57 protein-coding genes and 1 tRNA gene (2 of these 58 cut by a window edge) are annotated in these 54,907 nt (G+C 70.3%); 32 read left to right on the top strand and 26 right to left on the bottom strand.

Features of this window, described 5'->3' with window-relative positions; genetic code table 11:
• The 7 genes in view from ACFVU2_RS12950 to ACFVU2_RS12920 are tightly spaced (at most 55 nt apart) and all read right to left on the bottom strand, a layout consistent with a single transcriptional unit that may run on beyond the window.
• Positions 1–715, bottom strand: partial view of an SDR family NAD(P)-dependent oxidoreductase gene (locus tag ACFVU2_RS12950; RefSeq protein WP_387874829.1) — the 5' portion only. The gene continues 185 nt to the left of window position 1, outside the view; only the first 715 of its 900 coding nucleotides appear in the window; it begins with the start codon at positions 713–715; the stop codon falls past the left edge of the window.
• Entirely contained in the window at positions 712–1,113 is a 402-nt protein-coding gene (locus tag ACFVU2_RS12945) for a Fe-S oxidoreductase (RefSeq protein ID WP_387874826.1), read from the bottom strand. Before ACFVU2_RS12945 ends, ACFVU2_RS12950 begins: the two co-directional genes overlap by 4 nt.
• Positions 1,110–2,561 (bottom strand): dihydrolipoyl dehydrogenase family protein, encoded by a 1,452-nt coding sequence (locus ACFVU2_RS12940; protein ID WP_387874824.1) that lies wholly within the window; start codon positions 2,559–2,561, stop codon positions 1,110–1,112. The genes ACFVU2_RS12945 and ACFVU2_RS12940 overlap by 4 nt, the downstream gene beginning before the upstream one ends.
• Before the next feature lie 55 nt (positions 2,562–2,616).
• Positions 2,617–3,402 carry a crotonase/enoyl-CoA hydratase family protein gene (locus ACFVU2_RS12935; protein ID WP_387874821.1) on the bottom strand — a complete coding sequence of 262 codons (786 nt, stop codon included), beginning with the start codon at positions 3,400–3,402 and terminating at the stop codon, positions 2,617–2,619.
• A 21-nt stretch (positions 3,403–3,423) separates the two neighbouring features.
• Positions 3,424–4,350 carry an arginase family protein gene (locus tag ACFVU2_RS12930; protein WP_387874818.1) on the bottom strand — a complete coding sequence of 309 codons (927 nt, stop codon included), beginning with the start codon at positions 4,348–4,350 and terminating at the stop codon, positions 3,424–3,426.
• 7 nt (positions 4,351–4,357) lie between these two features.
• Positions 4,358–5,128 (bottom strand): PspA/IM30 family protein, encoded by a 771-nt coding sequence (locus ACFVU2_RS12925; RefSeq protein ID WP_387874816.1) that lies wholly within the window; start codon positions 5,126–5,128, stop codon positions 4,358–4,360.
• A 53-nt stretch (positions 5,129–5,181) separates the two neighbouring features.
• Positions 5,182–7,233, bottom strand: a complete 2,052-nt coding sequence (locus ACFVU2_RS12920; RefSeq protein WP_387874813.1) for a TPM domain-containing protein — start codon at positions 7,231–7,233, stop codon at positions 5,182–5,184.
• Positions 7,234–7,378: 145 nt separating this feature from the next.
• On the opposite strand from ACFVU2_RS12920, the gene ACFVU2_RS12915 reads away from it, so the two are divergent.
• A complete protein-coding gene (locus ACFVU2_RS12915) occupies positions 7,379–8,119 on the top strand; it encodes a gamma-glutamyl-gamma-aminobutyrate hydrolase family protein (RefSeq protein ID WP_387874810.1) in 741 nt (246 codons plus the stop codon).
• Positions 8,120–8,131: 12 nt separating this feature from the next.
• Here the strand turns inward: ACFVU2_RS12915 and ACFVU2_RS12910 are convergent, their stop codons facing one another.
• The 7 genes from ACFVU2_RS12910 to ACFVU2_RS12880 all read right to left on the bottom strand — a co-directional run bounded on the left by ACFVU2_RS12910 (position 8,132) and on the right by ACFVU2_RS12880 (position 15,572).
• On the bottom strand, positions 8,132–8,830 hold the full coding sequence (locus ACFVU2_RS12910) for a protein-L-isoaspartate(D-aspartate) O-methyltransferase (RefSeq protein WP_387875763.1): 699 nt from the start codon (positions 8,828–8,830) through the stop codon (positions 8,132–8,134).
• Positions 8,814–9,818: an N-acetylglucosamine kinase gene (locus tag ACFVU2_RS12905; protein WP_387874807.1), complete on the bottom strand. Its 1,005-nt coding sequence runs from the start codon at positions 9,816–9,818 to the stop codon at positions 8,814–8,816. Before ACFVU2_RS12905 ends, ACFVU2_RS12910 begins: the two co-directional genes overlap by 17 nt.
• On the bottom strand, positions 9,806–11,077 hold the full coding sequence (locus ACFVU2_RS12900) for a 6-phospho-beta-glucosidase (protein ID WP_387874805.1): 1,272 nt from the start codon (positions 11,075–11,077) through the stop codon (positions 9,806–9,808). The genes ACFVU2_RS12905 and ACFVU2_RS12900 overlap by 13 nt, the downstream gene beginning before the upstream one ends.
• 4 nt (positions 11,078–11,081) lie before the next feature.
• Positions 11,082–12,002, bottom strand: a complete 921-nt coding sequence (locus tag ACFVU2_RS12895; RefSeq protein WP_387874804.1) for a carbohydrate ABC transporter permease — start codon at positions 12,000–12,002, stop codon at positions 11,082–11,084.
• Entirely contained in the window at positions 11,999–12,982 is a 984-nt protein-coding gene (locus tag ACFVU2_RS12890; protein WP_387874801.1) for a carbohydrate ABC transporter permease, read from the bottom strand. The genes ACFVU2_RS12895 and ACFVU2_RS12890 overlap by 4 nt, the downstream gene beginning before the upstream one ends.
• A 1-nt stretch (position 12,983) precedes the next feature.
• Positions 12,984–14,315, bottom strand: a complete 1,332-nt coding sequence (locus ACFVU2_RS12885; protein ID WP_387874799.1) for an ABC transporter substrate-binding protein — start codon at positions 14,313–14,315, stop codon at positions 12,984–12,986.
• Positions 14,316–14,384: 69 nt separating this feature from the next.
• Complete coding sequence (locus tag ACFVU2_RS12880) at positions 14,385–15,572, bottom strand: ROK family protein (protein ID WP_387874797.1); 1,188 nt, start codon at positions 15,570–15,572, stop codon at positions 14,385–14,387.
• Between the two features lie 115 nt (positions 15,573–15,687).
• Here ACFVU2_RS12880 and ACFVU2_RS12875 point away from each other — a divergent pair, with 115 nt between their 5' ends.
• Entirely contained in the window at positions 15,688–16,005 is a 318-nt protein-coding gene (locus ACFVU2_RS12875; RefSeq protein ID WP_387874794.1) for a hypothetical protein, read from the top strand.
• Positions 16,006–16,051: 46 nt separating this feature from the next.
• On the top strand, positions 16,052–16,606 hold the full coding sequence (locus tag ACFVU2_RS12870; RefSeq protein ID WP_387874790.1) for a hypothetical protein: 555 nt from the start codon (positions 16,052–16,054) through the stop codon (positions 16,604–16,606).
• Between the two features lie 13 nt (positions 16,607–16,619).
• Here the strand turns inward: ACFVU2_RS12870 and ACFVU2_RS12865 are convergent, their stop codons facing one another.
• Positions 16,620–17,615: an SDR family oxidoreductase gene (locus ACFVU2_RS12865; protein WP_387874787.1), complete on the bottom strand. Its 996-nt coding sequence runs from the start codon at positions 17,613–17,615 to the stop codon at positions 16,620–16,622.
• A gap of 114 nt (positions 17,616–17,729) precedes the next feature.
• Here ACFVU2_RS12865 and ACFVU2_RS12860 point away from each other — a divergent pair, with 114 nt between their 5' ends.
• A complete protein-coding gene (locus ACFVU2_RS12860) occupies positions 17,730–18,974 on the top strand; it encodes a mechanosensitive ion channel family protein (protein WP_387874785.1) in 1,245 nt (414 codons plus the stop codon).
• Positions 18,975–19,013: 39 nt separating this feature from the next.
• On the opposite strand, the gene ACFVU2_RS12855 is transcribed toward ACFVU2_RS12860, so the two are convergent.
• Positions 19,014–19,742 carry an alpha/beta fold hydrolase gene (locus tag ACFVU2_RS12855; RefSeq protein WP_387874783.1) on the bottom strand — a complete coding sequence of 243 codons (729 nt, stop codon included), beginning with the start codon at positions 19,740–19,742 and terminating at the stop codon, positions 19,014–19,016.
• 229 nt (positions 19,743–19,971) lie between these two features.
• Between ACFVU2_RS12855 and msrB the strand changes: the two genes are divergently transcribed.
• Both msrB and msrA read left to right on the top strand, forming a co-directional pair.
• Positions 19,972–20,418, top strand: coding sequence for a peptide-methionine (R)-S-oxide reductase MsrB (gene msrB, locus ACFVU2_RS12850; RefSeq protein WP_387875760.1), 447 nt, complete (start codon positions 19,972–19,974; stop codon positions 20,416–20,418).
• A 13-nt stretch (positions 20,419–20,431) separates the two neighbouring features.
• Positions 20,432–20,947 carry a peptide-methionine (S)-S-oxide reductase MsrA gene (gene msrA, locus ACFVU2_RS12845; protein WP_387874780.1) on the top strand — a complete coding sequence of 172 codons (516 nt, stop codon included), beginning with the start codon at positions 20,432–20,434 and terminating at the stop codon, positions 20,945–20,947.
• On the opposite strand, the gene rlmC is transcribed toward msrA, so the two are convergent.
• The 3 genes from rlmC to ACFVU2_RS12830 all read right to left on the bottom strand — a co-directional run bounded on the left by rlmC (position 20,944) and on the right by ACFVU2_RS12830 (position 22,927).
• A complete protein-coding gene (rlmC, locus tag ACFVU2_RS12840) occupies positions 20,944–22,083 on the bottom strand; it encodes a 23S rRNA (uracil(747)-C(5))-methyltransferase RlmC (protein WP_387874777.1) in 1,140 nt (379 codons plus the stop codon). The genes msrA and rlmC overlap by 4 nt on opposite strands.
• Before the next feature lie 88 nt (positions 22,084–22,171).
• Positions 22,172–22,244 (bottom strand) — tRNA-Arg (locus tag ACFVU2_RS12835).
• A 74-nt stretch (positions 22,245–22,318) separates the two neighbouring features.
• A complete protein-coding gene (locus ACFVU2_RS12830; protein ID WP_387874774.1) occupies positions 22,319–22,927 on the bottom strand; it encodes an iron ABC transporter ATP-binding protein in 609 nt (202 codons plus the stop codon).
• A gap of 107 nt (positions 22,928–23,034) precedes the next feature.
• Between ACFVU2_RS12830 and argS the strand changes: the two genes are divergently transcribed.
• From argS to prfA, 8 genes are all read left to right on the top strand, one after another.
• A complete protein-coding gene (argS, locus tag ACFVU2_RS12825) occupies positions 23,035–24,723 on the top strand; it encodes an arginine--tRNA ligase (RefSeq protein WP_387874771.1) in 1,689 nt (562 codons plus the stop codon).
• Between the two features lie 4 nt (positions 24,724–24,727).
• Complete coding sequence (locus ACFVU2_RS12820; protein ID WP_387874768.1) at positions 24,728–25,537, top strand: DUF2993 domain-containing protein; 810 nt, start codon at positions 24,728–24,730, stop codon at positions 25,535–25,537.
• Between the two features lie 123 nt (positions 25,538–25,660).
• Entirely contained in the window at positions 25,661–27,085 is a 1,425-nt protein-coding gene (gene lysA, locus ACFVU2_RS12815; protein WP_387874766.1) for a diaminopimelate decarboxylase, read from the top strand.
• Positions 27,082–28,455 carry a homoserine dehydrogenase gene (locus ACFVU2_RS12810; protein ID WP_387874763.1) on the top strand — a complete coding sequence of 458 codons (1,374 nt, stop codon included), beginning with the start codon at positions 27,082–27,084 and terminating at the stop codon, positions 28,453–28,455. Before lysA ends, ACFVU2_RS12810 begins: the two co-directional genes overlap by 4 nt.
• Positions 28,455–29,558, top strand: a complete 1,104-nt coding sequence (gene thrC, locus ACFVU2_RS12805; RefSeq protein ID WP_387874760.1) for a threonine synthase — start codon at positions 28,455–28,457, stop codon at positions 29,556–29,558. Before ACFVU2_RS12810 ends, thrC begins: the two co-directional genes overlap by 1 nt.
• Positions 29,555–30,517: a homoserine kinase gene (thrB, locus tag ACFVU2_RS12800; protein ID WP_387874757.1), complete on the top strand. Its 963-nt coding sequence runs from the start codon at positions 29,555–29,557 to the stop codon at positions 30,515–30,517. The genes thrC and thrB overlap by 4 nt, the downstream gene beginning before the upstream one ends.
• Positions 30,518–30,758: 241 nt before the next feature.
• Positions 30,759–32,948, top strand: a complete 2,190-nt coding sequence (gene rho, locus ACFVU2_RS12795; RefSeq protein WP_387874755.1) for a transcription termination factor Rho — start codon at positions 30,759–30,761, stop codon at positions 32,946–32,948.
• 104 nt (positions 32,949–33,052) lie between these two features.
• The gene (prfA, locus tag ACFVU2_RS12790) at positions 33,053–34,129 is read left to right on the top strand and encodes a peptide chain release factor 1 (protein WP_387874752.1); all 1,077 of its coding nucleotides are present in this window, start codon (positions 33,053–33,055) and stop codon (positions 34,127–34,129) included.
• Positions 34,130–34,203: 74 nt separating this feature from the next.
• Here prfA and epsC read toward each other — a convergent pair whose 3' ends face one another.
• Positions 34,204–34,758, bottom strand: coding sequence for a serine O-acetyltransferase EpsC (gene epsC / locus ACFVU2_RS12785; protein WP_387874750.1), 555 nt, complete (start codon positions 34,756–34,758; stop codon positions 34,204–34,206).
• 17 nt (positions 34,759–34,775) lie between these two features.
• The gene (gene cysK / locus ACFVU2_RS12780; RefSeq protein ID WP_387874747.1) at positions 34,776–35,726 is read right to left on the bottom strand and encodes a cysteine synthase A; all 951 of its coding nucleotides are present in this window, start codon (positions 35,724–35,726) and stop codon (positions 34,776–34,778) included.
• A gap of 138 nt (positions 35,727–35,864) precedes the next feature.
• On the opposite strand from cysK, the gene prmC reads away from it, so the two are divergent.
• A complete protein-coding gene (prmC, locus tag ACFVU2_RS12775; protein ID WP_387874744.1) occupies positions 35,865–36,767 on the top strand; it encodes a peptide chain release factor N(5)-glutamine methyltransferase in 903 nt (300 codons plus the stop codon).
• 20 nt (positions 36,768–36,787) lie between these two features.
• On the opposite strand, the gene ACFVU2_RS12770 is transcribed toward prmC, so the two are convergent.
• A complete protein-coding gene (locus ACFVU2_RS12770) occupies positions 36,788–37,750 on the bottom strand; it encodes a TetR/AcrR family transcriptional regulator C-terminal domain-containing protein (protein ID WP_387874742.1) in 963 nt (320 codons plus the stop codon).
• A gap of 133 nt (positions 37,751–37,883) precedes the next feature.
• Here ACFVU2_RS12770 and ACFVU2_RS12765 point away from each other — a divergent pair, with 133 nt between their 5' ends.
• Together ACFVU2_RS12765 and ACFVU2_RS12760 are read left to right on the top strand one after the other, a co-directional pair.
• Positions 37,884–38,771: an ATP-binding cassette domain-containing protein gene (locus tag ACFVU2_RS12765; protein ID WP_387874740.1), complete on the top strand. Its 888-nt coding sequence runs from the start codon at positions 37,884–37,886 to the stop codon at positions 38,769–38,771.
• The gene (locus ACFVU2_RS12760; RefSeq protein ID WP_387874737.1) at positions 38,768–39,556 is read left to right on the top strand and encodes an ABC transporter permease; all 789 of its coding nucleotides are present in this window, start codon (positions 38,768–38,770) and stop codon (positions 39,554–39,556) included. The genes ACFVU2_RS12765 and ACFVU2_RS12760 overlap by 4 nt, the downstream gene beginning before the upstream one ends.
• Here the strand turns inward: ACFVU2_RS12760 and ACFVU2_RS12755 are convergent.
• Both ACFVU2_RS12755 and ACFVU2_RS12750 read right to left on the bottom strand, forming a co-directional pair.
• Complete coding sequence (locus ACFVU2_RS12755) at positions 39,553–40,164, bottom strand: HAD family hydrolase (protein ID WP_387874734.1); 612 nt, start codon at positions 40,162–40,164, stop codon at positions 39,553–39,555. The genes ACFVU2_RS12760 and ACFVU2_RS12755 overlap by 4 nt on opposite strands.
• A gap of 3 nt (positions 40,165–40,167) precedes the next feature.
• Positions 40,168–40,800, bottom strand: coding sequence for an HAD family hydrolase (locus ACFVU2_RS12750; RefSeq protein ID WP_387874732.1), 633 nt, complete (start codon positions 40,798–40,800; stop codon positions 40,168–40,170).
• 64 nt (positions 40,801–40,864) lie between these two features.
• On the opposite strand from ACFVU2_RS12750, the gene ACFVU2_RS12745 reads away from it, so the two are divergent.
• The 13 genes from ACFVU2_RS12745 (at position 40,865) to ACFVU2_RS12685 (ending at position 51,755) form a co-directional block, all read left to right on the top strand.
• Positions 40,865–41,617 carry an L-threonylcarbamoyladenylate synthase gene (locus ACFVU2_RS12745; RefSeq protein ID WP_387874729.1) on the top strand — a complete coding sequence of 251 codons (753 nt, stop codon included), beginning with the start codon at positions 40,865–40,867 and terminating at the stop codon, positions 41,615–41,617.
• Between the two features lie 4 nt (positions 41,618–41,621).
• Positions 41,622–42,890 carry an MraY family glycosyltransferase gene (locus tag ACFVU2_RS12740; RefSeq protein ID WP_387874726.1) on the top strand — a complete coding sequence of 423 codons (1,269 nt, stop codon included), beginning with the start codon at positions 41,622–41,624 and terminating at the stop codon, positions 42,888–42,890.
• On the top strand, positions 42,887–43,381 hold the full coding sequence (locus tag ACFVU2_RS12735) for a hypothetical protein (RefSeq protein WP_387874723.1): 495 nt from the start codon (positions 42,887–42,889) through the stop codon (positions 43,379–43,381). The genes ACFVU2_RS12740 and ACFVU2_RS12735 overlap by 4 nt, the downstream gene beginning before the upstream one ends.
• A 173-nt stretch (positions 43,382–43,554) precedes the next feature.
• Positions 43,555–44,352: a F0F1 ATP synthase subunit A gene (gene atpB, locus ACFVU2_RS12730; protein WP_025157034.1), complete on the top strand. Its 798-nt coding sequence runs from the start codon at positions 43,555–43,557 to the stop codon at positions 44,350–44,352.
• A gap of 51 nt (positions 44,353–44,403) precedes the next feature.
• Complete coding sequence (gene atpE, locus ACFVU2_RS12725) at positions 44,404–44,625, top strand: ATP synthase F0 subunit C (protein WP_018190348.1); 222 nt, start codon at positions 44,404–44,406, stop codon at positions 44,623–44,625.
• Between the two features lie 32 nt (positions 44,626–44,657).
• Positions 44,658–45,212, top strand: coding sequence for a F0F1 ATP synthase subunit B (locus ACFVU2_RS12720; RefSeq protein ID WP_387874720.1), 555 nt, complete (start codon positions 44,658–44,660; stop codon positions 45,210–45,212).
• On the top strand, positions 45,212–46,003 hold the full coding sequence (locus ACFVU2_RS12715; protein WP_387874719.1) for a F0F1 ATP synthase subunit delta: 792 nt from the start codon (positions 45,212–45,214) through the stop codon (positions 46,001–46,003). Before ACFVU2_RS12720 ends, ACFVU2_RS12715 begins: the two co-directional genes overlap by 1 nt.
• A 38-nt stretch (positions 46,004–46,041) precedes the next feature.
• Positions 46,042–47,679 (top strand): F0F1 ATP synthase subunit alpha, encoded by a 1,638-nt coding sequence (gene atpA, locus ACFVU2_RS12710; protein ID WP_387874716.1) that lies wholly within the window; start codon positions 46,042–46,044, stop codon positions 47,677–47,679.
• Positions 47,680–47,712: 33 nt separating this feature from the next.
• Complete coding sequence (locus ACFVU2_RS12705) at positions 47,713–48,612, top strand: F0F1 ATP synthase subunit gamma (protein ID WP_387874714.1); 900 nt, start codon at positions 47,713–47,715, stop codon at positions 48,610–48,612.
• 40 nt (positions 48,613–48,652) lie between these two features.
• A complete protein-coding gene (gene atpD / locus ACFVU2_RS12700) occupies positions 48,653–50,116 on the top strand; it encodes a F0F1 ATP synthase subunit beta (protein ID WP_387874713.1) in 1,464 nt (487 codons plus the stop codon).
• A 2-nt stretch (positions 50,117–50,118) separates the two neighbouring features.
• Positions 50,119–50,379 carry a F0F1 ATP synthase subunit epsilon gene (locus ACFVU2_RS12695; protein ID WP_387874711.1) on the top strand — a complete coding sequence of 87 codons (261 nt, stop codon included), beginning with the start codon at positions 50,119–50,121 and terminating at the stop codon, positions 50,377–50,379.
• A gap of 1 nt (position 50,380) precedes the next feature.
• Entirely contained in the window at positions 50,381–50,938 is a 558-nt protein-coding gene (locus ACFVU2_RS12690) for an AAA family ATPase (protein ID WP_387874708.1), read from the top strand.
• Between the two features lies 1 nt (position 50,939).
• Positions 50,940–51,755, top strand: a complete 816-nt coding sequence (locus ACFVU2_RS12685) for a YaaA family protein (protein WP_387874705.1) — start codon at positions 50,940–50,942, stop codon at positions 51,753–51,755.
• A gap of 318 nt (positions 51,756–52,073) precedes the next feature.
• Here the strand turns inward: ACFVU2_RS12685 and ACFVU2_RS12680 are convergent, their stop codons facing one another.
• Entirely contained in the window at positions 52,074–52,706 is a 633-nt protein-coding gene (locus tag ACFVU2_RS12680) for a DNA-3-methyladenine glycosylase I (protein WP_387874704.1), read from the bottom strand.
• On the bottom strand, positions 52,703–53,197 hold the full coding sequence (locus ACFVU2_RS12675; RefSeq protein ID WP_387874702.1) for a methylated-DNA--[protein]-cysteine S-methyltransferase: 495 nt from the start codon (positions 53,195–53,197) through the stop codon (positions 52,703–52,705). The genes ACFVU2_RS12680 and ACFVU2_RS12675 overlap by 4 nt, the downstream gene beginning before the upstream one ends.
• A 144-nt stretch (positions 53,198–53,341) precedes the next feature.
• On the opposite strand from ACFVU2_RS12675, the gene ACFVU2_RS12670 reads away from it, so the two are divergent.
• Positions 53,342–54,313, top strand: a complete 972-nt coding sequence (locus tag ACFVU2_RS12670) for an aldo/keto reductase (protein WP_387874700.1) — start codon at positions 53,342–53,344, stop codon at positions 54,311–54,313.
• Positions 54,314–54,391: 78 nt separating this feature from the next.
• Positions 54,392–54,907 carry the 5' portion of a TetR/AcrR family transcriptional regulator gene (locus ACFVU2_RS12665; protein WP_387874697.1) on the top strand. It continues 150 nt past the right edge of the window, so the window shows 516 of its 666 coding nt (coding positions 1–516); its start codon is at positions 54,392–54,394; its stop codon lies off the right edge, out of view.

Genomic DNA, 54,907 nt, shown 5'->3' with positions numbered 1-54,907 from the left:
CCGGGATGCCGTAGCTGCCGCGCGTGACCAGCGCGCCGAAGCGGATCAGCGGCGATGTCCGTCCGAAGTTGGTGGCGATGGTACCCGGATGGAACGAGTACGCGGTCACGCCGGTCCCGGTGAGGCGCTCGGCGAGCTCGACCGTGAACAGGATGGTCGCGAGCTTGGCGGTGCCGTAGGCGGGCCAGCCGCCGCGCCAGGGGCGCTGCTCCCAGTCGAGGTCGTCGAGGCGCAGGCGGCCGAACCGGTTGGCGAGGCTGGCGGTGTTGACCACCCGCACGTCGCGTCCGGTCGCGGCCGTCGCCTCGAGTCGGGGGCGCAGCAGGTGGGTGAGCAGGAACGGCGCCAGGTGGTTGTTCTGGATGGTGCGTTCGTGGCCGTCGACGGTGACTTCGCGTGCGTGGTTGAGCCCGCCGGCGTTGTTCGCCAGCACGTCGATCGTCTCGTACCTCTCGAGCAGTGCGTCGGCGAGGGCGCGCACGTCGTCGAGTCGTTCGAAGTCGGCGAGGAACGGTGTCGCCCCCACCTTCTCGGCGACGGCCCTGGTCCGTTCGGGGTTGCGTCCGACGACGGCGACGTCGTTGCCGAGAGCCGTCAGCTGCTCGGCGGCGATCACGCCGATCCCGGAGCTCGCTCCCGTCAGGACGATGGTCCGGCGCAGCGGAGTGCGGTCCTCCGTGCCCGGCTCGGCGTCCGTTCCCTCGGTGCCGCTCATCGATATCCGCCCTTCTCCAGCCCTGCCTCGATCTCGAACCGGTTGCGCAGGGGATCGCGTCCGGACAGCAGGTAGAGCAGGGGGAACACCATCCCGTAGCGCTGCCACTGCCGTTTGTGCACGGCCTCGTGCTCGAGGACGTCGTCGCTGACGTTCTGGTTCGTGAGGTAGCACTGCCCGACGCAGGAGCCGCCGCGGCCGAAGGTGCGTTCGGGCATCCCTCGGAAGACGAAGAGCCCGGCCCGGCGTTCGACCCTGCCGGTGCTCCAGATGAAGCCCCAGGTGACTCCGACGGCCGTGGCGTAGAGGTAGCCGAGCCAGCTGATCGGGGAGTCGAACAGCAGCCGGCCGGGCAGGCTGCGGTCGATCGCGTCGAGCACCCGGTCGCGAGCGCTCACGAGGTGGGCCGGCCGTAGGTCTCGAGCAGACGCAGCCAGACCTCGCTGATGGTCGGGTAGGACGGGACCGCGTGCCAGAGGCGCGCCAGCGGCACCTCGCCGACGACGGCCACCGTCGCCGAGTGCAGCAGCTCCCCGACGTCCTGTCCGACGAACGTGACGCCGAGCACGACCTGCCGGTCCTCGTCGACGATCATGCGCGCCTGTCCCTCGTAGTTGTCGGCGACGACCGACGCGCCGCTCACCGAGCCGATCGCGTAGTCCACCACACGGATGCGGTAGCCGGCCTTCTCGGCGGCCGCCGCGGTCAGACCGACGGATGCGACCTCCGGATCGGTGAAGGTGACCTGCGGCACCGAGCGGTGGTCGGCGGTCGCGACGTACGTGCCCCACGGTTCCAGCGAGACGTGCGCGCCATGCGCGCGGGCGGCGATCGCGTCGCCGGCGGCCCGCGCCTGGTACTTGCCCTGGTGGGTGAGCAGGGCGCGGTGGTTCACGTCGCCGACCCCGTACAGCCAACCGCCGTCGACGGCGGGCTCGCCGTCGCCGTCGACGACGCGCATGCTGTCGTCGACGGTCAACCATCCGCCGTCCTCGAGCCCGAACGCCTCGAGCCCGATGCCGGAGGTGCGGGGGAGCCTGCCGGTCGCGACGAGGAACTCGTCCGTCTCGATCGTGCTGCCGTCGTCGAGAGCGATCCGGAAGCGGTCGCCCTCGATGCGCTCCACCGACGTCGGGCTGACGTCGAGGTGCACGTTCGCGCCGAGGTCGCGGAGCGACGCGGCGACCGCCTCGCCGGCGAACGGCTCGTCGTTCGCCAGGAGCGCTCCGCGTGAGATCAGGTGGACCTCCGTGCCGAACCCCGCGTACGCCGTCGCCATCTCGACGCCGACGACCCCGCCGCCGAGGATCGCGAGCGACACCGGCACCCGCTGCACGCTCGTCGCATCGCGGCTGGTCCACGGCTCGCTCTCGCGCAGACCCGGGATGTCGGGGAGGAGAGCGGCGGACCCGGTGCTGACCGCGACCGCGTGCTTCGCCGTGAGGACGGTGACCGTGCCGTCCTCGGCCGTGACGGTGACCTCCTTCGGGGCGGTGATCACCGCCCAGCCGCGCACGAGGTCGATCCCGGCGCCCTCGAGCCAGGAGACCTGTCCGTCGTCCTTCCACTCGCTCGTCATGCGGTCGCGGCGCGTGAGCACCGCTTGCACGTCGAGCGGGCCGGTGATCGCCTCCCGGACGCCACCGACCTTCGACGCCGCGCGCAGCAGCGCCCCGCTTCGCAGCAGCGTTTTGGAGGGCATGCAGGCCCAGTACGAGCACTCTCCGCCCACCAGCTCGGACTCGACGATCACGGTGCGCATCCCGCCCTGGACGGCGCGGTCGGCGACGTTCTCGCCGATCGCGCCCGCTCCGATCACGATGACGTCGTACTCGGTGGTGGTCATGGTGTCTCCTTCTGCTTCCGGTCGCGTCGTGTCGTGTCGAGTCGTCGGGCGCGGATCAGCGCCCCACGAACCGGGCCTCGGTCCGGGTGAGGAACGCCTCCATGCCGATGCGGGCGTCCTCGCTCGTGACGAGACGCACCAGTGCCGGCTGCAGCTCGGCCTCCGCCGCGGCGTCGCCGTCGCGCACGGCGCGCTTGGCGTTCGCGAGGGCCGCCTGCACGGCGAGCGGCGCCTGCGCCGCGATCCGCTCGGCGATGGCGAGCGCGCGGTCGAACTGCTCGCCGTCCGCCACCACCTCTTGCACGAGCCCGATGCGGTGGGCCTCGGCGGCATCGAAGGTGTCGCCGGTCAGGATGTAGCGCATCGCGTTGCCCCAGCCCACGGCGCGGGGGAACCGCAGCGTCGCACCGCCGAACGGCAGGATGCCACGGGTGACCTCGATCTGCCCGAACGTGGTCGACTCTGCGGCGACGGCGATGTCGGAGGCCAGGATGAGTTCGATGCCGAGGGTGAGGCACGTGCCCTGCACGGCGACGACGACTGGTTTGGACAGGGAGGTGCCGGACACCTGCCACGGGTCGATCCCGTCGTCGCCGACGAACGAGAGGCCGTCCGCGCCGATCCGCGGACCGAGGTCCGCGAGGTCGAGTCCGGCGGTGAAGTGGTCGCCCACCGCATGCACGAGGCCGACCCGCAGCTCCGGGTCGCGCTCGAGCTCGCCGTACGCGTCGGCGAGCGCGGAGAGCAGCTCGAAATCGGCGGCGTTGCGCTTCTCGGGGCGATTGAAGCCGATCAGCAGCACGTGGCCCCTGCGCTCGGTGCGGATCTTCGGTTCGGTCATGGCTCCAAGCTACCCGCCGCCTCAGAGGCCGTCATCGGCCCCCGCCGCATCCGTGGAGACGTGTCGAGGCGCGCCCGCTGTGGAGGACGACGTGCCACCGTTCGCGAGCGGCCCGGTGAGCGCGCCGAGGATCCGCAGGATCACCGGCAGGTCGCGGCCGGCGGCCTCCGGCGACTCCGGGGCGAACTCCGTCACGCCCGCCCCCGCGAGCTCGAAACGCGATCGCAGCGCCCGGATCGCGTCGCACAGCGCGGCCGGCGTCACTCCGAACGGCTCGGGGTAGCCGACTCCGTCGATGTCCGCCGGGTCGAGCACGTCGAGGTCGACATGGATGTACACGGCCGCAGCGCCCGTCGCCTCTACCGCGCGCACCACCGCCTGCGGGTCGTCGAGCTCGCCCGGCGCGATGACGCGGATGCCGGCGTGATCGACGAACGCCGACTCGCCGTCGTCCAGCGCCCGCGTCCCCGCGAGCACCAGGTTCGCCGCCGCCAGACGGTCGCCGCCGGTCGAGGCGAGCCCGTCCGGACCGTCGCCCAGGAGCGCCCGCACCACCATGCCGTGGAACGCGCCCGAGGGCGAGGTGGTCACATTGTTGAGATCGCCGTGGGCGTCGAACCAGACCAGCGCCACCGCCCCGGGCGGGTGCGCGGCGACGGCGTGCTGGACGCTCGCCAGATCGGCGGCGCAATCGCCGCCGATCGTGACGACCGGGGACTCGAGCAGGGCGAGCTCCGCCGCTGCGAGCTCGCGCACGAGCGTCAGCGACGAGAAGCGGTGGACGCCGGTGCCGAGAGCCTCACCGGCGGCGGACGGCACGGAGACCGTGTGCGTGGCGCTCGCCGGCAGGTCGCCCTGGATCGCCTCCGCCCCGTCGATCAGCCGCATGGCGCGCGAGGACCCCGAGCCCTGCCACTGCGGCACGACCAGGAAGGATGCTGCACTCACCGGGCGGTCACTGCCCCGGGGTGTAGGGGGCGGAGGGCGCCGGGTCGGCCGTGACGGCGGGCTGGGCGCCACCGGTCTTGAGGGCGGCGAGCCGCGCCTCCACCTCGGTCAGCTCGCCGAGGTCGTCCAGGTCGTTGAACTGGGCGTCGAGGCTCGACGCGGCCAGCTCCTGGGCGCCGCGCACGCGGGCCTCCTCGCGACGGATCTTCTCCTCGAAGCGGGACACCTCGCTGGTGGGGTCGAGGATGTCGACGCTCTTGACCGCGTCGATGACCTGCGACTGCGCCTGCGCGCTCTTGGCCCGTGCGATCAGCTCCGAGCGCTTGCTCTTGAGCTGCTCGAGCTTCTCCTTCATGCCGTTCAGGCCCGACTTGAGCTTGTCGACGACCTCGGTCTGGGAGGCGATCTGCGGCTCGGCGGTCTTCGCCTCGTTCTCGGAGGAGATCTGGCGCTGGAGGGCGACCTTCGCCAGGTTGTCGAACTTGTCCGCGTTCGCGGTGTCGCCCGCCGAACGGTAGGTGTCGGCCTGCTTGCTGGCGGCGAGCGCCTTGCGGCCCCAGTCCTCGGCGGCCTCCACGTCTTCGCGGTGGTCGTCCTCGAGCAGGCGCAGGTTGCCGATGGTCTCGGCGATGGCGCTCTCGGCGTCGGCGATGCTGTTGGTGAAGTCGCGGACCATCTGGTCCAGCATCTTCTCCGGGTCCTCGGCCTGGTCGAGGAGGGAGTTGATGTTCGCTTTCAGGAGCTGTGAGATGCGCCCGAAGATGGACTGCTTTGCCATGTGCTCTTCCTTTCCTCTCGCCCCGGATGAGGCGCTGGATCTGTGTCCGCCGTCTAGAACCGGCCGCCACCGCGCCGGCTGCGCGTGCCGCCGCCGCCGAAACTGCCCGGGTTGAAGCCGCCGCCTCCGCCGGAGCCGCGCCCGCCGCCCCTGCTGCTGCCGCCGCCGTTGCCTCCGCCGCCGCCGCCGCCGAACATCCCGCCGCTCAGGACGGAGTTGATCAGGATGCCGCCGAGGATGGCGCCCATGGCACCGTTTCCGCTGCCCTGATTCGAGGCGCCGCCGCCGAAGAGATCGCCGAGTCCGCCCTGCTGGGGCTGGAAGCCGCCGACGTCGCGCTGGGCGAGCTGGGTGGCCTCGTCGGCGAGCTGGGCCGCGCGCTGCGCCTGAGCGAGCGCGGTCACCGGGTCGGCCGGCGCGGTCTGCTCGGCCTGGACGACGAGGCGAGCGGCCTCGGCGAGGCGCGTGCGGGCTTCCGGACCGACCGCGCCGCGGCGGGCGGTGACGAAGTCTTCGCAGGCCGAGACGCGGGCCTTGGCCGCCAGCAGGGTCTGCTGCAGGGACGATTGCGCGCGCTGGGTCTGCAGGCGGCTGTCGCGGACGCCCTGCAGCACGCCGTCGATGGAGCGGTTGGCCGCGTCGAGGCGCTGCGCGATCTCGAGCGGGTTGATCGGGCCCGCGGCGAGCTTCGCCCGCACGTCCGTCACGGTCTGCTCGGTGCCCGCGATCACGCCGGCGATGGAACCGCCGGGGTCGCCGGAGGCGGCGAGCGCGCGCGCCTCGGCCAGATCGCTGTCCAGTTCGGGCAGCACGGTGTCGATGGACTGCTGGGTCGCGGCGAGGTCGGTCGCGACGCGGTCGACGGCGTCGAGCAGGAGCCTGGCCTGGTCCACCGATTCCTCGGCCGCGCGCACGCCGATGGCCGCTGCGCTCGTGTCGCCGGCGTCGGCCTTCTGCTTCGCCGCACCGAGCGCGGTCTGCACGAAGGCGAGGCGCTGCGAGGCCTGGTCGACGTTGTCCTGCACGGTGGCGAGGGAGGCGTCCGTGTACCGCTGCGCGAGGGCAGCGGAGGTGGTGCGCGTCGTCTCGATGCGCGCCGTGACCTCCTGCGCCGATGCGGCGACCTCGGCGGAGGCCTCCGGGATGCGCTTCTCGAGCGATCGCAGTTCGTCGAAGGCGTCCGCCTGGGCGTCGAGCACGTCGTTGGCCGCGGCGCAGAGCTCGACGATGCGGATGTTCCACCCGCGGCGCTGCTCGTCGGTGTCCGGCTCCGTGTCGTCGAGCTTCTGCTTGAGCGTGAAGGCCTCCCGGAGCTGGCCCTTCGCCTGGTCGAGCGCGGCCTGGAACGGCACGACGGAGTCGGCGCCGTACTGCGCGGTGGCGAAGCCCAGCTCCTCCTCGCTGGTGCGGATGGCGTCGTCCGTCTGCACCAGCGCCGAGCCCGCCCGGCGCTGCAGCTCCTCGATCGGGATGGTCTGCAGCTCGCTCTGCGGTTGGCCGGGCGCTCCGCCGACGGCGCCCGGCGCCTTCTTCTTGCGTCGCGAGCGGAGCACGAAGAACAGGATCAGACCGACCGCCACGACGGCGATCAGGAAGAACCAGAAGAACCCGCCCCCGCCCCCGCCGACCGCGTCGGAGAGGCCCTGGGCTGCGGCGATCCCGGCACCCGACCAGTCGCCGGCGCGCAACTGCGGTTCGATGTCGTTCTGCTCGATCCGGTCGAGCTGGTCGGCGCTGACCGGGCCCTCGTCGTCTCCCGAGAGGTAGTAGGCGCGTCCGTCCGTCGCGACGGCGAGGAGGTAGTCGTTCGGGCCGAGGTTGTTCTGCGCCGCGGTCTCGTTGGCCCAGTCGGCCGCATCCGTCGGGTTCGTGAACCTGTCGACGTAGACGACGAAGAGATCGATCTTGTGGTCGTCGGCGAGCTTCGCCGCCGCTGCCGCGACCGCGTCGCCCTGGCTGTCGGTGAGCACGCCCGCGACGTCGTCCACGTGGCTCGAGCCCAGGTCGACCGGATCCTGGGCGGACGCCGGCGCCGCGAGGGCCAGCGGGCCCGCGACGATCGCGACGGCCAGCAGAGCCCCGGTCAGAACACGTCGCAAGAGCATCCACCCACTCTCCAGGAACACTTCGTGCCGAGTCTATTGGGGGGTGCTGGACGCTGTCACTGTTTCAGCCTGTTACGGGCGCGGATGCGCGCAGCCCTCGGCTCTCGCACAATGGACGGACGCATCCCGGCGAGAGGAGGAGTCCGTGACCGCATCCGGCGCACGCTCGCTCGCCGTCGTGGAGGCGACCCGCTTCCGCGGCCACGACCCGGAGTACCACGCCTACGTGCAGCTCCTCGTCGGCCGCGTGATCTCCGAGGCGCGGGCACAGGGCTGGTCCGTCACCCGCCTCGCTGCGGACGAAGGGACCGACGCCCTGCTGGCGCGCACCGAGTCCTCCGACGCGATCGTCGTCGTCGGCGGCGAGGACATCGCGCCCCGCTTCTACGGTGCGACCGGCGGGTACGCACACGAGAGCCGCCACCTCGAGGTCGCCGACGAGGCCCAGCTCGCGCTGGCGCGCCGTGCCGTCGAGCGCCGCACGCCGCTGCTGGGCATCTGCCGCGGTCTCCAGATCGTCAACGTCGCCCTCGGCGGCACGCTCGTCCAGGATCTGGGCGACCGCACGCCGCACGTCAACCGGGGCGTGCCCATCGCCGAGGTCCTGACGACCCATCCCGTGCTCCTGGAGCCGGGCAGCCGGGTGTCCGACCTGCTGGGATCGGGCGTCGTGGACGTGCGCAGCGCCCACCACCAGGCGGTCGACCAGCTCGGCGACGGGCTCGTCGTCACCGGGCGCGCGCCCGACGGGCATGTCGAAGCCGTCGAGCACACGGTCGCCCCGGTGCTGGCCGTGCAGTGGCACCCGGAGGACGTCGCCGCTCCCGCGGGCCAGCTCACGGCTCTGCTGAGCTCGCTCCGCTCCCGCGTCGCCGTCGCCGCCTGACCCGGCGCCCCGTCACGCCTCCGGCCACCCGCCGTCTCCGACCAGCGGGACGAACGACACCGCCCCGAGGTTCGTCTCGTGCAGTCCTCCCGTTGCGTCCCGCTCGAAGACCGCGAGGCGCTGCGCCCCGCCCGACCGTCCGACGGGCATCACGATGCGGCCCCCGGGTGCGAGCTGATCGACCCACGCCGACGGGAGGGACGGACCGGTCGCCGCGGCGACGATCGCGTCGTACGGCGCCGCATCCGGCCAGCCGCGCGTCCCGTCGCCGGTGATCACCTCGACCCGGTAGCCGAGCGCCTCGAGCGTCGCCGCCGCCGTGACCGCGAGGTCGGGGATGCGCTCGATGCTGATCACGCGATGCGCCAGCTCCGCGGCCACCGCGGCGGCGTACCCGGAGCCGGTGCCCACGTCGAGCACCCGGTCCTCCGGGCCGATGCGGGCGGCCTCCAGCATCTGCGCGACGATGTACGGCTGGGAGATCGTCTGCCCGTCGCTGCGCCCGTCGCCGTGTCCGTCGCCCAGGGGGAGCGGGCGGTCGGCGTAGGCGTACGGCACCTGGCTCTCGGGCACGAACTCGTGCCGCGGCACGCGGCTCATCGCGTCGAGGACCCGTTGGTCCGCGATCCCGCGGGCGACGAGCTGGTGCTCGACCATCCGGCGGCGTTCGGTGAGGTATTCGCTGTTCGTGCTCCTAGTGAACCACCGCAGCCGGGCGCCCGGCCAGCCCGTCCCGCGCCGTCCCGAGCGCGTCGACGCCGGCCCCGGCCCCCTCGAGCGCGAGGAGCGCGGCACCCAGGATCGGCGCGGCGGTCACGAGCTCGATCCGGGCGAGCGGGGCGCGCTCGGCGAGGCGCCGCTGCACTCCGCCCAGCAGCAGCGCGTCGCGGGATCCGATGATCCCGCCGCCGAGCACGACGGGGACGGAGCGATCGAGCAGCCCGAGCCGCCGCAGAGTGGTCGCGGCGAAGGCCACGATCTCCTCCGCCTGCCGGTCGACGAGGCCGATGGCGACGGCGTCACCGTCGCGCGCGCACGAGAACACCGAGGGGGCGATGCGTGCGAGATCGGCGTTCGGCACGCGCCCGAAGTGCACGGCCTCGATCACCGCCTGCACATCCGGCAGCCCGAAGACGGCCGGGACGGCCGCAGCCAGCGATGTGGCGGGCCCGCGGCCGTCGACGGCACGGGCGGCGTGCCACAGCGCCTGTTCTCCCAGGTGCCATCCGCCTCCCCAGTCGCCGGAGGTCATCCCGAGCGAGGGGTAGCGCACCACCTCGCCGTCGCCGCGCACGCCGACGCAGTTGATGCCGGTGCCGCACACGACCGCGACGGCGTCCGGCTCGCTCGTGCCGGCGCGCAGGAGGGCGAAGAGATCGTTGTCGACCACCGCGTCCGCCCAGGCGTACCCGGCGATGCCCGCGCGGAACGCCTCCACCTCGGCCGGGAGGTCGAGACCGGAGAGGTAGATCCCGGCGTTCGCGATCGGTCGCGGGCCCGTCTGCTCGAGCAGCCGCTCGATGAGCTCGTCGACGAGCCGGGCGGAGGCGTTCATTCCGATCAGGTGCGGGCTCGACGTCGCCGCGCGGGCGGTCGCCGCGACGGTCCCGTCGAGTTCGAGGGCGACCGCGTCGGTCTTCGAGCCGCCGCCGTCGACCGCGATCACGATCGGGCGGCCGGTCGTGCTCACTTCGCCCATGCGAGGTGCTCCCGGTTGCCGGCGATCAGCAGATCGGTCAGCTTCTCGGCGCGGTCGTACTGGCCGACGAGGGGATGCGCGAGCATGGCACGGACGACCCGGTCGCGTCCGCCGTGCACCGCGGCATCCAGCGCGAGCCGCTCGTAGCCGGCGACGTGCGACACCAGGCCGCGGATGTCGTCGGGGAGCGGGTCGATCGGGAGCGCGGCGAGACCCGCCGCGCCGACGGTCGCCGGCACCTCGATGACGTGGTCGTCCGGCAGGAACGGCAGCGATCCGTCGTTGCGCAGGTTGACCACCTGCACGTCACCGCGGTCGCTCGTGAGCGACGCGATCAGGTCGACGGCGGCCTCCGAGTAGAAGGCGCCGCCGCGCTGGGCGAGCTGCTCCGGCTTCGTGTCGACGGCCGGGTCGGCGTACAGCTCGAGGAGCTCCCGCTCGACGCGCTGCACGGCCTCGGCGCGCGTGGGCGCATCGAGCTGTTCGCGCAGCACCTGGTCGTGGGCGTAGTAGTAGCGCAGGTAGTAGCTGGGCACGTTCCCGAGCAGCGAGATGAGGGAGGCGGGCAGCTCGATCTCGTCCGCCAGGTCGGACAGGTGGGTGCCGAGCAGGGCCGGGAGGGCCTCCCGCGTCCCGTCCGCATCGGTCACGGTGACCGAGCGCTCCCACGTGAGGTGGTTGAGCCCGACGTGCCCGAGGCTCACCTGCGTGTGGTCGACGCCCAGCAGGTGCGCGAAGCGGCGCTGGAAGCCGATGGCGACGTTGCAGAGGCCGACGGCGCGATGGCCCTCGTTCAGCAGCGCCCTGGTCACGATGCCGACCGGGTTGGTGAAGTCGACGATCCAGGCGTCGGGCTTGGCATGGCGGCGCACGACCTCTGCGACCCTCAGCACGACGGGGACGGTGCGCAGGGCCTTCGCGAACCCGCCGGGGCCGGTCGTCTCCTGCCCGATGCGGCCGCACTCGTGCGGGAACGTCTCGTCCCCGTGCCGTGCGGCCTGGCCGCCCACACGCAGCTGCAGCAGTACGGCGTCGGCGTCGGCCACACCGGCGACGAGGTCCGAGGCGGGCACGATGCGGCCGGTGTGCCCGGCGGCGCGGAACATCCGCTCGCTCATCCCGCCGACGAGGCGCAGGCGTTCGGGGTCTGTGTCGACCAGCCAGAGCTCTTCGATCGGGAGCACGTCGCGCATCCGCGCGAACCCGTCGATCAGTTCGGGTGTGTAGGTGGATCCGCCACCCACGACTGCCAGTTTCAACGCATTATCCCTTCACGCCGGTCAGAGTGATGCCCTCCACGAAGACGCGTTGGGCGAAGAAGAAGACGATCACGACGGGGATGGTGACGAGCATGGTCATCGCCATGGTCAGTCCCCAGTCGGTCCCGTGGACCCCGCGGAACGACGCCAGGCCGTAAGCGACGGGCCAGGAGGCCGGGTTCTCGGAGGTGTAGAGGAGCGGCCCGTAGTAGTCGTTCCACGAGTTGAAGAACATGAAGATCGCGGTCGCCGCGATCCCGGGCTTCGCCATCGGCAGCACGACCCGCCACAGCACGCCGAGCTCCCCGTTGCCATCGATGCGGGCGGCGTCCGCGTACTCGCTCGGGATGGTGAGGAAGAACTGCCGCAGCAGGAAGATCGAGAACGCGTCGCCGAGCAGGTTCGGCAGGATGAGCGGCCAGAGGGTCCCGGTCAGCCCGAGCTGCGACCACATCACGTAGACCGGGATCGCCGTCACCTGGGGAGGCAGCAGCATGGCCACGATGATGACGGTGAACAACGCACCGGAGAAGCGGAACTTGATCTTGGCGAGCGCGTAGGCCGCCGGGACGCTGGAGACCAGCATGAAGACGGTGGCCAGCACGGCGTACAGGGCCGAGTTCCCGAACCACTGGGCGAGCGGGACGGTGGTGAACACCTTCGTGTAGTTGTCCCACGCGAACGGCTGCGGCCAGAGCGAGGCCGTGAGCGTCTGCTGGCTCGACATCAGCGAGGTGAGCAGCACGAACACGACCGGCGCGAGGAACAGCACGGCCAGCACGATCAGCACGGCGTGCTCGGCGATCCAGCCCAGCACCCGGCGTGTGCGCAGGGACCGCGGGGTCGGGATGCCGCGCTTCGGCGTCACCGGTCGGCGGGAGGCCGGCGGTGCCAGTGGCGGGGTGGAGGAGGTGGCGGTGGTCATTGCGCGCCTTCCGGTGTGAACGCCTTGAAGCGGCGCAGGATCAGGATGAGCAGCACGGCCGCGACGACGAACAGCAGCACGGCCAGGGCCGAGGCGTAGCCGAGCTGGTAGGTGCCGAAGCCGCGCACGTAGAGCCACTGGGTATAGGTGAGGAGGGAGCCGTCGGGGTAGCCGAGGTTGTTGCTGATGCCTTCGCCCACCACCGCCTTGCCCGAGGCGACGGAGGAGGCGACGGCCGCCTCCGTGAAGTACTGGATGGCCGCGATCACCCCCGTCACCGCAGCGAACAGCAGCACGGGCGAGATGCTGGGCATCGTGATGTAGCGCACCTTCTGCACGCCGTTCGCGCCGTCGAGCGACGCGGCTTCATACTGGTCCTTCGGCACATCGAGCAGTGCGGCCAGGAAGATGATCATGACGTCGCCCATGACCCAGATGCCGAGGAGCACGAGCGAGGGCTTCGACCATGCCGGGTCGTTGAACCACAGCGGCCCCTTGATCCCGAACCAGGCGAGCACCTGGTTGACCGGGCCGGTGCCCGGGTTGAAGAGGAACACGAACGCCACGACGCTGGCGACCGGCGGGACGAGCGCCGGCAGGTAGAACACGGTGCGCCAGAACCCCGAGGCCCGCTTGGCCCGGGCGAGGAGGCCGGCGATCAGCAGGGCGAAGACCGTCTTGACCGGTACCCAGATCACCACGAACCACAGGGTGTTCAGGGTCGCCTTCCACACGTTCGGGTCCTGGGTGAAGAGGTACTCGTAGTTGCGGAGGCCGATCCACTGCGGTGCCGACACCAGGTCGTAGCGCGTGAACGAGTAGTACACGGAGGCGATCAGCGGGTAGACGAAGAAGATCGCCAGGCCGAGCAGCGTCGGCGCCAGGAACGCGAGCGTGATCAGGTTGCGGCGCCTGCGCGAGCGGGAGGACCGCGCGGGGCGGGTGGAGACCCGCCCCGCGCGTTCGATGGCCGATGTCATCTCACGGACCGGTGGTCAGCGCGAGCGCGTCGTTGATCTGCTTGTCGACGTCCTTCAGGCCTGCCTGCAAGTCGCCGCCCTGGCTCTGGTACTTGTTCCAGAAGTCCTGGAACGTGTTCTGGTAGCCGGCGCCGAGCGGGCTGGCGGGCGTCGTCTGCACGTTCTTGTCGTTCGAGATGTCGAGGAAGGTCTTGAACTGCTCGGAGACCTCCAGCTTGGGCGACGTGAGCGCGTCCTTCGTGGTCGGCACGTTCTTGAGTCCGTTGGCCAGCTTGACGACCGCGTCGGTGTCCGTGGTCAGGTACTTCAGCAGCGCCCAGGCGAGCTCCGGCTGCTTGGAGCCCTTGGAGATGCCGATGATGTTTCCGGTGATGTAGCCGCCGCCGTAGAGGTCGGTGTGGTCGTCGGCGGTCGGGAACGGCGCGGTGCCGTAGTTCAGCCCCTTCGCCTGGTCGGCGATGAAGGCGGTGCGGTACTCGCCGTCCAGGTTCATGGCGACCTGGCCGGTCTGGAAGGCGTTGTCGGCCGAGAACTCCTGGCCGAGCCCGGAGGTGAAGGCGTTCAGCTTGTCCCAGCCGATCTTGTCGACGTAGGCCTTCTGCCACTGGATGAGCTCGCTCCAGCCCGGGTTGGAGGAGATGGCGCTGGTGCCGTCGTCCTTCAGCCACTTCGCGCCCGCCGCGGGGCCGTAGTGGGCGGCCGAGTTCTCGTACCAGCCCATCGTCGGGTTGAACCCGAGCGTCTTGATCGAGCCGTCGGCGTTGAAGGTGGTGAGCTTGTCGGCCATCGCCTCCAGGTCGGAGAGCGTCTTCGGCGGCTCGGTGTAGCCGGCGGCCTGCAGGAGGTCCTTGTTGTAGTAGAGGCCGTACACGTCGGCGAGCATCGGCATCGCGCACCGCGTGCCCTTGAACTCGGTGTACGACTTCACCGTGTCCGAGAACTGGCTCATGTCGACGCCATCGCGCTCGATCACCTTGTTGAGGCTGCGGAACGCGCCGTTCGAGCAGAAGTTGCCGACGATGTCGGTGGAGTACGAGAGGCCGACGTCGACCTTGCTGCCGGTGGCGATCGCCTTCTGCAGCTTCTCGTCGTCCTGGCCGGAGTGGACCTCGACCTTGACCTTGGGGTTCTTCTTCTCGAAGTCGTCGACGACCGACTGGATGACGTCGGCCTCCCGGTCGGAGAAGAAGTGCCAGAACGACACGGTGCCCGACAGCTCCTTCGGGGTGCTGTCGGCGAACGCGGTGCCGCTGGAGCCACCGGAGCAGCCGGCGAGGGTGAGCGCTGCGGCCGCGGCGATGCCGATGGCGGCGACGATGTGACGGTGTTTCACGGGTGGTTTCCTCACTGATTCCGGTCGTGATGCAGGGATGGACATTGCTGGTGCGGGAGGAGCGGTGCCCTAGACGGTGATCCGGGACACTTCGGCGAAGAGCGCACCGCGCACTTCGCCGAGGAGGTGCTCCCGCGCCCCGCGGAGAACGGGGTGGGCGGGGACGCCGGTGGCGACGATGGTGGGGGAGCCCCACTGCTCGCGCAGGAGGGCGGTGACGCGCTCGGCGAGGAGCGCGCCGCCCGCACGGCCCGTCGGACCGCCGAGCACGATGCGCTCGGGGTCGAGGAGAGCCAGCACGGGGACGACCCCGACGGCGACGCGCGGCGCGAGTTCGGCGATCAGGGCGTCGACGCCGGAAGAGCCGGCGCCGGGAGAGCCGGCGCCGGGTGCGCCGGTCGCGTCGGGCTCGCCGAACGCGGGGACGCCGTGGGCGGCGGCGAGGCGGGCGACGGTGGGGCCGCCGACGAGGTCCTGGAGGTCGTGGGCGTCGGGGTCGAGCGCGGCGGCCTCCCGCGAGATGGGGAGGTAGCCGATCTCGCCGGCGCCGCCGGAGGCCCCGCGGTGCACGGCGCCGCCCTGGTCGACGGCGAGGCCGAGGCCGTCGCCCATCCACAGCAGTGCGAATCCGCCGGTGTCGGCGCCCGCGCCGTCCGCCCGTTCGGCGATGGCGGCGAGGTTGGCGTCGTTGTCGATGTGCACGTCGAGGCCCAGTGCATCCTCGAGGCGGCGCAGGATGCCCTGCTTCGGCCAGCCCGGCAGCGTCTCGATGTAGGTGAGCTCGTCGGTGCGCGGGTCGAGGGCGCCCTGGACGCCGATGCACACGGCGCGGACCCGGTCGGAGCCGACGCCCGCCGCGGAGCAGGCGGCGTCGACGGCCGCGCGCACGTCGTCCTCGGGGGTGCGGGCGGCGAGCGGGGTGACCGCGATGGGGTGCTCGCCTCCCGCGGCGTCGACGACGGTCGAGCGGAGCACGGTCGCGTCGATGTCGATCGCGACGCCGAGCATGCGGTCGGTGCGCACGGCGTAGCTCGCCGCGTTGGGCCCGCGGCCTCCCGACACCTCGCCGACCACGTGGATGAGGCCGGCGGTCTCGAGGCGGGACACCATCTGCGCGGCGGTCGGCTTCGAGAGGCCGGAGAGCTCGCCGATGCGGCTGCGGGTGAGGACGCCGTGCTCGAGCAGCAACGAGAGCGCTGTGCGGTCGTTCGTCTCGCGCAGCCATGCTGGCGTGCCCCGAACCGGTCTGTCGGCCATCCTCATCCCTCCATCGGAACGATCATCTGACGGGAATGTATCAGGAAAGTTTCTTAATAGTAAAGCTTGTGTTTCGTCGCTAGAGTCGACCGCAACTCGACGGGGAGGAGGCGGGATGTCCGACACCCTCCGCGCCGTCATCGCGTTCGGCGCGATCTGGCTGGTCTGCGTGGCGGCGGTGCTCGGGGCCTGGAGTCTGCCCTCCGTCTGCGCGGCGGTCTACCCGTCGCCGTGCTCGCCCCGGCAGCGGGACGCCCCCGCTCTCACGACGCTCGCGCTGCTGGGCGCTTTCGCCGTCGCGGCGGTCGTGCTCGCGGCACGGCGCGTGCCGGAGTCGTGGATCGCCTGGCTCGCCCTCGCGAGCGGCCTCGTCGGGTTGGGCGGCGCCGGCGTCACCGCGTTCTCGGCGGGATTCTCCCTGACGTTCTGGTGAACCTCGGCGGGTGCCCGTCTCGTGCCACTCGTGGAAGGGAAACACCATGAGAATGAGAATCGCCGCACTCGCCGCCGCCGCCGCGGTGACCATGATCGCGCTCGCCGGCTGCTCCGCAGGCGGGAGCAGCGCCGGAAGCAGTTCCGGCAGCAGCTCCGCGACGACAGCGGGCGCGTCGTCCGGCTCCTCCGGCTCGGCGTCCACCGCCGCGCTGAAGACGGGCGACACCTCCCTCGGGACCGTCGTCGTCGACGGCAAGGGGCTCACCGTCTACGTGTTCGACAAGGACACCCAGAACGCGGGAACGAGCAGCTGCTCGGGAGCATGCGCCGCGCAGTGGCCCGCCGTGGAGAGCGACTCCGCGAAGCCCGACGTCAGCGGCGTGACGGGGACCGTCGGCACCATCACCGGGGTCGACGGGAACAAGCAGGTCACCCTCGACGGCCGGCCTCTCTACACCTTCGCGGGCGACTCGTCGGCGGGCGACGTGACCGGCCAGGGCGTCGGCGGCATCTGGTGGGCCGTCATGCCCGACGGATCGAAGATCGGCGCCGCCGCGACGTCGACGTCGGGAGGAGCGAGCTCCGGCTACTCGAAGTGACCCGTGGCGCGGGTCATCCGAACGCGCGCGCGTGGTCGACCAGCCGGTCGAACGCCGCGTCGAGGTCCGGGTCGACCCGCTGCCGCGAGGCGTCGGCGAGGTAGTACTCGACGATCTCCCCGGCACCGCGGGCGAACGGGACCCGCTGCTGGAACGAGGGCACGAGGGCGCGCACCTTGCTGTTGTCGAACTGCATCGAGTGCGCCTTGTCGCCGAGCAGCCCGGGCCCGAGCTCCGGGACGACCGCGGCGATGGACTCGCTCGCGACGTGCACCAGCTCGGCCTCGACACCGAGCGCCTCGGCGAGGTCGCAGTAGATGCGGTCCCAGGTCGGTGCTTCGTCGCCGGTGATGTGGAAGGTGTCGCCGACCGCCTCGGGCAGGCCGAGCAGGCCGGTGAAGGCGACGGCGAAGTCGGTGTTGTGCGTGATCGTCCACCGGCTCGTCCCGTCGCCGTGCACGACGACGGGAGCGCCGCGCCGCATCCGCTCGAGGTCGGTCCAGTGTCCGCTGGTGGGGATCATCGTGCGGTCGTAGGTGTGCGACGGCCGCACGATCGTGATCGGGAACCCGCGCTCGCGGTACGCCTCGACGAGCAGGTCCTCGCACGCGATCTTGTCGCGCGAGTACTGCCAGAACGGGTTGCGCAGGGGGGTGGACTCGGTGACCGGCAGCCGCGACGGCGGCGTCTGGTACGCCGAGGCCGAGCTGATGAAGACGTACTGGCCGACGCGGCCCTCGAACAGGTCGAAGTCGGTGCGGACGTGCTCGGGCGTGAACGCCAGGAACTCGGCGGCCACGTCGAAACTGCGCTCGCCCAGAGCGTCGTGCACGCTCTGCGGGTCGCGGATGTCGGCGTGCAGCACCTCGACGCCGTCCGGCAGAGGGCGCGCACCGCTCGATCCCCGGTTCACCACCGTGACCTCGTGCCCGGCCTCCACCGCCTCGGCGACGCAGGCGGAGCTGATGACCCCCGTGCCGCCGATGAAGAGCGTCCGTGTCGCTGCCATGCCTGTCTCCCGCTTCCTCGCCGACCGACCGATTCCCCCGAAGTCCTCAGCGTAGCGCGGCCCGGGCGTACACTCCACGGCACCCCGTCCCCACCCGAAGGAGCCTCCTCCGCCGTGTCCGCCCTCCGAACTTGGCCCGGGCTCGCGGTCGCCTGCGTCGTGGCCGTCGTGCTCGCGATCGTCGTCACGGCGATCGTCGGCGCCGTGCTGCGCGTCGTCGCGCGCCGCCGCACCTGGCCCGAGCTGCTGATCCGCAACGCCCGCGTCCCGTTCCGCCTGTTCCTCCTGATCGTCGTCCTGTGGATCGCCGTCGCCATCGCCCTTCCGCCGGAGGTGTCGCCCGCCTGGCGGCAGGGCATCCAGCACACCCTGCTGATCCTCGCCATCGTCGCCGGGGTCTGGTTCGCCGCCGCTCTGGTGGTGTTCGTCGAAGACCTCGGTCTCGCGCGCTACCGGCTCGACGTGCCCGACAACCGGTACGCGCGCAAGGTGCGGACCCAGGTGCTCATCCTGCGGCGGCTCACCGTCGTTGCGGCCGTGGTCATCGGCCTCGGCGCCGTGCTGCTGACCTTCCCCGCTCTGCAGGCGGCCGGCGCGAGTCTCCTCGCCTCGGCCGGCGTCATCGGGATCATCGCCGGTGTCGCTGCGCAGTCCAGCCTGGCCAACTTGTTCGCGGGGATCCAGCTGGCCTTCAGCGACGCCATCCGGCTCGACGACGTGGTGGTGGTCGAGCAGCAGTGGGGCACGATCGAGGAGATCACGCTCACCTACGTGGTCGTGCATGTGTGGGACGACCGGCGTCTCGTGCTGCCCTCCACGTATTTCACGACCAAGCCGTTCGAGAACTGGACGCGGCAGCACAGCGAGCTGCTCGGCTCGGTGGAGTTCGACCTCGACTGGCGGGTGTCGCCGGCCGGGATGCGGTCGGAGCTCAACCGCGTGCTGGCCGCGACCGACCTGTGGGACGGCCGGACCGGCGTCCTCCAGGTGACGGATGCGGTCGCCGGATGGGTGCGCGTCCGGGTGCTCGTCACGGCGAAGGACGCCCCGACCCTGTTCGACCTGCGCTGCCTGGTGCGCGAGCGCCTCGTCGAGTGGATGCAGCGGTACGCTCCCGCCTCGCTGCCCCGGTCGCGCGTCGAGCTGGTGCAGCCTCCCGAGCCGACGGAGCCGACGGCGCGCGCCCGGGCGCAGTCCCACGACGACGCGCGGCTGTTCGGCGGGTCGCCGGAGAAGGAGCAGCGCGGCGCGCAGTTCACCGAGGCCATCCCGGTGATCCCGTCAGACGGCGATGGGGACGGGGATGGCGACGGGGACGGGGACGGGGATGAGGGTGGCGACGGGCAGGCCCGGCCGTGAGGACGCGTGGGGGACGACGGCGCTCACGGCCGGCGTCGCTCAGCCGAGGGACTCCGCGGCTGCGACGATCACCCCGGTGACGACGTCCGGCGCCGAGAGCATGGACACGTGGCCGGCTGGGGTCTCCACGATCGTGGAGCCGGCGCGTTCGGCCATGCGGCGCTGGGTCGCGGGCGGGATGATGCGGTCCTCCGTGCCGACGAGCGCCCAGCTCGGCAGCTGACGCCAGGCGGGCGGCCCGGCGGGTCCGACGTTGGCCGCGAGCGCGATGGGGCGCTGCGTCGCGAAGACGAGCTCGCGGACCGCGGGGTCGAGGTCCTGGGCGAACGAGTCGTGGACGGTGCTCGCCTTCAGGTACGCGTCCGCGTCCCCCTCCGGCGCCCCCGGATAGCCGACGACGTCGAGCACCGTGGTCGGGTCGGGCACGTCGAGAACCGATCCAGAACCACCCAGGAGTCCGACGACGGTCTCGCCGTCGTCCGGAAGGAAGGCGTCGACGTAGACGAGGGCGCGCACATCCCCGCCGCCGAGCGCCGCTCCGCTGATGACGGCGCCGCCGTAGGAGTGCCCGGCGAGCACCACCGGGCCGGTCGTGCGCTGCGCGATCGCGGAGGCGACGTACGCGGCGTCGCCCGCGATGCCGCGCAGGAGGTTCGGGACGGTGATCACGGTGAAGTCGCGTTCGCGCAGCGCCGTGATGACCGGGTTCCAGCTGGAGGCGTCGGCCCAGGCTCCATGGACGAGGACGATGGTGGGGAGGGGGGACACGTGGGTTCCTTCCGTGGTGCCGTTCCGGGACGAGGGGGAGTGGGGTCGTGCGGGAGGGGCGGTGGAACAGCCACAGAGTAGGGGACCGATGGGCGCGCGGCTAGTCCCGCATCGCTCACAGCGAAGACTCAGCATCAGCGGGACCAACCGGGACCCGTCCGCTGTTCTCTTCAGTGCGGGCCGCAGCCGGCGGCATCCGCATCGAGGAGGAATCGTGACACAGGAGAACGTGACACCGCGCTACACCAAGGACCCGGATGCGATCGGGCGCCTCACCAAGCGGCAGTACGCCGTGACCCAGGAGTCGGCCACCGAGCCGGCCTTCCGCAACGAGTTCTGGAACAACCACGACGAGGGGATCTACGTCGACATCGTGTCGGGCGAGCCGCTCTTCTCGTCGACCGACAAGTACGACAGCGGGTCCGGCTGGCCGAGCTTCACGCGGCCGATCGAGTCCGCGGAGATCATCGAGAACACCGACCGCACGTTCGGGATGCGCCGCACCGAGGTGCGCTCCGGCCAGGCCGACAGCCACCTGGGCCACCTGTTCGACGACGGTCCCGTCGCCGACGGCGGCATGCGGTACTGCATCAACTCCGCCGCGCTCCGCTTCGTCCCGCTCGCCGAGCTGGACGCACAGGGCTACGGCGTCTACCGCCGCCTTTTCGAGAAGTAGGGAGAACGAACGAATGACGACTGAGAAGGCCATCCTCGCCGGAGGCTGCTTCTGGGGCATGCAGGACCTGATCCGCAAGCGCCCCGGAGTGACCGGCACCCGCGTCGGCTACACCGGCGGCGACGTGGCGAACGCCACCTACCGCAACCACGGCTCTCACGCCGAGGCGATCGAGATCGAGTACGACCCCGAGCGCACCTCGTACCGCGAGCTGCTGGAGTTCTTCTTCCAGATCCACGACCCGTCGACGAAGAACCGTCAGGGCAACGACGTGGGAACCAGCTACCGTTCGGCGATCTACTACACCGACGACGAGCAGCGTCGCGTCGCGGAGGACACCATCGCCGACGTCGACGCCTCCGGGCTCTGGCCCGCGAAGGTCGTCACCGAGGTGGAGGCTACCGGCCCGTTCTGGGAGGCGGAGCCGGAGCACCAGGACTACCTGGAGCGCATCCCGTGGGGCTACACCTGCCACTTCGCCCGCCCGGGCTGGGTGCTGCCGAAGCGGTCGGAGACGCTCGCGGGCTAGGCCGGGTACGGCTGGACCCGCTCCAGCAGGACCGCGACCTCCAGATGTCCGGTCTGGGGGAACATGTCCAGCACGCGACCGGTCCGGATGCCGTACGACGGCATCCGGGCCAGGTCGGTCGCCAGGCTCTTCGGATTGCAGCTGGAGTAGACGACGTGGGGGACGCCGGAGTCTTCCAGCCATCCGGCCAGGTCGGCACCGATCCCGCGCCGCGGCGGGTTCACGATCACCAGCTCCGGGGCCGCCTTCGCCGCCAGGGCGAACGCGGTCGCGTCCTGGGCGCGGAAGGCCAGCTGGGGGAGACCTGCGGCCGCCGCCGTGGCGCGGGCGCTCTTCACCGCCTCCCGGCTGGTCTCGACGCCGACGACGCGACGCCCCGGCGCCGCGCAGTGCAGCGCGAAGCCGCCGACCCCGCAGTAGAGGTCCCACACGCTCGCGGGCGACACTGCGTCGACCCACGTGCTCACCTGGGCGTACAGCGCTTCGGCGACCGCGGTGTTCGTCTGGAAGAAGCTCTGCGGCCGCAGCCGCAGGCCCACGCCGCCGACGCGCATCACGAGCGACGACTCCGGCGTCAGCACGATCTCCCGGTCTCCCTCGACGACCGCCTTGTGCTCGGACTGGATGTTGGCCGACACCACGCGCGTGTTCGGCAGCTGGGCGAGCAGCCATCCGAGCTCGCGCCGGATGCGCGCGACGGCGGACTCGTCCCGCAGCACGAATCGGATCATCAGCTCGTCGTCGGGGGAGAGGGTGACCAGCACGAACTTCAGCTCGCCGCGGCGATCCGGGACGCTGTACGGCACCAGCTTCGCGCGCGTGACGAATCGGGCGAGCACCGGGAGGGCGGCCCGGACTCCGGGAGCGCAGATGCCGCACTCCTGCAGGTCCACTCCGCGGCCCTTCTCATCGAGAATGCCGATCGTCGGCCGATCGAGCGTGCCGCCGACGACCATCTTCGCCTTGTTCCGGTACCCGGACTCGGCGCTCGCGACGGGCGGGAGCCAGGAGGCGTCGCCGTACGGTTCGAGGAGCGCGCGGGCTGATCGGTCCTTCTCCGCCAACTGCTCGGCGTACGGCACGCCCATCAGCGTGCACGACCGGCACACGCCGGCGTTGAAGTAGGAGCAGTCCATGACCGGTCAATGGTACGCGGTCGGGGTGCCGTGAATCGCAACGACGAAGGCCCCTCTCCGCGGGAGAAGGGCCTTCGTGCGGTTCCGGTGCCCCCAGCAGGATTTGAACCTGCGGCCTTCTGCTCCGGAGGCAGACGCTCTATCCCCTGAGCTATGGGGGCCAGGAGTGCCCGTCCAGGCTAGCATCACTTTTCCCGCGTGCTCGCACGTGCGAGCACGCCCGGGAGCGGTCGCGTCAGCTGGCGGGCAGGTTGCCGAGCACGTTCTCCATCAGCGGTGCGGCATCGCCCGGCTCGAAGAACGCAGTCGATTCGGCAACGATCCAGAATCCGCCGCGGAAGATCTGGACCTGACCGGACTCGCCCGTCTTGAAGTAGCCCTCGATGGGCGGGGCGCCGTAGGTGGGGACCGGCTGCGAGTCCGTGATCGCGGCGTTCTTCAGCGCGTCGAGCTGGCTCGCGGGCGGCTGCGCGACGGCGATCTGGATGACGTCGCCACTGGTCTGGTTGAGCCAGGAGCACGTGACCCCTTGCCAATCCGCCGCCTTCTTCTCCAGGCTTCCGTCCTTCGGGCTGTAGTTCGGGTTCGCGCCGAAGTTCGGGTTGAACGCGTACATCTGGTCCGAGGTGACGAGCTGGTCGCAGCCGATCGTGACCGGCGTCGCCGGTTCGGTCGCCGTCGGTGTGGGCGTCGGCGTCGGCTTCGCGGTCGATCCTCCACCGGCGGTGGCCGTCGGGGACGGGGACGGCGTCGCAGCGGGGGTGCATCCGGCGAGGGCGAGCGCGCCGGCGAGTGCGGCTGCGACGGTCGCGATGCGGAGGGCGGATCGAGCGGGGAAGGACATGGCGGTGAGTGGTCTTCCGTGTCGGCGGATACGTCCCGACGAGACTACCAAGACGACACGGGTGCGCGATCCGTCGAGGCCTCGCGCGCCCGGTAGAATCGGTCCTCATGACTCCCGCTGACCTCTCCGCCGCCCTGCTCGACATCGTGACCGCGGTCGTCGACCGGCGACGCGCGGGCGGTGCGGAGCTCGGCGAGCTGGTCGTCACGCTCGACGACGTGCCGCTCGAGCGCCCGAAGAACCGCGAGCACGGCGACTGGTCGTCCAACGTCGCCATGCGCCTGGCGAAGAAGGTGGGCGCCAACCCGCGCGAGCTCGCGACGGAGATCGCGGAGGCCGCCGCGTCCATCGACGGCGTCGCGTCGGCCGAGGTCGCCGGGCCCGGCTTCATCAACTTCCGGCTCGACGCGGCCGCGGCCGGACAGCTGGCGCAGACGATCCTGGAGGCCGGCGAGGCCTACGGCCGCAGCGACTTGTACCACGGCCTGCTGGTCAACCTCGAGTTCGTCTCCGCGAACCCGACCGGCCCGATCCACATGGGGGGAGCCCGCTGGGCCGCGGTCGGGGACAGCCTGGCGCGCATCCTGCAGGCGGCCGGCGCGGACGTCACACGCGAGTACTACTTCAACGACCACGGCTCCCAGATCGACCGCTTCGCACGCAGCCTCCTCACCGCCTACCTCGGCGAGCCGACTCCGGAGGACGGCTACGGCGGCGCCTACATCGGCGAGATCGCCGCGCGGGTCGCGGAGTCGTACGACGGCGACCTCTCCGCGCTGCCGCGGGACGAGCAGCAGGAGGTCTTCCGCTCGCGCGGCACGGCTCTGATGTTCGAGGAGATCAAGGAGCGCCTCCACTCGTTCGGCGTCGACTTCGACGTCTACTTCCACGAGGACTCGCTGCACGAGTCCGGCGCGGTCGAACGGGCGATCCAGCGCCTGCGCGACCAGGGGCACATCTTCGAGGCCGACGGCGCCATCTGGCTGCGCACCACGACGTTCGGCGACGACCGCGACCGCGTCATCATCCGCTCCAACGGCGAGCCCGCCTACATCTCGGGCGACCTCGGCTACTACCTCGACAAGCGCGAGCGCGGCTTCGAGCAGAACATCATCATGCTCGGCGCCGACCACCACGGCTACATCGGGCGGCTCATGGCGATGACGGAGGCCTTCGGCGACGTGCCGAACGTCAACCTCCAGATCCTCATCGGCCAGATGGTGAACCTCGTCAAGGACGGCGAGCCCATGAAGATGTCGAAGCGCGCGGGGACGATCGTCACGCTCGACGACCTGGTCGACGCGGTCGGCGTCGACGCCGCCCGGTACTCCCTGGTCCGCTCGTCCACCGACTCCCAGCTCGACATCGACTTGGATCTGCTGAGCAAGCGCAGCAACGAGAACCCCGTCTACTACGTGCAGTACGCCCATGCGCGCACCTGCTCGGTGGCCGCGAACGCCGCGAAGGCGGGCGTCGACCGCAGCGTGTTCCGGCCGGAGCTGCTGGTCCACGAGAGCGAGAGCGCCCTGCTCGGGGCCCTGCAGGAGTTCCCGCGGGTGGTCGCGCAGGCGGCCGAGCTGCGCGAGCCCCACCGCGTCGCGCGGTACATCGAAGAGGTCGCCGGGCTCTACCACGCGTGGTACGCCGTGCGCGACGGCTCCACGCGCGTGATCCCGTTCGGCGACGAGCCCGTCACCGACGCCCACCGCACCCGGCTGTGGCTGAACGATGCGACGGGCCAGGTCATCCGCAACGGCCTCTCCCTCGTGGGGGTGTCCGCTCCCGAGCGGATGTGACCGGATGAGCGAGCAGCCCACCGAGGTCCTCCCCGAGCCGGCGACGCCCGGCGCGGCTCCTGAGCGCACCCGTCGCCCGCGCTGGGTGCGCGTGCTGCTGTGGATCCTGATCCCGCTCGTCGTGCTCGCGGTGCTCCTGGTGGTGGCCGATGTCGCGGTCCGCGCCTACGCGGAGCAGCGGGTGTCGTCGGAGATCGAGAAGAATCTGCCGCCCGAGGTCTCGGGCGACGTGCAGGTGCACATCGGCGGCGTCTCCGTGCTGCAGCAGTACCTCTCCGGCACCTTCCAGCGGGTGGAGCTGGATGCGCCGAAGCTCACCGCGAACGGCGCACCGCTCAGCGCGTCCATCGTGGCGACGGGAGTGCCCGCCGACTTCAGCAAGCCCATCGCCGACGCGACCGGGACGCTCAGCATCTCGCAGGCATCGCTCAACAAGCTGGTGACCATCCCGGGAGCGACCGGCGACATCACCCTCGGTGACGGCGTCATCGGATACAAGGGCAGCATCGACCTGCTCGGGCTCCCGGTCGGCTACTCGGTCACGGCGACGCCGAAGGCGGCCGGCGACACCGTCCTGCTCCAGCCGGACAAGGCCTCCCTCGACACCGGCTCGGGCGCCGACGTCAACCTGACCCGGCTCTTCCAGGCGCTCACCGACCGCGGCCCGTTCCCGGTCTGCGCGGCGCAGTACCTCCCCGACGGCGTCCAGGTCTCCGACATCGCGGTCACGCCGGGGCATGCCACCGTGACGCTGACGGCGAGCGACTTCGTCATGAACGAGAAGTTCCTGCGCAGCAAGGGGAGCTGCTCGTAACACGGTCGGGAGCCGCCCTGCGGCATCGGTAGACTTCTCGTACTTCTCCATCGGCTTCAGGGGCCAATCCGGGTCCGCTCGCCTGAGAGATCCCCCACTCGTCGTTCCCGTGAGGTTCTCCCTATGCCTGCGAATCCGCTCGCGCCCCCGTGGTTGCACATCCCGGATGATGCCAATGCGCTCGTCCCCGGTCTCTGGTCCCGCACCGTCGTGCGCGACGACGGGGAGCTCAGCGTCGGAGGCGTGCGCGCCTCCGAGCTCGCCGAGCGCTTCGGCACCCCGCTCTACGTCGTCGACGAGCAGGAGGCGCGGGAGCGCGCCGCCGAGGTGCGCGACGCCCTGCAGACCGCGTTCGCCGAGGTCGGGACCGCGGCGAAGGTCTACTACGCGGGCAAGGCGTTCCTCTCCATCGAGGTCGCGCGCTGGATGGACGACGCCGGCCTCAACATCGACGTCTGCTCGGGCGGCGAGCTGGCCGTGGCCCTGGCCGCCGGCGTCGACCCCGAGCGACTCGGGTTCCACGGCAACAACAAGTCCGCCGCCGAGATCGACCGCGCCGTCTCGGCCGGCATCGGCGCGATCATCATCGACAGCCTGCAGGAGATCGACCGCGTTGCGGACGCGGCCGCCCGGCACGGCCGGACGCAGCGCGTCCGCCTGCGGGTGAACAGCGGCGTCCACGCTCACACCCACGCCTTCCTCGCGACCGCCCACGAGGACCAGAAGTTCGGCATCGCGCTCGATGACGCCGCCGACGCCGTCGCGCGCATCCGGTCGCACGAGAGCCTGCGCTTCCTCGGCCTGCACTGCCACATCGGCTCGCAGATCTTCGGCGCCGACGGCTTCGTCGAGTCGGCCGCCCGGCTGCTCGCGGTGCATCGCGGGCTGCTCGCGGGCGGCGACGTCCCCGAGCTCAACCTCGGCGGCGGCTTCGGCATCGCCTACACCGCGCTCGACGACCCCGCACCGATCGGCGAACTGGCCCGCCGCATCGCCGAGACCGTGGCCGCGGGATGCGCCGAGCTCGGGATCCCGATCCCGGTGGTCGCCTTCGAGCCGGGCCGGACGATCATCGGCACCGCCGGGCTCACCCTCTACACGGTGGGCACGACCAAGGACGTCCTGGTCTCCGCGGAGGACGACGGCGAGACGGCCGTGCGCCGGTACGTCAGCGTCGACGGCGGGATGAGCGACAACGCCCGCCCGGCTCTCTACGGCGCCGACTACTCGGCACGGCTCGCGGGCCGGATCTCGGCCGCGGCTCCCGCTCTCGTGCGCGTCGCGGGCAAGCACTGCGAGAGCGGCGACATCGTCGTCGACGCCGAGTACCTCCCTTCCGACGTGCGGCCCGGCGACCTCCTCGCCGTGCCCGCCACCGGCGCCTACTGCTGGTCGCTGGCGAGCAACTACAACTACCTCGGCCGTCCGCCCGTGATCGCGGTGCGCGACGGCCACGCCCGCGTCATCGTGCGCGGCGAGACCGAGGCGGATCTGCTGGCGCGCGACGCCGCGTACGACGGCACCGCCGGTGAAGGAGTCAACCGATGATCGAGTACCGCAACCTCCGCGTCGCCCTGCTCGGGGCCGGGTCGGTCGGGTCGCAGGTGGCGCGCCTCCTGCTGGAGCAGGGCGACGAGTTCGCCTCGCGCGTCGGCGCGAAGCTCGAGCTGGTCGGGATCGCCGTGCGCGACGTCGACGCCCCGCGCGACGTCGACCTACCGCGCGAGCTGTTCACGACCGACGCGACCTCCCTGATCCTCGGCGCCGACATCGTCGTGGAGCTGATGGGCGGGATCGAGCCGGCCCGCGGCTACGTGCTCGAGGCGCTCAACTCGGGCGCCGACGTCATCACGGCGAACAAGGCGCTCCTGGCCACGCACGGGCCGGAGCTCTTCGAGGCCGCCGAGCAGGTGGGCGCGCAGCTCTACTACGAGGCCGCCGTCGCCGGTGCGATCCCGATCATCCGGCCGCTGCGCGACAGCCTCGCCGGCGACCGCGTGAACCGGATCCTCGGCATCGTGAACGGCACGACGAACTTCATCCTCGACCGCATGGACGTCAACGGCGAGAGCCTGCAGGACGCCCTTGCGACCGCCACCGAGCGGGGCTACGCCGAGGCCGACCCGACCGCCGACATCGGCGGATACGACGCCGCCCAGAAGGCGGCCATCCTCGCGAGCCTCGCCTTCCACACGACCGTCCCGCTCGAGCGGGTCTACCGCGAAGGCATCACCGGCATCACCACCGCCCAGGTGGAGGCCGCGCGCGAGGCCGGCGCCGTCATCAAGCTCCTCGCGATCTGCGAGCGCCTCACCGATCCGGAGACGGGGGAGGAGGGCGTCTCGGCCCGCGTCTACCCGGCCCTGGTCGACCGGCACCACCCGCTGGCCGCCGTCCACGGCGCCCACAACGCGGTGTTCGTGCAGGCGGGCGCCGCAGGCGACCTCATGTTCTACGGCGCCGGCGCCGGCGGCGTCGAGACCGCCTCCGCGGTGCTCGGCGACGTCGTCTCGGCCGCGCGCCGCCACGTCGTCGGCGGCCCGGGTGTGGCCGAGTCGACGCACGCCGATCTCCCCGTGCTCGACATCGGCCGCGTCGTCACGCGGTACCAGATCACGCTCGACGTGACCGACCAGCCGGGCGTGCTCGCCTCGGTCGCGCGCATCCTCAGCGACGGCGGGGTCAGCGTCGAGACGATGCAGCAGTCGGTCCCCAGCACGACCGGTGCCGTCGTCATCGCAGGACACGTTCCATCGGGTGCGGACGGTCCGATTCACGGCGCGGGCGCACCCACCGCTACCCTGGTGATCGGCACCCACGAAGCCGAGGAGGCCGCTCTGGCGGCCACCGTGGAGGCGCTCGCGGCCAGTGATGTCGTGACCGCCATCTCATCCGTTCTCCGAGTCGAAGGATCGTAATGCCCGAGAAGTCCTACAGTCGTCAGTGGCGTGGCGTCCTGCGCGAGTACGCGGACCGTCTGAACATCTCCGAGGCCACGCCGATCGTGACCCTCGGCGAGGGCGGCACCCCGCTCATCCCGGCAGCGGCCCTCTCGGCCCGCACCGGCGCCGACGTCTACGTCAAGTTCGAGGGCATGAACCCGACGGGCTCCTTCAAGGACCGCGGCATGACGATGGCCATCTCGAAGGCCGTCGAGCACGGTGCGAAGGCCGTCATCTGCGCCTCCACCGGCAACACCTCCGCCTCGGCCGCCGCGTACGCGACGCACGCGGGCATCCAGGCGGTCGTGCTCGTTCCCGAGGGCAAGATCGCGATGGGCAAGCTCAGCCAGGCCATCGCGCACAACGCGCAGCTGCTGCAGGTGCAGGGCAACTTCGACGACTGCCTCGACATCGCCCGCGACCTCGCCACGAACTACCCGGTGCACCTGGTCAACTCCGTCAACCCCGACCGCATCGAGGGCCAGAAAACGGCCGCGTTCGAGGTCGTCGAGGCGCTCGGCGACGCGCCGGACTTCCACATCGTCCCGGTCGGCAACGCGGGCAACTACACCGCGTACCACCGCGGTTACACCGAGGAGCTCCAGCGCGGCGAGACCACCCGCCTGCCCCGGATGTTCGGCTTCCAGGCCGCCGGCAGCGCGCCGATCGTGCTCGGCCACCCGGTCAAGGACCCGGACACCATCGCCACCGCGATCCGCATCGGCAACCCGGCGTCGTGGGAGCTCGCGCTCAACGCGCGCGACGACAGCGACGGCTACTTCGGCGCGATCGACGACGCCCGGATCCTCGAGGCGCACCGCATCCTCTCGTCCGAGGTCGGCATCTTCGTCGAGCCCGCGTCGGCGATCAGCGTCGCCGGTCTGCTCGAGCGCGCCGACGCCGGCGTCATCCCGGCGGGCGCCACGGTCGTCCTGACGGTCACCGGCCACGGCCTGAAGGACCCGCAGTGGGCCCTGCGCACCGCCGACGGTTCCGACGTGCAGCCGACCGTCGTGCCCGTCGACACCGCGGCCATCGCCGACGTGCTCGGCCTCGTCGCCAGCGGAGCGACCGCGTGACGTACTCGGTCGACGCGCTGCGCGGCCGGTCGGTCCAGGTCAAGGTGCCGGCGACGAGCGCCAACCTCGGCCCCGGCTTCGACACGCTCGGCCTGGCGCTCGCGCTCTACGACGAGCTGCAGGTCTCCGTCCGCGACGAGCCCGGCGCGACTGTCGAGGTCATCGGGGTCGGCGCCGGCGAGGTGCCGACGGACGAGACCAACCTGGTCGTCCGCGCGATCGCGCACACCTTCGCGTCGGTCGGCCACCCGCTGCCCGGGCTCGAGCTGGTGGCGCGCAACAGCATCCCGCACGGCCGGGGGATGGGCTCCTCCGGCGCCGCCATCGTCTCCGGCATCATGGCCGCGAAGGGGCTGCTGGAGGGCGTCGTCGAGTTCGACGCCCAGGGACTGCTCGCGCTCGCGAACGACATGGAGGGTCACCCCGACAACGTCGCGCCCGCCCTGTTCGGCGGTCTGACCATCGCGTGGGTCACCCCCGAGGGGCCGCAGTTCAAGAAGCTCATCGTGCACCGCGGCGTCTCGCCGCTCGTGCTCGTCCCGTCCCACGTGATGTCGACCGCGCTGGCCCGGAGCCTGCAGCCGCAGTCCGTGCCGCACGAGGACGCCGTCTTCAACGTCTCCCGCTCCGCCCTGCTCGTCGCCGCTCTCATCCAGAGCCCCGAGCTGCTGCATGCCGCGACCGAGGACAAGCTCCACCAGAGCTATCGCGCCTCGGCGATGCCGGAGACGAACCGTCTCATCACGTTGCTCCGCGAACGCGGCTTCGCCGCCGTCGTCTCGGGCGCCGGACCGTCCATCCTCGTCCTCTGCAGCGATCCGAGCCAGCGGCTCGCCGCCGCGGAGCTCGTCGCGGGCGAGGCGGAGACCGACTGGAAGCCGCTGATGCTCGCGGTCGACTTCAAGGGCGCGACGGTCACCTCCGTCGCCACCGAGACGGCGGACACGCCCGCCGCCTAGCGTCAAAAACGCCGGGTCCGAGGTGGTAAACTGTGCGTGCACCCGTGAAGAAACCGCGTCACGAGCGAATTCAGCTTCCGGGTGATCTCAAAGCAATCATGCCGTCATTCCTGCCTGCGTGCCCGGATGTCCGGGGCGCACCGTAGCGCGGATCAGAACGCGAATCGGTCAGGGCAGTTCATGTGACGAGTGCTCCACAGCGACGCGCAGAGAGCGCGTCGGGGGAAAGGAATCCTCTTCAGTGACTGATGTCGAACTCCACGCCGGGGGCGTGGACACCAGCGACCTGACCGCGCTCAAGGTGGCGGAGCTCCAGGCTCTCGCCTCCCGGCTCGGCCTCCAGGGCGCCAGCAAGCTCCGCAAGGGCGAGCTCGTCGAGGCGATCGCGGCCGCGCGCGCCGCCACTCTTCCGGAGGTCGCGGTCGAGGCCGCCGCCCCGGTCGAGGCGGCCGCCGAGCAGGCGACCGCCGAGCAGCCCGCCGCCGAGCAGGCGGACCGGGCGATCGCCGCCTCGCAGGTCCTCATCGAGCCGCTCATCGCCGAGCCGGCCGCCGCCGAGACGGTCGAACCCGTCTCGGAGACCGCCCTCGTCGCCGAGACGGCCGCCGCACAGCCGGCTGCGGAGCCGCGTCGCCGCGGTTCGCGCCGCGCGTCGAGCCCGGACGGCACGAGCCTCACCGCCGCCGGACACGTCAACTCGGGCGAGACCGGCGTCGAGTCGCTCATCCCCGATGTCGACGCACTCCTCGACTCCGCCCTCGCATCGCGCGAGCAGGCGCAGCGAGACGGCCAGGGCGGCGGACGCCGTCGTCGTGGCCGTGGGCAGAACGGTCAGCAGGAGCAGGGCGGCGAGCAGCAGCAGGCCGAGCAGAACGGCGAGGCCGAGCAGGTCGCGCCGTCCGAGCAGGGCGAGACCCAGGCGCAGACCGAGGGCGAGCAGCAGTCCCGCTCCAGCCGTCGCAACCGCAACCGCAACAAGAACACCGCCCAGGGCCAGAACGGCAACGCCAACGGCAACCAGGGCGAGCGCCAGCAGGGCCAGCAGGGCCAGCCGAAGGACCTCCAGGGCGGCGACGAGCAGAAGCAGGGCCAGCAGCAGGGTCAGCAGACCCGCGGCCAGCAGCAGCAGCAGTCGCAGCAGCAGGACGCCGAGGGAGAGCGGTCCGGCCGCTACCGCGACCGTGACCGCAACCGCAAGCGTCGCGGCGGCCCCGGCGACGAGTTCGAGCCCGAGCTGTCCGACGACGACGTGCTGCTCCCCGTGGCGGGCATCCTCGACGTGCTGGACAACTACGCGTTCGTCCGCACGACCGGCTACCTCCCCGGCACGAGCGACGTCTACGTCTCCCTCGGCCAGGTCAAGAAGTACAACCTGCGCAAGGGCGACGCCGTGGTCGGCGCCATCCGCCAGCCGCGCGAGAACGAGAACAACAGCCGCCAGAAGTACAACGCGCTGGTGAAGGTCGACTCGATCAACGGCCAGACCGTGGAGGAGGCGGCGACGCGTGTCGAGTTCGGCAAGCTGACCCCGCTCTACCCGCAGGAGCGCCTGCGCCTGGAGACCGAGCCCACGAAGGTCACGCAGCGCATCATCGACCTCGTCGCCCCGATCGGCAAGGGCCAGCGCGGTCTCATCGTCGCGCCCCCCAAGGCCGGCAAGACGATCGTGATGCAGCAGATCGCCAACGCGATCACCACGAACAACCCCGAGGTGCACCTCATGGTCGTCCTGGTGGACGAACGTCCCGAAGAGGTCACCGACATGCAGCGCACGGTGAAGGGCGAGGTCATCGCCTCCACCTTCGACCGCCCCGCCGAGGACCACACCACCGTCGCCGAGCTCGCCATCGAGCGTGCCAAGCGTCTGGTGGAGCTGGGCCACGACGTCGTCGTGCTGCTCGACTCGATCACCCGCCTGGGTCGTGCGTACAACCTGACGGCTCCGGCCTCGGGCCGAATCCTGTCGGGCGGCGTGGACGCGGCGGCGCTGTACCCGCCGAAGCGCTTCTTCGGTGCCGCCCGCAACATCGAGCACGGCGGCTCGCTGACCATCCTCGCCTCGGCGCTGGTCGAGACCGGCTCGAAGATGGACGAGGTGATCTTCGAGGAGTTCAAGGGCACCGGCAACATGGAGCTCCGCCTGTCGCGCCAGCTGGCCGACAAGCGCATCTTCCCCGCCGTCGACGTCAACGCCTCCGGCACCCGCCGCGAGGAGATGCTGATGGCGCAGGACGAGGTCAAGGTCACCTGGAAGCTGCGCCGCGCCCTCGCCGGGCTCGACCAGCAGCAGGCCCTCGAGATGGTCCTCGGCCGGCTCAAGGAGACCTCGAGCAACGTCGAGTTCCTGATGCAGGTGCAGAAGTCGATGCCGCAGCCGACCAACGGTCACGGCACCGCCCACTCGCACGGTCACGAGAACGACCACCGCTAGCTGACGAAGTGCCCGTCCGTCGCGCCCTGTGCGCGGAGGGCGGGCACTTTTCCGTTCCCGGACCGCGACGGTCCCCGGATCCCTCCCGCGAGAAAGCAGTCCCCATGTTCGAATCCGTGAGCAGCCTCATCGCCGAGCACGACGACCTCCAGCAGCAGCTCTCCGACCCGGACCTGCACAGCGACCCGGTCCGCTCGAAGAAGGTGAACCGCCGGTACGCCGAGCTGTCGCGCATCGTGGCCTCGTACAACGAGTGGAAGCAGCTCTCCGACGACCTCGAGGCCGCGCGCGAGCTCGCTGCGGAGGACGCGGGCTTCGCCGAGGAGATCCCCGGGCTGGAGCAGTCGGTGGAGGAGACGGGCGAGAAGCTGCGCCGCCTGCTCATCCCGCGCGACCCCAACGACAGCCGCGACGTGATCATGGAGATCAAGATGGGCGAGGGCGGCGCCGAGTCGGCGCTCTTCGCCGGCGACCTGCTGCGCATGTACCTCCACTACGCGGACTCCAAGCGGTGGAAAGCCGAGATCATCGAGCAGACCTCGAGCGATCTGGGTGGCATCAAGGATGTGCAGGTCGCGTTCAAGGGGTCGTCGAGCGACCCTGCCGAGGGCGTCTGGGCGCACCTCAAGTACGAGGGCGGTGTGCACCGCGTGCAGCGTGTGCCCGCGACCGAGTCGCAGGGCCGCATCCACACCTCGGCCGCCGGTGTGCTCGTCTTCCCTGAGGTGGATGAGCCTGAAGAGGTCGACATCAACCCGAACGATCTCAAGATCGACGTGTTCCGTTCGTCCGGCCCCGGCGGCCAGTCGGTGAACACGACCGACTCGGCCGTGCGCATCACGCACGTGCCGACCGGGATCGTCGTCTCGATGCAGAACGAGAAGAGCCAGCTCCAGAACCGCGAGGCCGCGATGCGCGTGCTGCGGGCCCGGCTGCTGGCCAAGCAGCAGGAGGAGGCGGACGCCGAGGCCGCGGAGTTCCGCAAGGGCCAGATCCGCACGATGGATCGTTCCGAGCGCATCCGCACGTACAACTTCCCCGAGAACCGCATCGCGGATCACCGCACGGGTTACAAGGCGTACAACCTCGACTCCGTCATGAACGGCGCCCTGGAGCCCGTCATCGAGTCGAACATCCTCGCCGACGAGGAAGCCCGCCTGGCCGACCTCGCCAACGACTGATCCCCGCGTCGAGAGGGCGAACAGTTCGCCCTCTCGACACTTTTTCGACTACTTTTCGACCACTCGCGAGCAGCTCAGATGTAGAGGGCCGGGTCGAGCCACTCGTCGCCGGCGATCTGTTCGTGGCCGGACCGCGGGCGTGCGCGGGCCGGAACGCCGGTGAGCACCGACTCCGGCGGGGCGTCCTTCGTGACCACCGCGTTCGCGCCGATCACGCTGTGCTCGCCGATCGTGATTGCGCCGAGCACCTTCGCACCCGCTCCGACGACGACGCCGTCGTGGATGGTCGGGTGCCGTTTACCCTGACCGCTCCCGCGGCCGCCGAGGGTGACGCCGTGATAGATCATCACGTCGTCGCCGATCCACGTGGTCTCGCCGATCACGACGCCCATGCCGTGGTCGATGAAGAAGCGCCGCCCGATGCGGGCTCCGGGATGGATCTCGATGCCGGTGAGGAACCGCGCGAACTGCGAGAGCAGGCGGGCGGGCGTGCGCAGCCCCGCCCGCCACATCCGGTGGGCGACGCGATACGCCCAGACCGCGTGGAGCCCCGAGTACGCCAGAGCGACCTCGGCGGTGCCCCGCGCGGCCGGGTCGTGCCGGCGTGCGTTGCGGATGTCCTCCCGCATTCGACCGAACGGCAACGTCAGTCCAGCAGGTCCGCCCACAGGGGCGTCGAGATGTAGCGTTCGCCGGTGTCGCACACGATCGCGACGATGGTCTTGCCGGCGTTCTCGGGACGCTTCGCCTGCTCGAGGGCGGCCCAGACGATCGCTCCCGACGAGATGCCGGCGAGGATGCCCTCCTGGCTCGCGAGCTTCTTCGCCACCTCGATGGCGTCGTCGAACGAGACGTCGGCGACCTCGTCGTAGACGGTCGTGTCGAGGATCTCGGGGACGAAGTTGGCGCCGATGCCCTGGATCTTGTGCGGTCCGGGCTTGCCGCCGCTCAGGATGGGGGAGTCGAGCGGCTCGACGGCGACCACCTTCACGCCCGGCTTGCGCTCCTTGAGCACCTGGCCGACGCCGGTGATGGTGCCGCCGGTGCCGATGCCCGCGACGAAGATGTCGACGCCGCCGGCGGTGTCGGCCCAGATCTCCTCCGCCGTGGTGGCGCGGTGGATGGCCGGGTTGGCCTCGTTGGCGAACTGCTTGGCCCAGATCGCGTTGTCGGAGGAGGCGACGATCTCCTGCGCCTTCTCGACCGCGCCGCGCATGCCGTCCGGACCGGGGGTCAGGACGATCTCGGCGCCGAAGGCGCGCAGCAGCACACGGCGCTCCTTGCTCATGGTCTCCGGCATGGTGAGGATCACCTTGTAGCCGCGGGCCGCGCCGACCATCGCGAGCGCGATGCCGGTGTTGCCGCTGGTGCCCTCGACGATGGTGCCGCCGGGGCGGAGCGCCCCCGCCTTCTCGGCGGCGTCGACGATCGCGACGCCGATGCGGTCCTTCACGCTGCCGGCCGGGTTGGCGAACTCGAGCTTGACCAGCACGGTGGCGCCGGTGCCGTCGGCGAGACGGCCCAGCTTGACGAGCGGCGTGCGGCCGACCGTCTCGGTGACGTCGTTGTAGATGTGACCCTGAACCTGATCTGACATGGCCTCTTCCTCGTGGCGGCTGGTGGATGGCGGGTGTTGAGGGGTAGCGTGCTCCACTCTAATCCGCCCGTGTGCCGGGAACGGGTGTGTGACGGGGTCGGGATGGACGGGCGCCGATGAGGATAGGCTCGGTGGGCCATGCCTCCCGAGACCCCTGCTGCCGACGGACCGGACTCGTCCGCGCTCCTCGCCGTCCGTTCCGTCCGCGACCGCACGGCGGGTGTGCTCGCCGCCGCCGGTGTGCCCGATCCGGAGGTCGACGCCGAACTGCTCGTCGGCCACGTGCTCGGGGTGAGCCGGGGGCGTGTGCAGGCCCTCGGCGTGCTGGGCTCGTCGATGGAGGAGGCGGAGGCCGAGCAGGTCCGGGCGCTCACCGAGCGCCGCGCCGCGCGGGAGCCGTTGCAGCACATCACCGGACGCGCCGCGTTCCGCTCGCTGGAGCTCGCGGTCGGCCCGGGCGTCTTCGTGCCGCGCCCCGAGACGGAGCAGGTCGCCCAGTTCGCGATCGATGCACTGCGCGCGGTCCCGTCGCCGGAGCCCATCGCGGTCGATCTGGGGACGGGCAGCGGCGCCATCGCGCTCGCGCTTGCGACGGAGGTGCCCCACTCACGCGTGTTCGCGGTCGAGAACTCGCCGGAGGCGTTCGTCTGGACCCGCCGCAACGTCGACGAGACCGGCGCGACGAATCTGCGCCCGGTGTTCATCGATCTGGCGGACGCGCTGCCCGAGCTCGACGGCACCGTCGATGTCGTGATCTCGAACCCGCCGTACGTGCCCGACGCCGCCATCCCGCGCGACCCCGAGGTGCGGCTCTTCGACCCCGCGGCAGCGCTCTACGGCGGCGAGGACGGTCTGGACGTCGTGCGCGTGATCTCCCGCGTGGCCCAGCGGCTGCTGCGGCCGGGCGGCACGCTCGTGCTGGAGCACGGCGAGCTGCAGGGCGCCGACATCCGCGCGCTCCTGACCTCCGACGGCTGGCGCGCGGCGGCCACCCACCGCGACCTCACGACGCGCGATCGGGCGACGACCGCGCTGCGCTGAGCCGCTCCGAGCCGATTCGCTCAGCGCCCGCGCCGCTCCGCCTCTCGCGCCGCCTTTTCGGTCTCGCGCTGGATGCGCTCCCTGGCACGTTCGATCGTCTCGCGTTCGCGCTTGCGGGCCTCCCGCAGCGCCTTCTCGGCCTCGCGTCGGGCCTTGGAGGCCTCGCGCACGGTCTTGTCGTTGGGAACCGCCTCCGGCCGCTCCGGCGCGGGGGAGAGCTCCTCGCCCTGCTCCCGAGCGGCGACGTAGCGTTCGATGCCGTCGAGGATGCGTTCGAGGCCGAACGCGAAGTCGTCCTGCCCGTCCGATCCGTCGTCGACGTAGGCGCCCGAGCCGACGAGGGGCGCGAGATCGGGGAACCGCTCGGGCGTCACGAGCTCGCCGAGCGCTGCGACGAAGGCCTCGCCGTTCTGCGGGGGAGCGTCGTCGCGGCGTGAGAGCCGCATGTCGCGCTCGACGATCCCGACGGCGCGGGCGTAGGACGACAGCAGCAGGGCGACGGACATCTTCTCGGCGTGCGAGAGAGGCAGCGCGCGCATGACGCGCAGGCCCCAGTCGAGCACGGCGAGGTTGTTCGGCATCAACGGGACGCCGGTGATCGGGATGTCGGGGAACCACGGGTGGGCCTCGATCACGTGGATGCTCGCCATCGCCCATTCCCGCAGGCCTTGACGCCAGTCGGGCGCGGCGTCGTCCTCGTCGTCCGGCGGGATGGGGACGTCGCACACGGCGTCCTGCATCAGGGCGAGCACGTCGTCCTTGCTGGTGACGTAGCGGTAGAGCGACATCGTGGTGAACCCGAGGTCGCCGGCAATGCGGCTCATCGAGACGGCGGCGAGGCCGTCTGAATCGGCGATCGCGATCGCGGTGTCGACGATGCGCTCGATGCTCAGCTCGCGCTTGGGGCCGCGCTGCGGCCGCTCGGCGACCCCCCAGCTCAGGGCGACGGCGCGGGGGAGTGCGGCCTCGACGTCATCGGGCATCTGCTCCGCCTTCCTCGGGGTCGGTGCCGGGGATCCGGGACCGGTCGTTGACATCCATCCTAGAACTGTGTATCACTTAAACGAAATCGTATGCACCATAAACAGTTTGGTTAATACACAGAAAGGGAAGACCATGACGACAACCGCGATCGACGTCGAGGGCCTGCGCAAGTCCTTCGGGGCGCAGACCGTGCTCGACGGCATCGACCTGCGTGTGGAGGCGGGCACCGTCTTCGCCCTGCTCGGGCCGAACGGAGCGGGCAAGACCACGCTCATCTCGATCCTCTCCACCCTCGTCGACCCGGATGACGGGACGGCGACCATCTGCGGTCACGACGTCGTCGCGGACCGCGAGGGGGTGAAGACGGCGATCAGCCTGACAGGCCAGTCGGCGGCGGTCGACGGGGTGCTGACGGGGGAGGAGAACCTGCGCATGATGGCGCGTCTCTCCGGCTACTCGTCGGCAGGGGCCCGTCGGCGCGCCTCAGAACTGCTCGAGAGCTTCGACCTGACGGGCTCGGCGCGCAAGCGCGTCGCGACATACTCCGGCGGCATGCGCCGGCGCCTCGACCTGGCGCTCAGCCTGGTCGCCACTCCTCCGGTGATCTTCCTCGACGAGCCGACCACCGGTCTCGACACCCGCAGCCGGCAGGCCCTGTGGGACATCATCGAGGGCCTCGCCCGCGGCGGCACCACCATCCTCCTGACCACGCAGTACCTGGAGGAGGCCGACCACCTCGCCGACCGGGTCGCCGTCCTCGACCACGGCACGATCGTCGCCGAGGGGACCGCGGCCGAGCTCAAGGCCCTGGTCGGCGGCGAGGTCGTCGAGCTGCGCGGTCCCGGCGACGAGGTGCTCCGCGAACTGCCCACCGACGGGACGGTCGACGGGCTCCGGGCCGCGATCGACGAGCTCGACGCCCTCGCCCTCGCCATTCCGGGCGTGTCCATCGGCATCCGCAAGCCGAGCCTGGACGACGCCTTCCTCGCCCTCACGAATCAGAAGGAGGTCGTGCGATGACCGCCCTCGCACCCACCCGCCCCACCGTCTCCCCGCTCACGAGCACGGCCGTCTTCATCGGGCGCAGCATCCGCCACTCCCTGCGCAACGTCGAGGCCCTCACGATGGCGATCGTCCTGCCGGTGATGCTGATGCTGCTCTTCACCTTCGTCTTCGGCGGCGCACTCGACAGCGAGGGCGGCTACGTCGACTACGTGGTCCCGGGGATCATCCTGCTCTGCGCGGGATTCGGTGCGTCGAGCACCGCCGTCGACATCGCGCAGGACATGAGCGACGGGATCGTCGAGCGGTTCCGCACGATGCCGTTGCGATCGCAGGGCGTCGTCACCGGCCACGTCGTGGCCAGCCTGGTGCGCAACCTCGTCGCCACCGGGGTCGTCATCGGCGTCGCGCTCCTCGTCGGCTTCCGGCCGACGGCGGACGCCGGGCAGTGGATCGCCGCTCTCGCGATCGTCGCCCTCTTCATCCTGGCGATCACCTGGCTCTACGCCGGCATCGGGATCGCGGCGAAGAACCCGACCTCGGCGAGCGGCTACGGCTTCGCGCTGCTCTTCCTGCCGTACCTCTCCAGTGCGTTCGTCCCCACCGACACGATGCCGCAGTGGCTGCAGTGGGTCGCGCAGAACCAGCCCATCACCCCGATCATCGAGACGATCAGGGCGTTCCTCTTCGGCCGCGACCCCGGCTCCGATCTCTGGTGGGCGCTCGGGTGGTGCGCGGTGATCATCCTCGGCGCCTACGTCTGGGCGGCCTGGCTGTTCCGCCGGCGGGCCGGGCGCCGCTAGGGGACCAGCTCGGCGGCCTGCTCGACGGCGTCGAGCAGGCCGTTCGGCGTGCGGAACAGGTGCGCGTGGATGCCGAGCGCGGCGGCGGACTCCACGTTCTCGATCATGTCGTCGGCGAAGAACGTCTCCTCCGGCCGCGCCCCGTAGCGCTCCAGCACGCGCTCGTAGACGACCGGGTCGGGCTTGCGTGCGCCGTAGTCGGAGGAGGCGCGCAGGTGCTCGACGCCGAGGAGCGGCACCAGCTCGGGCGCGAGCCGGCTCAGCCGGCGGGCGATCAGCGGTCCGTTGTTGGTGAGCAGGGTCGCGGTCCCGAGCTCGCGTGCGCGTTCGACGGCGCGGAGCGAGGTCGGCCACGGGGTCATCGCGTCGCCGCGGATGCGGAGGAAGTCCTCCTCCGACACCGGCACGCGCAGAGCCGCCCGCAGGGCGTCCAGATACTCGGTCTCGTCGGCGAACGCGCCGGCCTCGGCCGCCCATTCGCCCTCGTGGTGCCACCAGCGCTCGCGCAGCTCGGCGAGGCTGAGGCCGGTGAGCTGCGACATCCCGGCCATGCGGCGCCGCCAGTCGTACTCGTAGAGCACGTTGTCCATGTCGAAGACGAACAGCACGGTTCAGCGCTCCCGCTCGGCGAACGCGTGGATCGCGGCCACGAGTCCGTCCGTGTCGAAGGTGCCGTCGTCCTTCTTGACGAAGTGGTGGGCGTGCATGCCGGCCTCGCGGGCGCCCTCGACATTCGGCAGGGAGTCGTCGAACAGGATCGCGTCGTGCGGCGCGACCCCGAACCGGCCGAGCGCGCGGGTGTAGATGCGCCGCTCCGGCTTCCGCGCGCCGAGCACGGCGGAGACGAGATCGTTGCTCTGCAGCACGTCGACGATCTCGGGCGTGAGCACCGGCAGCGAGTCCTTGAACGGGATGGGGTTGTTCGACAGCAGCGACACCGTCCCGAGCGTCGCGGCCTCGTGGAGGGCGGCGATGGACCCGGGGATGGGCGTCATCGCGGCCTTGCGGGCGTCCTGCCACTGGGCGAGGGTGAGGCGGGCCCCGGTGACGTCGGCGAAGGCCTCGAGGTACTCGTCGCTGGTGGCGTACTCGCCGATCTCCGCGGCGCGCTCGTGCCCTCCCGCCCACCAGGTGGAGGCCAATCGATACTGACTCACGCCGCTCAGCTCGGCCAGCCGAGGCAGCCGCGCGTGGAAGTCGTAGTCGTAGAGCGTCTTGTCGCAGTCGAAGAAGTAGACGTCCATCCGTACCAGTATCGACCGTGATCGCAGGGAACCTTGCAGCGGCTCAACTATCATGGGTGCCGTCATGGCACCCATCTACGACTGCTCGGTCGACTCCGAGCTCCTCTCCGGCATGCGTCTGGCCCGTTCGGCCATCGGACGCGGCGAACTCGTCGTCATCCCCACGGACACCGTCTACGGGGTCGCGGCGGACGCCTTCTCGCCCGCCGCGGTGCAGCGGCTCCTCGACGCCAAGGGGCGCGGGCGGCAGTCGCCGCCGCCCGTCCTCGTGCCGGGCATCCCGACGCTCGCCGCGCTGGCCGAGTCCGTGCCTCCCGAGGTCGACGCGCTCGTGAGGGCGTTCTGGCCGGGCGGCCTCACGATCGTGCTGCCCGCCGCTCCGTCCCTCGTCTGGGATCTGGGCGAGACGCGCGGCACCGTGGCGCTGCGCATGCCGCAGGACACGATCGCCCTCGAACTGCTGTCGGAGACCGGCCCGCTCGCCGTCTCGTCCGCCAATCTCACCGGCCGCCCCGCCGCCCGCACCGCGGCGGAGGCCGAGGGCATGCTCGGCGACTCGATCGCCGTTTACCTCGACGGGGGAGAGGCCGGCGCCTCGTACGAGCGTGTGGAGGGCAAGGACTCCTCGTCGACCATCGTCGACGCCACCGCCCTGGCCTCGGGCGCCGGCAAGCTGCGCATCCTGCGTCACGGCGTGATCTCGGCCGACCAGTTGCGCGAGGTCGTCGGCGACGCGCTCGAGACGGACGACGCGCACGAGACGGACGACGCGCACGAGACGGACGACGCTCCGGCGTCCGCTCCCACGGACAGCTGACGCCGTGATCCTCCTCCTCGCGCTCGCCCTGATCTCGGCGGTCATCACCTTCGGGATGTCCCTCGTGGTCTACAAGCTGAGCCTCAAGTACCGGCTCTACCCCAAGATCCGTGAACGGGATGTGCACACGCGGCCGACGCCGCGCCTGGGCGGGATCGCGATGTTCCTCGGCATCCTGGTGGCGTTCGCGGTGTCGTGGCTGCTCTCGAGCCAGTTCGGCGTGCTGTCCCTGATCTTCTCGGACAGCGGGCCGATCCTCGCCATCCTGGGCGGCAGCCTCCTCATCGTCGTCATCGGCGTCGCGGACGACATCTGGGACCTCGACTGGATGACCAAGCTGGCCGGGCAGTTCGTCGCGGCGGGCCTGATCGGCTGGCTCGGCGGCGTGCAGATCCTCTCCCTGCCGATCGGCGGCCTCACGGTCGGCTCGCCGATCATGAGCATCGTCATCACGCTGTTCGCGATCGTCCTGGTGATGAACGCGATCAACTTCATCGACGGGCTCGACGGCCTGGTCGCGGGCGTCGCCCTCATCGCCAACGGCACGTTCCTCATCTACACGTATCTGCTGCAGCGCGAGATCAGCCCGCAGAACTACTTCAGCCTGGCCGGCGTCATCGCGGCGATCCTGGTCGGCGCGTGCGCCGGCTTCCTGCCGCTCAACTGGCACCCCGCGAAGATGTTCATGGGCGACGCCGGAGCGCTCCTGATCGGCCTGCTGATGGCCACCTCGGCCATCTCGGTCACCGGGACGATCAACCCCGAGACGCTGCAGACCCTCGGCAAGTCGTCCCTCGTGCCGGCGTTCATCCCGATCATCCTGCCGTTCGCCGTGCTCATCGTTCCGCTGCTCGACTTCGGCCTCGCGGTCATCCGCCGGCTGAGGGCGGGCAAGTCGCCGTTCAGCGCCGACCGCAAGCACCTCCACCACCGCCTGCTCGACATGGGTCACACGCACCTCCACGCCGTGCTGATCTTCTACGCGTGGACCGCGGTGGTCTCGATCGGGTCCCTGCTGTTCTTCTTCGACCCGTACTGGATGGCGATCGTGTTCCTCGCCATCGGTCTCGTCGTCTGCGCCGTGTTCACCCTCGCTCCGCTCAGCCGCCGCAAGCTGACCGAGGCGGCGGCGGAGCTCGCTCCCGCGGGCACCGAGGAGGCGGCCGAGACGGCCCGCTTCGACCAGCTCGACGCCGCCAGCGAGCGGCACCCCTACTCCGATCCGACGCCCGCCGTCGGCTCGTCAACCCCCACTCGTGAGGAGTCCCGATGACCGCCCCCCAGAGCGGCGCCCCCGCGCCGCGGCCGACCGGCCCGCCCGCGCAGCCGACCTCGACGCCCGTCCTCAAGGACGTCCTCAAGTACGGCCTCATCCTCGCCCTGGCCATCGCCGTCGTCGGTGCGCTGCTCGGCGGGGTCTTCGCCGGCTGGATCGGCGTGACGAGCGCCCTGATCGGGACGGTCATCGCCGCCGTCTTCCTCAGCATCACCGCCTTGAGCATCCTGGTCGCCAACCGCTTCATCGGCTCCGACCTCTTCGTCGGCCTGTTCTTCGGCATCGTCCTCGGCGGCTGGATCGTCAAGTTCGTGCTCTTCCTGGTGCTCGCGATCCTCCTGCGCGATCAGCCCTGGATCAACCCGACGGTGCTGTTCCTGAGCCTGATCGCCGGGGTGATCGGGTCTCTCGTGGTCGACATGATCGTGGTGTTCCGCTCCCGGGTGCCGTACGTCAGCGACGTGACGCTGCCGGGGGAGAAGCGCTGAGCCGTATCCGATTCGTTACGCTGCGAAAACTCTTGTAGAGTTGTCAGTGATCCCCCACCCGTACGCGCTCACCTGCTCCACTGGCGCATTTCTTCGGGTGTCCACTTGTTCGTCGTCGCGAGGGCTTTCAGCTCGACGCCCCGAAACAGGAGATAGCGCTGTTAGCTAACGCTGTGAACCTGCTGGTCCAGGCCGCAAGCTCCGATGATGGTAGCTTCACCGGTCCCTCGATCAACGAGTTCTTCCCACCGACCCTGTTCACCATCGGCGGTCTCGAGTTCAACCGCATCATCGTGGTTCGGCTCATCGCCCTCCTCGCACTGATCCTGGTCTTCTGGCTCGGTACGCGGAAGATGAAACTCATCCCCGGGCGCTTCCAGTCCGTCGTGGAGATGGGGCTCGACTTCGTTCGAGTCAACGTCGCCGAAGACCTGCTGGGCAAGAAGGACGGCCGCCGGTTCCTGCCGCTGCTGACCACCATCTTCTTCATGGTGCTCTTCTTCAACCTCACGGGCATCATCCCGTTCCTCAACATCGCGGGCACCTCGGTCATCGCGCTGCCCCTGCTACTGGCGATCGTCGCGTACATCGCGTTCATCTACGCCGGCGTCAAGAAGAGCCCGAAGAACTTCTTCAAGAACGCGCTCTTCCCGCCCGGCGTGCCGTGGTTCCTCTACATCATCGTGACGCCGATCGAGTTCGTCTCGACCTTCATCCTGCGCCCGGTGACGCTCACGCTCCGACTCCTGATGAACATGGTGGTCGGTCACCTTCTGCTGGTCCTGTTCTTCACGGCGACCTCGTTCTTCTTCTTCACCGCAGGCAGCTGGTGGTCGCTCTTCGGCGTCGGCACCTTCGCCTTCGGCTTCGTCTTCACCTTGTTCGAGATCCTGGTCGCAGTCCTGCAGGCCTACGTCTTCGCACTGCTCACCGCTGTCTACATTCAGCTCGCAGTCGCCGAGGAACACTAAGAACGATCCGCGCACCCGCACGGATCGCCATCACGGAAGGAAACACATAACGTGGACATCGCTGCAATCAACGGCAACATCGCCACCGTCGGTTACGGCCTCGCGGCCATCGGCCCGGCCATCGGCGTGGGTATCGTCGTCGGCAAGACCATCGAGGGCGTCGCCCGTCAGCCTGAGCTGGCCGGCCGCCTCCAGGTCCTGATGTACATCGGTATCGCGTTCACCGAGGCGCTCGCCTTCATCGGTATCGCGACCTACTTCATCTTCCAGTAATCCTCTTTATCCCTCGTCAATAAGGAGGAAAGATGCTCAACAGTGTGGTCGTGGTGGCCGCCGAGGAACAGCACAATCCGCTGATCCCCGCGTGGCCCGACATCATCGGCTCGCTGATCTGCTTCATCATCATCCTGTTCTTCTTCTGGAAGCTCGTTCTTCCTCGCATGAAGAAGATGCTCGATGAGCGTGCTGAGGCGATCGAGGGCAACATCGCGAAGGCCGACGAGGCTCAGCACAAGGCGGAGGCGCTGCTCGAGGAGTACACCGCGCAGCTCGCCGACGCCCGTGCCGAGGCCGCGAAGATCCGCGAGACCGCCCGTACGGACGGACAGAACATCGTCGCCGAGGCCAAGGACACGGCGACGGCGGAAGCCGCCCGCGTCACCGCCACCGCGCAGGCGCAGATCGAGGCCGAGCGCCAGGGTGCTCTCGTCTCGCTCCGCACCGAGGTCGGCTCGCTCGCGATCGACCTCGCCTCCGGCGTGGTCGGCGAGGCGCTCACCGACGACAAGAAGTCTCAGGCCATCGTCGACCGCTTCCTGGCGGACCTCGAAGCCGGCGAGAAGGCAGGGTCGAGCAAGTAATGGGAAGCGCCACCAGAGAAGCATTGGCCCGGTCCGTGTCGGCTCTCGCCGGCCTGGGATCCAAGGCCGATCTGGCGACGGCCGAGGACCTGTTCGCCGCAGGACGAGTCGTCGCCGACTCCGCCCAGCTCCGAGCGGTCCTCAGCGACCCCTCGGCCGACGCCGCAGGCAAGACCGCGCTCGTCACGCGCGTGTTCGCCTCCCTCTCCGCTCCGGCGGTCGAGCTGCTGGTCTCCGTCGCCTCCGGGCGCTGGTCCGGTCAGAACGACCTGCTCGACGCGATCGAGGAGCTCGGCATCCGCTCCATCGCCGCCTCGGCACCGCGCAATCTCGACATCGCGGCCGAGCTGCTCGCGTTCGGAGGAGCCGTGACCTCCGACGCGCAGCTCGAGCTCGCGCTGCGGAGCAAGCTCGCCGAGCCCGACGCGAAGGCGGACCTCGTCTCCCGTCTGCTCGACGGCAAGGCGTCCGCCCAGACCGTCGCCATCGTGCGCCAGCTGGTACTGCAGCCCCGCGGCCGCAGCATCCGCGAGTCGCTGCGTTCGGCGGCACGGACTGTCGCGGCCCAGGACGGGCAGAAGATCGCCACGGTCGTGACCGCGGCTCCGCTGCCCGACGCGCAGGTCGAGCGCCTGCGCGCGAGCCTCTCGGCGAGGTACGGCGACCTCAAGCTCAACCAGGTCGTCGACCCGACGATCATCGGAGGGCTGCGCGTGCAGATCGGCGACGACGTCATCGACGGCAGCATCGCCTCGCGCCTCTCCGAACTTCGACTTCAGCTGGCGGGCTGACCGCCCTCTATACGAGAAACCCAGGTAGGGAACTAACGATGGCAGACATCAAGATCAGCCCCGACGAGATCCGGGATGCGCTCAAGGAGTTCGTCTCGAACTACGAGCCGGCGCAGGCAGGCACCACCGAGGTCGGACACGTCCTGGACGCGTCCGACGGCATCGCGCACGTCGAGGGTCTCCCCGGCGTGATGGCGAACGAGCTCATCCGCTTCGCGAACGGGACGCTGGGCCTCGCCCAGAACCTCGACGAGAACGAGATCGGCGTCGTCGTGCTCGGCGAGTTCGACGGGATCGTCGAGGGCATGGAGGTGACCCGCACCGGCGAGGTCCTCTCCGTCCCGGTCGGCGACGGCTACCTCGGCCGCGTGGTCGACCCGCTCGGCAACCCGATCGACGGCCTCGGCGAGGTTGCGTCGGAGGGCCGCCGCGAGCTCGAGCTCCAGGCCCCCGGCGTCATGCAGCGCAAGTCGGTGCACGAGCCCCTGCAGACCGGTATCAAGGCGATCGACGCCATGATCCCCGTCGGCCGCGGCCAGCGCCAGCTGATCATCGGCGACCGCCAGACCGGTAAGACGGCCATCGCGATCGACACGATCATTAACCAGAAGGCCAACTGGGAGTCCGGCGACGTCAACAAGCAGGTCCGCTGCATCTACGTCGCGATCGGCCAGAAGGGCTCGACCATCGCCTCGGTGAAGGGCGCGCTCGAGGACGCCGGTGCGATGGAGTACACCACCATCGTCGCGGCTCCGGCCTCCGACCCGGCCGGCTTCAAGTACCTCGCCCCCTACACCGGCTCGGCCATCGGTCAGCACTGGATGTACGGCGGCAAGCACGTCCTGATCATCTTCGACGACCTGTCGAAGCAGGCCGAGGCCTACCGCGCCGTGTCGCTCCTCCTGCGTCGTCCGCCGGGACGCGAGGCCTACCCGGGTGACGTCTTCTACCTGCACTCCCGTCTGCTGGAGCGTTGCGCCAAGCTCTCCGACGAGCTGGGCGCCGGCTCGATGACCGGCCTGCCGATCATCGAGACCAAGGCGAACGACGTCTCCGCCTACATCCCGACCAACGTGATCTCGATCACCGACGGCCAGATCTTCCTGCAGTCCGACCTCTTCAACGCCAACCAGCGTCCCGCCGTGGACGTCGGTATCTCGGTCTCCCGAGTCGGCGGCGACGCGCAGGTCAAGTCGATCAAGAAGGTCTCCGGCACGCTCAAGCTCGAGCTCGCCCAGTACCGCTCGCTCGAGGCGTTCGCGATGTTCGCGTCCGACCTCGACGCGGCCAGCCGCCGCCAGCTCGCCCGTGGCGCCCGCCTGACCGAGCTGCTCAAGCAGCCGCAGTACTCGCCGTACCCCGTGGAGGAGCAGGTCGTCTCGATCTGGGCCGGCACGAACGGCAAGCTGGACGAGGTCGCCGTCGAGGACGTGCTGCGCTTCGAGGCCGAGCTGCTCGACCACCTGCGCCGCAACACCGACATCCTCGACACCCTGCGCGAGAGCAACGTGCTCGACGACGGCACGGTCGAGAAGCTCGGCGCCGAGGTCGACAAGTTCAAGCTCGAGTTCCAGACCGGCGAGGGCAAGCCGCTCGCCTCGGTCGGCCGCGAGGAGTTCGAGGCCATCGCGGAAGAGGACGTCGACCAGGAGCGCATCGTCAAGGCGAAGCGCTGATCCACCGCGATCAGTTAGGTACTTAGGAGACACATGGGAGCACAGCTTCGGGTCTACCGGCAGAAGATCAAATCTGCCCAGACGACCAAGAAGATCACCCGTGCGATGGAGCTGATCTCCGCCTCACGCATCCAGAAGGCACAGGCGCGAGTGGCCGCCTCCTCGCCGTACGCCCGCGCGATCACGCGCGCGGTGTCGGCGGTGGCGACCTACTCGAACGTCGAGCACGTGCTGACCACCGAGCCGGAGCGGATCGATCGCGCAGCGATCGTCATCTTCTCGTCGGACCGTGGACTCGCGGGCGCGTTCAACTCGAACGTGCTCAAAGAGTCGGAGAAGCTCGCCGAGCTGCTCCGCAGCCAGGGCAAGGACGTCGTCTACTTCCTCGTCGGGCGCAAGGCGCAGGGCTACTTCAGCTTCCGTCGCCGCGCGTTCGAGCGGGTCTGGACCGGAAACACGGACGCCCCGGAGTTCGAGCAGGCCAAAGAGGTCAGCGACGCGATCCTGGAGTCCTTCCTGCGTGACTCGGCGGACGGTGGGGTGGACGAGATCCACGTCATCTACAACCGTTTCATCAGCATGCTGACCCAGGAGCCGCAGGTCGTGCGCCTCCTCCCGCTGGAGGTCGTCGAGGGAGTGGAGGAGCCGGACCGCACGCAGGTCCTGCCGCTCTACGAGTTCGAGCCCGACGTCGGCACGGTGCTGGATTCGCTGCTCCCGGTGTACATCGAGAGCCGCATCTTCAACGCCATGCTCCAGTCGGCGGCTTCCAAGCACGCCGCTACGCAGAAGGCGATGAAGGCGGCGAGCGACAACGCCGACAAGCTCATCACCGACTACACGCGACTCGCGAACAACGCCCGTCAGGCCGAGATCACCCAGCAGATCTCCGAGATCGTCGGCGGCGCGGACGCGCTGAGCGGCGCCAAGTGACACCCGGCCGAGAAGTTTCACAACGAGAAGAGAACGAATCATGACTACCGCTACCGCCGAAGCCCAGGCTTCGACCGCGCAGCCGGCCGGCGTGGGACGCATCGCCCGCGTCACCGGTCCGGTCGTCGACATCGAGTTCCCGCACGACTCGATCCCGGGCATCTACAACGCTCTGAAGACCACGATCACCATCGGTGAGCAGTCGACCGAGATCACGCTCGAGGTCGCGCAGCACCTCGGCGACGACCTCGTCCGTGCCATCGCCCTCAAGCCGACGGACGGCCTCGTCCGCGGCGGCGAGGTCCGCGACACCGGCGCGCCGATCTCGGTGCCCGTCGGCGACGTGACCAAGGGCAAGGTGTTCGACGTCACCGGCCAGATCCTCAACGCCGAGCCGGGCGAGACGATCGAGATCACCGAGCGCTGGCCGATCCACCGCCAGCCGCCGGCGTTCGACCAGCTGGAGTCGAAGACCCAGCTTTTCGAGACCGGCATCAAGGTCATCGACCTGCTCACCCCGTACGTGCAGGGTGGAAAGATCGGACTCTTCGGAGGTGCGGGCGTCGGCAAGACGGTCCTCATCCAGGAGATGATCCAGCGCGTCGCGCAGGACCACGGTGGTGTGTCGGTGTTCGCCGGTGTCGGCGAGCGCACCCGTGAGGGCAACGACCTCATCCACGAGATGGAGGAGGCGGGCGTCTTCGACAAGACGGCCCTCGTCTTCGGCCAGATGGACGAGCCGCCGGGAACGCGTCTGCGCGTCGCCCTGTCGGCCCTGACCATGGCGGAGTACTTCCGCGATGTGCAGAAGCAGGACGTGCTGCTCTTCATCGACAACATCTTCCGCTTCACCCAGGCCGGCTCCGAGGTCTCGACCCTGCTGGGTCGCATGCCCTCCGCCGTGGGTTACCAGCCGAACCTCGCCGACGAGATGGGCCTCCTCCAGGAGCGCATCACCTCGACCCGTGGTCACTCGATCACCTCGCTGCAGGCGATCTACGTCCCCGCGGACGACTACACCGACCCGGCGCCGGCGACCACCTTCGCCCACCTGGACGCGACCACCGAGCTCTCGCGAGAGATCGCCTCGAAGGGTCTCTACCCGGCCGTCGACCCGCTGACCTCGACCTCGCGCATCCTCGACCCCCGCTACTTGGGCGCCGACCACTACCGCGTGGCCACCACGGTCAAGCAGATCCTCCAGAAGAACAAGGAACTGCAGGAGATCATCGCCATCCTCGGTGTCGACGAGCTCTCCGAAGAGGACAAGATCACGGTGTCGCGTGCGCGCCGCATCCAGCAGTTCCTCTCGCAGAACACCTACATGGCGAAGAAGTTCACCGGTGTCGAGGGTTCGACCGTGCCGCTGAAGGAGACCATCGAGTCGTTCGACGCGATCTCCAAGGGCGAGTTCGACCACGTCGCCGAGCAGGCGTTCTTCAACGTCGGAGCCATCTCCGACGTCGAGGAGAAGTGGGCTCAGATCCAGAAGGAGAACGGCTGATCATGGCTGTCCTCAACGTCAGCGTCGTCGCCGCCGACCACGAAGTGTGGTCGGGCGAGGCGAGCATGGTCGTCGCTCGGACCGTGGAAGGGCAGATCGGTATCCTGCCCGGCCACGAGCCGCTGCTCGCCATCCTCGCCTCCGGCGAGGTGCGCGTGACCCTGAACGGCGGGGAGTCGATCTCGGCGCAGGCCGACGACGGCTTCCTCTCCGTCGAGAACAACACGGTCACCGTCGTGGCCCGTCGGGCCGAGCTGGTCTGACATGTCCGACCAGGCAGCCCCCCTCGACCGCCAGTTCGGTGACGTCCGCGTCCCCGTGCTGGTGGTGATGGCGGGGCTGCCCGGGTCCGGCAAATCCACCATCGGGGAGGTCGTCGCGAGCCGCATCGGCGCCACGCTGATCTCGGTCGACCCGATCGAGGCGTCCATCCTGCGTGCCGGGATCGACTCCGACCAGCCCACCGGGCTCGCGGCCTATCTCGTCGGCGAGACGATGGCGGAGCAGGTGCTCGTCTCCGGGCGGTCGGTCGTGGTGGACGCCGTCAACGCCGTCGAGCCGGCTCGGCTGCAGTGGCGCGACCTGGCCGAGCGCTGCGGTGTCGCGCTCCATGTCGTCGAGACCGTCTGCGCCGACGAGGAGATGCATCGCGATCGCCTCGGCAAGCGCGAGGTGCCCATCTCCGGCCACGCGGTCGAGCAGAGCATCGAGGAGTACTCCGAATGGAAGGGCGCCGGTGCGGCGCTTCCGCGGATCACCTTGGACACCTCCCTCCCGCTGGGTCAGAACGTCGAGGCGGCGGTCGCCTTCGTCGGGCGCTAGCGTGCTCATCCTTCTCCCGCCCTCCGAGACGAAGAGGGACGGGGGAGAGGGAGCACCCCTCGACCTCGCCGCTCTGAGCTTCCCGTCGCTCATTCCCGTGCGCCGTGACGTCATCGACGCGGTGCTCCGGCTGTCGGCCGATCGGGACACGGCCGTCCGAGCGCTGAAGCTCGGGCCCAAGCAGGCAGGCGAGGTGGACCGCAATCGCGCGATCCTCACGTCGCCGACGATGCCTGCGCTGGATCGGTACACCGGTGTGCTGTACGACGCCCTCGCGCCGGAGACCCTGTCGTCCGATGCACGCCGATTCGCAGCGTCGACGGTCGCCGTGAAGTCCGCGCTGCTCGGCCTCGTCGGCGCGGCCGACCTCATCCCGGCCTATCGGCTCTCCTTCGACTCCCGACTCTCGCTCGAGCGCGGAGTGCCCTCCCTCAAGAAGCGCTGGGCACCGGCCTCCGGTGCCGCGTTGCGCGAGCACGGCGGGCTCATCCTCGACCTGCGCTCCGAGGGGTATGCAGCGCTCGGTCCGCTGCCGCAGCGGGACGGCGCACACTACGTCCGGGTGCTCGCGCGCGACGCGACGGGGAACGTCCGCGCCCTGAACCACTTCAACAAGCAGGCCAAGGGACTGCTGACGCGTGCGGTGCTGGAGGCGGGCATCGACTTCGCCACCACGCAGGAGCTGCTGGACTGGGCGGTGTCGGAGCGATACGAGCTGCGTACCGCGGCGGACGGCTCGGGCGACCTCGAACTGATCGTCCCCGAGGTGGCCGGCCCTCCCGGCAAGCTGATGGCGGTCCTGCGCACCGCCGCCTGAACGGTCAACCACTCGCCGGTGAACTCTTCCGCGATTTGCCTCTTGCAATCGCGCAAAAGTGAGATAAACTCACACCAAGCGAGAACGAGGATCTTCGATCCGAGCAGCGGGACGCCGCGGGGGTGTCAGCGCGACTCGCAGAGTAGTCGGGCCGACGAAGCTCTCGACGTGTCATCCCACGTCGATGTCGGGGTCGTGTGTGATGTCAGTGAAGTTCCGCGTGCGGTCGGGCACGAGCGGAGCACTCCATCGCCAGCGAGAAACGATCCCGTCGACAGAGTCGGCCCGACTTCTCATCGTCCGGAGCCGGGGGCCCGATCAGGACGTGCCCGCGCGGAAGCATCCGACGAAGTGGTCGTCGACCATCCCGGTCGCCTGCATCAGCGCGTACATCGTGGTGGGGCCGACGAAGCGGAAGCCGCGGCGCCTCAGTTCTTTGCTCATCGCCGTCGATTCCGGCGTGACGGCCGGGACGTCCGACCAGGCGCGCGGCCGGCTGCTCTCGGGCCGCGGTGACGGGGCGAATCGCCACATCAGCTCCTCCAGCGGTTCGTCGAGCGTCAGCACGGCCCGGGCGTTCGAGATCGTCGCCTCGATCTTGCCCCGGTGCCGGATGATGCGTTCGTCGGCGAGCAGGCGGAGCACATCGTCCTCCGTCATCGCCGCGACGCGCTCCGGCTCGAAACCCTGGAAGACCTCGCGAAAGGCCGGACGCCGGCGCAGGATCGTGATCCACGACAGGCCGGCCTGGAAGCCCTCGAGGCAGAGCTTCTCGTAGAGCGCCCGTCCGTCGCGCTGCTCGTGGCCCCACTCCTCGTCGTGATAGCGCCGGTACTCGGCGTCCGCACCGGGCCACGAGCATCGGTCGAGTCCGTCGTCTCCGTGGACGATCGAGGCGCGCGGTGCTCCAGGGGGAGCGGCCGGTGTCGTGGTCGTGTCGTCGATGCTCATGCGGCGAGCAGGATCCCCTCGTGCTCGAGCAGCCAGATCTTGGTCGGGATGCCCTCGCCGCCGCTGTAGCCCGTCACCTTGCCGCTCGTGGAGAGCACGCGGTGGCAGCCGACGATGATCGGCACGGGGTTCGCGCCGACCGCACCGCCGATCGCCCGGCCGTACCCGCTGTAGCCGAGGGAGAGTCCGAGCTCGCCGTACGACGTGAGGGTGCCGAACTCCAGGTGCTGGAGCCTCTCCCACACGGAGCGCCGGAACGGGGTGCCCTCGAAGCGCACGGGGACGTCGAACTCACGGCGCGCCCCGGCGAAGTACTCGTCGAGCTGACGGGCGGCCTCATCGAGGACCGCCGTGCTGCGCTCGGGGTGCTCGTCGTGGGGGAGGAGGCCGCCCCGTTCGATCGAGAGCGAGGTCACCGCCTCGCCGTCGCTGGTGAGCTCGATCCGTCCGATCGGACTCGGGGTGCGGAGCAGATACGCGAAGCTGGTCATGAGTCGACTCTAGGAGCAGCCACCGACGGTAGTCTCGCGGAAATCGGACATTGGGGAGAAGGCGCGCGAGCGCGCATCCTGTGGAGCGGATCGTGCCGCACGCGCAGCCGATCGTCCCGGCGGTCCCGGCCTAGACTCGTGGGCATGGCGAACATCGAATACCGCACCCTCGGCCGCTCCGGCCTCGTCGTCTCCACCATCGGCCTCGGCTGCAACAACTTCGGCCGGCAGGGCACCGCGACGGAGACCCAGGAGGGCACGGACGCCGTGATCGGCGCCGCGATCGACGCGGGCGTGACGCTGTTCGACACCGCCGACATCTACGGCTCGGAGCGCGGCCTCTCGGAGTCGCTCATGGGCAAGGCGCTCGCGGGCAAGCGGGACCGCATCGTCCTCGCGACCAAGTTCGGAATGGACATGGCCGGTACGAACGGTCCGGACTGGGGTGCGCGCGGGTCGCGCCGCTACATCCGGCTGGCCGTCGAGGCCTCCCTGCGCCGTCTGCGCACCGATTGGATCGACCTGTACCAGCTGCACCGCCCCGACGGCGTGACGCCCATCGAGGAGACCCTGGACGCCTTGGAGGATCTCATCGCCGAGGGCAAGATCCGCTACATCGGGCACTCCAACCTCGCCGGCTGGCAGATCGCGGAGGCGGAGTTCACGGCGCGGCTCCACGGCCACCCGAAGTTCATCTCCGCACAGAACGAGTACAGCCTCCTGGTCCGCGACGCCGAGCAGGAGGTGCTCCCCGCCGTCGATGCGTACGGGCTGGGCTTCCTGCCGTTCTTCCCGCTCTACAACGGGCTCTTCACCGGCAAGTTCTCCCGTGAGGGCGGCCCGGCCGACAGCAGGATCATGACGATCCGCAAGCACCTCCTCGACGATGCGCCCTGGGATCGCATCGAGGAGTACCAGGCGTTCTGCGACGAGCGCGGCGTGAGCATGCTGGCGGCGACGTTCGCCTGGCTGCTCGCTCAGCCCCGGCTGACGAGTGTGATCGCCGGCGCGACGAAGCCCGAGCAGATCGTCGCCAACGCCGAGGCGGCGACGGCGTGGCAGCCGACTCCGGAGGACGTGGCCCGCATCTCCGCCATCTTCGCGACGTCGAGCTGACCGACGCGGGGCGCGTTCGCTCTGGGCGAACGACCCGAGCGTTGTGAGTGAGCGCTCACTCCGCGTAGAGTCGCCTCCGTGATCCCTGAGAAGGAAGCCGTACCCGCCGACGGGGCCGAGCTCGACCCGGCCCCCCGTCAGCGCGCGCAGCCGCTGTCTCCCGACGACCGCAAGGCGATGATCATCGACGCGGTCATCCCCCTCCTCGTCGAGTACGGCCGGGGCGTGACCACTCGCCAGATCGCCGATGCGGCCGGGATCGCCGAGGGCACGGTCTTCCGTGCGTTCGGCGACAAGGAGACCCTGGTCACCGCCGCGATCGAGAAGTACCTCGATCCCGAGCCGCTCCGCGAGTCGCTCCGGGCGATCGACCCGGCCCTCCCGCTGGAGCACAAGGTCCGCGCCGTCATCTACCTGATGCGCGAGCGGTTCCAGAGCGTGATGCGCATCATGGCGGTGATCGGGCCCGAGCGGCCGCACATCCCGCAGGAGCGGCACGAGTTCGCGCGGATCATCGCCCGCATCATCGAACCGGAGGCGGCGGCGCTCAACCTCCCGCCGGAGCGCGTGGCCTACGTGCTGCGACTCCTCAGC

The sequence above is a fragment of the Leifsonia sp. NPDC058194 genome (assembly GCF_042883605.1).
GTDB lineage: Bacteria > Actinomycetota > Actinomycetes > Actinomycetales > Microbacteriaceae > Leifsonia.
Note: the sequence above shows the minus strand (reverse complement) of the source record. Positions and strands in the feature narration are given on the sequence as shown.

Excerpts from the sequence above, each read along its gene's own strand:
- ACFVU2_RS12870 (WP_387874790.1), top strand. The coding sequence starts at position 16,052 with ATGAGAATGAGAATCGCCGCACTCGCCGCCGCCGCCGCGGTGACCATG.
- ACFVU2_RS12675 (WP_387874702.1), bottom strand. The coding sequence starts at position 53,197 with ATGACCAGCTTCGCGTATCTGCTCCGCACCCCGAGTCCGATCGGACGG.
- ACFVU2_RS12875 (WP_387874794.1), top strand. The coding sequence starts at position 15,688 with ATGTCCGACACCCTCCGCGCCGTCATCGCGTTCGGCGCGATCTGGCTG.
- ACFVU2_RS12720 (WP_387874720.1), top strand. The coding sequence starts at position 44,658 with ATGCTCAACAGTGTGGTCGTGGTGGCCGCCGAGGAACAGCACAATCCG.
- atpA (WP_387874716.1), top strand. The coding sequence starts at position 46,042 with ATGGCAGACATCAAGATCAGCCCCGACGAGATCCGGGATGCGCTCAAG.
- thrC (WP_387874760.1), top strand. The coding sequence starts at position 28,455 with ATGCCCGAGAAGTCCTACAGTCGTCAGTGGCGTGGCGTCCTGCGCGAG.
- rlmC (WP_387874777.1), bottom strand. The coding sequence starts at position 22,083 with ATGGACTGCTCCTACTTCAACGCCGGCGTGTGCCGGTCGTGCACGCTG.
- lysA (WP_387874766.1), top strand. The coding sequence starts at position 25,661 with ATGCCTGCGAATCCGCTCGCGCCCCCGTGGTTGCACATCCCGGATGAT.
- epsC (WP_387874750.1), bottom strand. The coding sequence starts at position 34,758 with ATGCGGGAGGACATCCGCAACGCACGCCGGCACGACCCGGCCGCGCGG.
- ACFVU2_RS12905 (WP_387874807.1), bottom strand. The coding sequence starts at position 9,818 with ATGGGCGAAGTGAGCACGACCGGCCGCCCGATCGTGATCGCGGTCGAC.
- ACFVU2_RS12715 (WP_387874719.1), top strand. The coding sequence starts at position 45,212 with ATGGGAAGCGCCACCAGAGAAGCATTGGCCCGGTCCGTGTCGGCTCTC.
- ACFVU2_RS12705 (WP_387874714.1), top strand. The coding sequence starts at position 47,713 with ATGGGAGCACAGCTTCGGGTCTACCGGCAGAAGATCAAATCTGCCCAG.
- ACFVU2_RS12810 (WP_387874763.1), top strand. The coding sequence starts at position 27,082 with ATGATCGAGTACCGCAACCTCCGCGTCGCCCTGCTCGGGGCCGGGTCG.
- ACFVU2_RS12750 (WP_387874732.1), bottom strand. The coding sequence starts at position 40,800 with ATGGACGTCTACTTCTTCGACTGCGACAAGACGCTCTACGACTACGAC.
- ACFVU2_RS12935 (WP_387874821.1), bottom strand. The coding sequence starts at position 3,402 with ATGACCGAACCGAAGATCCGCACCGAGCGCAGGGGCCACGTGCTGCTG.
- prfA (WP_387874752.1), top strand. The coding sequence starts at position 33,053 with ATGTTCGAATCCGTGAGCAGCCTCATCGCCGAGCACGACGACCTCCAG.
- cysK (WP_387874747.1), bottom strand. The coding sequence starts at position 35,726 with ATGTCAGATCAGGTTCAGGGTCACATCTACAACGACGTCACCGAGACG.
- ACFVU2_RS12760 (WP_387874737.1), top strand. The coding sequence starts at position 38,768 with ATGACCGCCCTCGCACCCACCCGCCCCACCGTCTCCCCGCTCACGAGC.
- ACFVU2_RS12765 (WP_387874740.1), top strand. The coding sequence starts at position 37,884 with ATGACGACAACCGCGATCGACGTCGAGGGCCTGCGCAAGTCCTTCGGG.
- prmC (WP_387874744.1), top strand. The coding sequence starts at position 35,865 with ATGCCTCCCGAGACCCCTGCTGCCGACGGACCGGACTCGTCCGCGCTC.
- ACFVU2_RS12890 (WP_387874801.1), bottom strand. The coding sequence starts at position 12,982 with ATGACATCGGCCATCGAACGCGCGGGGCGGGTCTCCACCCGCCCCGCG.
- argS (WP_387874771.1), top strand. The coding sequence starts at position 23,035 with ATGACTCCCGCTGACCTCTCCGCCGCCCTGCTCGACATCGTGACCGCG.
- ACFVU2_RS12770 (WP_387874742.1), bottom strand. The coding sequence starts at position 37,750 with ATGCCCGATGACGTCGAGGCCGCACTCCCCCGCGCCGTCGCCCTGAGC.
- ACFVU2_RS12925 (WP_387874816.1), bottom strand. The coding sequence starts at position 5,128 with ATGGCAAAGCAGTCCATCTTCGGGCGCATCTCACAGCTCCTGAAAGCG.
- atpD (WP_387874713.1), top strand. The coding sequence starts at position 48,653 with ATGACTACCGCTACCGCCGAAGCCCAGGCTTCGACCGCGCAGCCGGCC.
- ACFVU2_RS12745 (WP_387874729.1), top strand. The coding sequence starts at position 40,865 with ATGGCACCCATCTACGACTGCTCGGTCGACTCCGAGCTCCTCTCCGGC.
- ACFVU2_RS12820 (WP_387874768.1), top strand. The coding sequence starts at position 24,728 with ATGAGCGAGCAGCCCACCGAGGTCCTCCCCGAGCCGGCGACGCCCGGC.
- ACFVU2_RS12880 (WP_387874797.1), bottom strand. The coding sequence starts at position 15,572 with ATGGCCGACAGACCGGTTCGGGGCACGCCAGCATGGCTGCGCGAGACG.
- ACFVU2_RS12830 (WP_387874774.1), bottom strand. The coding sequence starts at position 22,927 with ATGTCCTTCCCCGCTCGATCCGCCCTCCGCATCGCGACCGTCGCAGCC.
- ACFVU2_RS12865 (WP_387874787.1), bottom strand. The coding sequence starts at position 17,615 with ATGGCAGCGACACGGACGCTCTTCATCGGCGGCACGGGGGTCATCAGC.
- ACFVU2_RS12695 (WP_387874711.1), top strand. The coding sequence starts at position 50,119 with ATGGCTGTCCTCAACGTCAGCGTCGTCGCCGCCGACCACGAAGTGTGG.
- ACFVU2_RS12735 (WP_387874723.1), top strand. The coding sequence starts at position 42,887 with ATGACCGCCCCCCAGAGCGGCGCCCCCGCGCCGCGGCCGACCGGCCCG.
- ACFVU2_RS12895 (WP_387874804.1), bottom strand. The coding sequence starts at position 12,002 with ATGACCACCGCCACCTCCTCCACCCCGCCACTGGCACCGCCGGCCTCC.
- msrA (WP_387874780.1), top strand. The coding sequence starts at position 20,432 with ATGACGACTGAGAAGGCCATCCTCGCCGGAGGCTGCTTCTGGGGCATG.
- ACFVU2_RS12920 (WP_387874813.1), bottom strand. The coding sequence starts at position 7,233 with ATGCTCTTGCGACGTGTTCTGACCGGGGCTCTGCTGGCCGTCGCGATC.
- ACFVU2_RS12680 (WP_387874704.1), bottom strand. The coding sequence starts at position 52,706 with ATGAGCATCGACGACACGACCACGACACCGGCCGCTCCCCCTGGAGCA.
- ACFVU2_RS12670 (WP_387874700.1), top strand. The coding sequence starts at position 53,342 with ATGGCGAACATCGAATACCGCACCCTCGGCCGCTCCGGCCTCGTCGTC.
- ACFVU2_RS12940 (WP_387874824.1), bottom strand. The coding sequence starts at position 2,561 with ATGACCACCACCGAGTACGACGTCATCGTGATCGGAGCGGGCGCGATC.
- ACFVU2_RS12690 (WP_387874708.1), top strand. The coding sequence starts at position 50,381 with ATGTCCGACCAGGCAGCCCCCCTCGACCGCCAGTTCGGTGACGTCCGC.